Origin of the sequence: Candidatus Palauibacter sp., assembly GCF_965208055.1 — a bacterium.
Lineage (GTDB): Bacteria > Gemmatimonadota > Gemmatimonadetes > Palauibacterales > Palauibacteraceae > Palauibacter.
Genome location: NZ_CBDBNY010000004.1, coordinates 2,873,524 through 2,931,194 on the forward strand (window position 1 = coordinate 2,873,524; position 57,671 = coordinate 2,931,194).

The window sequence follows — 57,671 nt, forward strand, 5'->3', positions numbered from 1 at the left end:
GTTCTACACGGCCGTTCCCACGATGCATCAGGCGATTCTGGCGCGCGCCCCGAGGAACCGCGACGCGGTCGAGCGGAACCCGCTGCGCTTCATCCGCTCGGCTTCCGCCTCCCTCCCGCCGCAGGTGATGGCGGAACTCGAGGACACGTTCGGCGCTCCCGTGGTGGAGGCGTACGCGATGACCGAAGCGGCGCACCAGATGACGTGCAACCCGCTTCCGCCCGCGGCGCGCAAGCCGGGCACGGTCGGGATCGCCGCGGGCCCCGAGGTTTCGATCATGGACGAGGCCGGAGCGCTCCTGCCGGCGGGCGAGGTGGGGGAGATCGTCATCCGCGGCGCGAACGTCAGCGACGGCTACGAGAACAACCCCGCCGCGAATGCCGAGGCCTTCACCAACGGGTGGTTCCGGACGGGGGACCAGGGCGTGCTGGACGACGAGGGCTACGTCACGATCACCGGACGCCTGAAGGAGATCATCAACCGCGGGGGCGAGAAGATCTCACCGCGCGAGATCGACGAGGCGATCCTCGACCACCCGGCCGTGCGCCAGGTCGTGGCGTTCGCGGTGCCGCACCCGAAGCTGGGCGAGGAAATCGCGGCGGCCGCGGTGCTCCGCGAGGGGATGGAGGCGACGCCGCGCGAACTGCAGGCGTTCGCGGCGGAGCGGCTCGCCGACTTCAAGGTCCCCCGGAAGATCCTTCTCATGGACGACATCCCCAAGGGTCCGACCGGCAAGCTCCAGCGCATCGGCATGGCCGAGAAGCTCGGCCTGACCTGACCGGCGGCGGCTGATGCGGATCTGCATCTACGGGGCGGGCGCGATCGGGGGATACCTCGGCGCGCAACTGTCGCTGGCGGGGCGGGACGTCACGCTCATCGCGCGCGGCCCCCACCTGGAGGCGATGCAGCGACACGGCGTGCGGCTGCTGATCGACGGCGAGGAGCGCGTCGCCCATCCCCGCTGCACGGACGACCCCGCGGAGGTGGGGCCTCAGGACTACGTGATCGTCACGCTCAAGGCACATTCCGTCCCCTGGATCGTGGAACCGATGCAGCCGCTGCTCGGGCCCGGCACGGCCGTGGTCACGGCGACGAATGGCCTCCCGTGGTGGTACTTCTACCAACTCGAAGGCCCGTGGCGCGACCGGCGCCTCGAGAGCCTCGACCCCGGCGGCGTGCAGTGGGACGAGATCGGCCCGGAGCGCGTCATCGGCTGCGTCGTGTATGCGGCCACCGAGGTGTCGGAGCCCGGCGTGATCCGGCACCTGAAGTACAACCGGTTCACGCTCGGCGAGCCCGGCGGCGAGAAGACGGAGCGCGTGCGGCGGCTGGCGCGAGCGATGATCGGCGCGGGATTCCGGGCTCCGATCCGGGGCATCCGAAACGAGATGTGGGTGAAGCTGTGGGGGAACGTCGCCTTCAATCCGATCAGCGCCCTCACGCTTGGAACCTTGGGCACCATCGCCGGAGACCCCGATACGCGTGCGGTCGCGAAGACGATGATGCTCGAGGGGCAGGCGGTTGCCGAGGCGCTGGGCGCCCGTTTCTCGATCGACATCGAACGGCGCATCAACGGGATTGCGGCCGTGGGCGAGCACCGGACATCGATGCTGCAGGATCTCGACAAGGGCCGGCCCATGGAGATCGACGCCCTCGTCACGGCCGTGCAGGAGATGGGGCGTATGGTCGATGTCCCCACTCCGACGATCGACGTGGTCCTCGCCCTCGTCCGCCAGCGCGCCCGCGTCGCCGGCGCCTACCCCTCCGCCTGAATTCGACCCGGGATCCGACGATCCCACTGGAGAACCATATGAAGAACCCTCCGGACGGCTGGCCGAGAATCACTCCCGCCGTGTTCTACGACGACGCCGGCGCCGCGATCGACTGGCTGGCCGATGCTTTCGGGTTCGACGTGCGGGAGAGGATCGAGAACGAGCAGGGGCAGGTCGTGCATTCCCAGCTCGCCCTGAACGGTGGCCTCATCATGGTTGGCCAGGCGGGGCTCACGCCGGGCCGGACGTACCCCCGATCCCCGCAGGCCGCTGACGGCGCGAACACGCAGTCGCTCATGGTCTACGTGGACGACGCGGACGCGCACTGCGAGCGGGCGCGCGCGGCCGGCGCCGCGATCACGACCGAACCGGCCACCCAGGACTACGGCGAGGACTACTGGTCCGACCGAAGCTACGAGACCCGGGATCTCGAGGGTCACTACTGGTGGTTCGTTCAGCGCCTGCGCGGATAACAGGCCCGGTGTGCCGAACGCAGAACGAGCACCGCTCCGGAGTCGCCGATGAACATACGCGGTATCGTGGAGGGAAGCGTGGGGGGATCGGCCAAAGGGTCCCGCCGATGGTTCGACAAGTGCGTGTTCTTCCTCATCATCGCCTCGCTCGTGTCGATGTCGTTGTCCACCCTCCACCAGTTGCCACCCGCCTGGAAGGCGACGCTCGCCGTCTGTGAAATCGTCGTCGTCATTCTCTTCACGATCGAGTACGGGCTGCGGATCGTCGCCGCGGAGAACAAGTGGTCCTTCGTCCGCAGCTTCTACGGCATCGTCGACCTTGTAGCCCTTCTTCCGTTCTACCTCTCGCTCGCAGGGGTCGGAATCGACCTGCGGGCGGTTCGCGGCCTGCGATTGCTCCGCGTGTTCCGGCTCTTCGAGATCGCACGATACAGCACGGCGGTGACCAGGCTGGTGAAGGCCGTGCAGTACGCGCGCCACGAGGCCACGGTGTTTCTGTTCGCCACGCTGATTCTGCTGTACGTCGCGGCCCTCGGTATCCATCATTTCGAGCACGAGGCCCAACCCGAGAAGTTCGAATCGGTGTTCCACAGCCTGTGGTGGGCGGTCGTGACGCTGACGACGGTGGGGTACGGGGATGCATACCCCGTCACGGTGGGGGGCAAGATCTTCACGTTCATCATTCTGATTTGCGGGATGGGGATCGTGGCCGTGCCCGCCGGACTGGTCGCGTCAGGCATGGCGCGGGCGACGGACGAGGCACTGCGGAGCGGGCGGCCCGAAGACGAGAGTTGAGCTAGGCGCCGAAGAGGGGGATCCGGAACACGCGTGCGAAGATCAGAATGCCGCACAGGCCCATGAAGATGAGCAGGCTCAATCCCCCGAAGCAGCGGGCGAACCACGACGGGTAGAAGAGTTCGTCCTCCTTCGGGATCACCTTCAGGCAGAAGTAGAGGTTGAAGAAGTAGATCACGGGCGCGACGAAGAAGGCGAGCGCCGAAGCGACGAGCACGAGGAACACGGGGCGCGGGTCGAAGGTGATGTAAAGGACCGAGGCGATGAGCGAGTAGAACATCGTCATCCGGTAGATGTTGTACTCGGAGTTCCACGTCCGCCGCCGTTCGGGATCGGCCCGATCCTCCGGCGATATCCCGCGCAGGCGCGCCGTCGTGCGGAAGAGGTTCCGGCAGCATGCGCCGACGATGCGGGGCCATCCGTCAAAGTAGTTGAAGGCGGTGGAATACGTGGCCGCGAGGGCCCCGAGGATGAAGATCATCATCATCCACGGTCCCACGCTGAGCGTGAAGATGCCCGCGATCTCCCCCATGACGGCGCGCCCCTCGATCGGACTCGGATGGAGCCACACCGCGGCGAGGAGGACGAAGATCGCCGCCAGCGCGAAGGAGACGACGTGGCCCGTCCGGAAGTCCCACAGCCCGATCCGGAACCAGCGGCGGCAGTACTCCCGCGCGTGCGGGGAGAGCCGCGCGGTATCGACCGCGAGGTCGGATGCGGGCGAGGTGAAGGGGTCGAAGCGAGGCGCGACGCCGGTCGCCTCGAGATGGGGCCGGACCTTGCTCATGCCCGCGCGCTTCGCCTTCCCCCACTCCGACGCCTGCAGCGAGACATCGATGCCGGTCGGCAGCAGGCCGAGGAAGCCCGCGATCACGAGCCACGACCCGTCGGGGATCTCGAAGAGGAAGAAGTGCCCCATCTCGGCGAGCGGCGCCGGCTGGACGATATAGACCGCGACCGATGAGAGGACGAGGACGCCCGCGAGGGCCTTCGTCGTGTTCTCGATGGCCTTGTAGCTGCCCCGGAGGATGATGCCCACGGAGAGCACGCCGAGCAGCGCCGCGTACACTTCGAGCGGAACGGCAAGGCCCAGGTATTCGCTGAACAGGTAGTAGAGGACCGCGGCGGCCGCGATCAGACGTCCCGCCTGGCCGATCGCGCACTGGATGAGCGTCGTGATCATCACGTACCAGAGCGGCCACTTCCAGCGCGCCGTGGCATAGGCCTCGAGGAGACTCTTCCCGGTCGCATTGGTGAACCGGAAGGCCATCTCGAAGCCGTAATACTTGAAGATGTAGGCGACGGGCAGGCACCAGAGGAGGGCGTGGGCGAACCGGCCTCCGGCGGTGGGCGCCGTGACGACGTGGCTCGTTCCGATCCCCGTCATCATGAGGATCAGCCCGGGGCCGAAATGAGCGAGAAGATCGCGCGGCCTGAGCGACGGGAGGGCGAAGTCCTCCGGATTCAATCCGTCGTCGGCCTTCGATTCGCGATCGGACAAGCCGGGACTCCCGTTCAGGGACCACTGCTTTTCACGCCGGTGCCTTTCGGGCCGGACCCGGAAGGTACACAGGACATCGCTCCCTGCCGAGAGGGTGGGCGATCCGTGCGCGGCCGAAGGCACAGAACGTTCCCGCGGGAACGCGGCCGCAAAACGTTGCTGCAAAAGGCCGCTGTGGAAAGACGCCGGGATCGGACCTATCGTTCCGGGACCCCTGAAGACCATGCGCGGCCAGCGAAGCGGAGGTGCGAATGTCTGCGATCCATCCCCAGGTGCGCGGCGTGTGCTGCGCGCTGACCCTGGTATTCGCCGCCGGGTGTGCCCCGGGCCCCGCCGCCGAAGCGGACAACCCCTTCGTCGGGGCGTGGTCGCTCGCGTCGTGGGAGAGCCGCTCCGCGGCAGGCGAAGTGACACTTCCCTACGACGGGAATCCCGCCGGCCAGATCACCTACACGGCCGCCGGCCGCATGTCCGCGCAGTTGATGCAGGCGGGGCGGGCGTTCCCCGACGCCGCGGAGGCCACCGGCCAGGAGATGCGCGACGCCATTCTGGGCGGTTTCTTCTCCTACTACGGAGACTACAGCGTCGACATGGAGGCGGGTGTCGTCACGCACCACGTGGAGGGCGCGCTGCTGCCGGGTTGGGTCGGCTCGGACCGGCCACGCTCGTTCACCTTCGACGGACGGGACCGGCTGATCCTGAGTACCGAACCGGACCCCGCGCGCGGAGGAGGTGCGGTGGGAATTCTCGTCTGGGAGCGAATGTCCGGCCGCTGACCGGGGGCCGAACGGGGTCGGGATCCAGAAAAACTTGCTCCGGGGCGCACGCCCGCCGAGGATGTCGGTCCCCGTCGGCCGCAACCGTCGGCCGCAGCCAATCGACAGCAACCACCGGCAACCCGCCGTGGAGAGGTCCCTTGATCAAGTACGCGTTCGTGCGTCGCCGCGTCTCCGCGCCCCCTCGCGGTCGCCATCGCCCCCCAAGACGCTTCGGCGTCAACCCGGCCGCTCCTCTCGCGCTTGCCCTGATCGTCGGCTGCGCGCCCGAACCGGGAACGAACGCCCCCGCGTCCGACCCTCCGATCGTCGGCGTGTGGCGTCTCGTTTCGTGGGAACGGCGGATGCCGGATGGAGAGGTCACGCTGCCGTACGGCGAAACGCCGGGCGGTCAGATCGCATACCTGGCGAACGGCCGCATGTCGGCCCAGCTCATGCGTCCCGACCGCGTGTTCCCCGACACGGCGACGTCGACGGCCGAGGAGATGCGGGCTTTCATCCTCGGCAGCTTTTTCTCCTATTACGGGGACTATACCGTGGACCCCGAGGCGGGCGTCGTCACGCATCACGTGGAGGGCGCGCTCCACCTCGAGTGGCTCGATTCGGACCGGCCGCGCGCCTTCCGCCTCGAAGGACGCGACCGGCTGATCCTGAGCACCGCTCCGGATCCGCAGATGGAGGCAGGCGGCGTGAACACGCTTCACTGGGAGCGCATCCCGTCGCGGTGACTCTCTCGGAACTCTGCAAGGACGAATGATGACGAAGTCAACCGTTACCCTGGTCCTGGCCGCGGCGGCGGTGGCCGGCGCATGCGCGGCCGGGGGACCGGAAGATCCCGCGGATCTCGTCCTCATCAACGGGGACGTGTACACGCTCGACGAGGCGCGGCCCGCCGCCGAGGCGGTCGCGATCCGCGGCGAGCGCATCGCCGTCGTCGGATCCAACGCGCAGGCGCAGGCGCTGGCGGGCCCGGACACGCGCGTCATCGATCTGGGTGGCGCCTTCGTCTCGCCGGGTTTCAACGACGGCCACGTGCACGTCGAGAGCACCGGGGCGCTGATCGTGGGCGTGAACCTGCTCGAGGTCCACGAGCCGGAGGGCTTCCGCGAGGAGGTCGCGCGCGCGGCCGAACGTCTGGCGCCCGGGAGCTGGATCACGCGCGGCGACTGGGGCGCCTACGAGCAGTGGGAGGCCGGATCGGCCGGCCGCGAGGGAGAGGGCGGCGCTGCGGAGGGTGGCGACGCGGCGGCCGGCGATGCGAGTGCCGGCGGGCCGTTCACGCCGCACCGCGACCTCATCGACGGCGTGACCCCGGATCACCCCGTCCTCGTGAACCGCTTCGACCGTTCCATGTACCTCGCGAACAGCCTCGCGCTCGAGATGGCGGGCATCGCGGACGCCACGCCGTCGCCGCCGGGCGGCACGATCGCGAAGGGCGGGGACGGCCGGGTCACGGGCATCCTCACGGGCTCCGCCGTCGACCTCGTCCGGGCCGCCATCACGCCCAAATCGTTCGAGCAGCGCCTCACCGAGGTCCGCGCCGTGCTCCGGGAGGCCCGCGAGGGCGGCGTCACCACGATCCAGGACATCACGTCCTCCGAGCAACTCCGCGCCTACCAGGAACTGCACGCCCGCGGCGAACTGACCGCCCGCATCAACATCCGCCCCTCGCTCGACAACGTGACCCACACCGGCGGGCTCGGGATCACGCGCGGCTTCGGCGACGACTGGCTCCGCTTCATCGGCTACAAGGCCTGGATCGACGGAATCATGGGCGGCTCCAGCGCGATGTTCTACGAGGAGTACGACCACGCGCCCGGCAACTTCGGGATCGTGCGCCAGATCATGCTTCCCGAGGGCATCGACGGTCTCGCCCTCTCCCTGACCCGCGACCAGAACTACGCCGAGTTTCCGAAGGGGAACCTCCAGCGGCTCATGGAGGAGGCGGTGCCCACGGGACTCCCGCCCCACATCCACGCGATCGGCGACAAGGGCGTGAAGATCCTGCTCGACCTGTTTGAGACCGTGTTGAGCGAGCACGACATCATCGAAGCGGATCACAGGTGGCGGATGATCCACGCGCAGGTCGTGGAGGAGGCGGACTTCCACCGCTTCGGCGAACTCAACCTCGTGGCGGAGGTGAACCCGTACCACATCTCGGACGACATGCGCTGGATGGAGGAGAGGATCGGCCCGGAGCGGTCGCGCGGCGCGTACGCGTTCCGGTCGCTGAAGGACGCGGGGGCCGTGCTCGTGTTCGGGAGCGACAGTCCCGGTACGAACGCCGCCCGCTACTTCCTGCATCCGAGGTACGGGCTCTACGCGGCGGTCAGCCGCCAGACGCTCACGGGCGAGCCGGCCGAGGGGTGGTTCCCGGAGCAACGCCTGACGATCGAAGAGGCGATCGAGGCCTACACGCGGAATCCGGCCTGGGCTTCGTTCGAGGAGGACATCAAGGGCACGCTGACGCCGGGGAAGCTGGCGGACATCGCCGTGTTCGACGTGGACCTGATCGAGGCCGGCGGGAACGATCCGGCGCGGCTGCTCGAAGCCGAGGCGTTGTACACGATCGTCGGCGGCCGCGTCGTCCACGAGCGCGGCGCACCGTAGGCGGACTGCGCCGGGAGGCTCCGGCCAGGGGCGGCTGCTACGGCGGAACGCTTTGTTGGGAAGAGCTTTACGGGCCACGCAACGTATGAACGCGGAGGACTCCGGCGAGAATGATCAGCGTTGCGGTGGACGGAGGCTTGGTCGAACAGGTGCGAGAGCTGCTCGAGACGGCCTCACTGGAGGAGACCGTCGACTACGCGCTGCGCCAGGTCGTCCGGCGCGATGCGCGACGCCGTGAGATTGAAGCCCTCGTGAGGATGGAGGGACTCGATCTATCGGACGAGCAAGTCATGGCGGGTTGCTGGCGCCAGTGAGGTCGTTCCCGCCCTCGAGAAACCGCCAGCCTTCGTCGGTCTGCGGGATTTCGCAGACCGTCTTCCTGCCGAACCAGCGGTAGCGGTTCCGGGCTACGAAGCGGTACACGAAGTTGCGAAGCGGGGCGGGGATGACGAGGAGTGTCGCGACGAACGGCCAGGCGCGGCCGAGCCCCGCCAGGATGAGCAGCGCGGCCGTGCTGCTGCGGTAGGCCTTTCCTCTCGCGAACAGAATCAGCGACCGCGGGGGCTCGCCGGGTCCAAGGGTTCCAGGGGTCTCGACCCTCGCCGCCGTGAGGATCCGGCGTCCCGCGTCGGACTGGAGCGCGGCGAAGCGGAAGCGGCCCCGCCGGTCCCGGCGGATGACGAAGCGGACGGCGCCCGCGCACAGGTTGCAGACGCCGTCGAAGAGGACGATGGGGCCCTCCGGGCGCACCTCGGCGTCGGCGGGCCCCGCCGCGTCGTTCACGGCACGAGGCGGGGTCTTGCCATGTTCTTGAGCAGGAAGAGTCCGTCCCCGGTTCCCGTCACGGCGATCGTTCCGCTCTCGAAGTAGGGGTAGTTGCTCCACGATGCGCCGCCCTGGTAGGGCGATGTGTCGAAGAAGCCGATCTCGACCGGGTTCTCGGGGTCCGAGATGTCCAGGACGCGGAAGCCCGCGGAGTAGTTCGACTGGTACATGAGATCGCCGACGATGTAGAGGTTGTGGTCGGTGGCGGTCGTCTCCGCGATGTATTCCGTGACGAGGATCGGATCGTCGAGGTCCGTCACATCCCACACCAGCGTGCGCGTCCCCTCCACGAGGCCCTGGGGCTCGTCGCCCTCGTCGTTCATGTAGAAGTAGCGGTGGTCGTCGGTCAGCCAGCCCTGGTGCGCGTAGGCGACGTTCGGATAGTCGATCGTGGCGAGGCCGACCGGCGCATTCTTGTCGCTCACGTCGGCGATGTTGAACGCCGTCTCGTTCGAGCCGAGGCAGATCTCCTTGCCCGCGTGCTCGGTGTCGGGGCCGCGGTAGGTCACGCACTGCGCGTCGTGTACGTACCCCGTGCCGCGGCGTCCCGTCCCCTCCTGCGCGAAGCAGCCGGCGAAGACGGGCTGGGCCGGATCCTCGAGATCGATCATGTGCAGGCCGCCGCCGCAGGTCTCGCCTCCGCCGCTGTTCCCGACGGCATAGGCGAAACCGGTCTCCTCGTTGATGACGATGTTGTGGGCCGAGTGAATCCCGTCGTAGAGGAACGTCTCCTCGAACGTCACGGGCTCCGCGCCCACGTCGCGCAGTTGCCGCAGGTCGAACACCTGCACGCCGTGCTCCAGGGCCGCGTCCGCGACGATGTAGGCGTGGTCGCGATACACCTTGATGTCGCGCCAGATCATGTGTCGCGAACCTTCGGTGGCCGGCAGGTCGCCGAGGAAGCGCGGGTGATAGGGGTCGCTGACGTCGACGAACGATGTGCCGTCCGTACGCCCGACGATCGCGATCTCCCGCCCCGTCTCCGGATCGGTCCAGCCCCAGATGTCGTTGACGCGCGTGGCGCGGGTGCCGCCGAGGTCCTTGATCGGCATGAACGCGGTGATGTTCACGTCCCGGCACTCGAAGACGTCCGCCTGCCCCTCGGCGCACTCGATCTCTTCGCCGGCGATGGCGGGGAGGCCGCGGTAGTCGTTGACGAGGGTGCCGCCCTCTTCCCAGGCACCGGTGGCGGACCGCTCGTAGACGACGGCGCCGCCGGCGCGGGAGTCGACTCCCGTCGCGCCGATGACGAGGTGGTCGCCGGATCGCGCGGCCGCCCCGGCGAAGCCGGAGCGCTCGCCGAGCGGAGAGCGCAGGAGAATGGAAGCCTCGCGCCACTGCCCCTCGGCATCGCGCCGGTAGGCATACAGGGTGCCGGCGCCCATGAAGCTGCCCGGCGCCCCAATGAGGATGTCGTCGCCATCGAATCCGATGGAGGAGCCGAACTGCGCGTTGGGTTCGGGCAGGAGCGGGCCGAGCCGCGCCTCCATGGTCCAGCCGTCGGCGCCCCGCGCAAAGGCGAAGACCGCCCCGCCGCTCTCCCTCAGCGTCGGGGCGCCCACCAGCGCGAAGCCGTCGCGCACGGCGAGCGAGGCGCCGAACCCGCTCCGCTCCTGGAGCGGCGGCGTTTCCAGCATCCCGGCCGCCGTCCACGCCCCCGAACGATCGCGCTCGAAGGCATGCACTGCGGGTGGCGCGTCATCGGCCTCCCGGGTGCCGACGAGCAGCGTTTCTCCGTCGAGGGCCAGCGCCGCGCCGAACCCCTCGGTCGCCACGCCCTCCGTCGGCCGCAGCGCCGCGCCTGCGGACGCGGTCCCGTCGGGGCCCGGGACATAGGAGAACACGGCCCCTCGTCCGTCGTCCGCTCCGGGGGAAGACACGATCGCGGCGCCCCCGGTCAGGGCGATGGCGCTCCCGAACGCCGCGGCGCCCTCCGGCGCCCCGAGCCGGGCCACCTGCTCCCAGCCGCCCGCCCCATCGGACCGGAACACGTAGACCGCGCCGGCCCCGTCCGCTTCGAGCGGCGCGCCCGCCCACAGCCAGTCCCCCTGAGTCGCGATCGCCCGCCCGAACCCGTCCGGGACGCGCACCTCGCCGGAAACCGTGATCTGCCCCGTCTCGGCCCAGCCCGAGCCCGTGCGGCCGAAGACCCACACGATGCCGGACATCGTGCCGTTGCCCGCTTCGCCGACCAGCACCTGGTCGCCGCTCACGGCAAGCGCACCGCCGAACTGCTGCGCGCCGGCCACCGCGGGGCTCGCCAACACCAATCCCGCCGCCAAGAAAAGGATTCGCCGATTCATGAGATACCTCTCCCGGAGTTCCGTCCCGTCACACCGTCGTGTCACGCGTCCCGTCGCCGATGACACGCATGCAAGCTGCGTTCCCACCGGCCCGACACGCCAGCGCCCACGCCGATCCCGATGGTTTCCTTCCCCCCATTCCCGCGTGTACGTTGCAAATCTGCACATATCCCGCTTTCGGCAGGAGGTCATCATGTATCGCGCCGCCCGCTTCGTCTCCGCGAGCCTTCCTCTTCTCCTCTTCGTCGGCCTCTTCGCCGGTCCGGCACCGGTCTCGGCCCAGAACGGCGACGGGACGAAGACCCTTTCCCTCGACATGTACATGGACTGGGAACGGGTCTCGAACCCCCAGATCTCCCCGGACGGCCGCCACGTCGTCTACACGCGCGGCTGGATCGACCAGATCAACGACCGCTGGGAGTCCACGCTGTACATCATGAACGCCGACGGCACCCGCAAGCGGGAGCTGATCGAAGGGTCCGGCGCGATCTGGTCTCCGGACGGCACCCGCATCGCCTACACCGCGTCGGGTGAGCCGGAGGGCTCGCAGATCTTCGTGCGCTGGATGGACGCGGAGGGGGCGAGGACCCAGATCACGCGGGTCGAGCATTCCCCCGGCAGCCTGCGCTGGTCGCCGGACGGCACGCACATCGCCTTCACCATGCTGGTGGAGGACGAGGAGAGCTGGCCGATCGACCTGCCGAGCCGCCCGGATGGCGCGAAGTGGACGGAAGGCCCGAAGATCGTCACCCGCATGGACTATCGTCAGGACCGCCGCGGGTACGTCGACCAGGGCCACTCCCACGTCTTCGTGGTCCCCGCCGACGGCGGCACGCCGCGCCAGCTCACCGATGGGATGTGGAACCACGGCAACCCGCAGTGGAGCCCGGACGGGAGCGAGATCTACTTCTCATCGCTGCGGGAGGAGGACTCCGAGTACAACTGGCGCGAGTCCGAGATCTACGCGGTGGACGTGGCCTCGGGCGCGATCCGGCAGCTTACGACGCGCCACGGGCCGGACGGCGGCGCCTATCCCTCGCCCGACGGCAGCCTCATCGCCTACGCGGGACAGGACTGGAACGACGACACGTACCGCAACTCCCACCTCTACGTGATGAACCCGGACGGTTCGGGCGTGCGGCAGATCTCCGGCGACTTCGACCGTGGTCTGCGCGGGAGCCCGCAGCTCATGTGGGCCCCGGACGGGAGCGGCGTCTACTTCAACGTGAACCGTGAAGGCACGCGGCACCTGCACTTCGCATCCGTGGACGGCGGCGTGACGCAGGTCACGACCGGCAACCACCTCCTGAGCCTGAGTTCGTTCACCGAAGACGGGGATGCGGTCGGCACGTTGACCACGCCGCACGGCCCCGGCGACGTGGTGTCGTTCGATCTCGACGACGGCGGCAACCTCATGCCGCTTACGGATGTGAACGCGGATGTGCTGGCGGGGGTCACGCTCGGCGAGGTCGAGGAGATCTGGTACAAGTCGGTGAACGACTGGGATATCCAGGGCTGGATCGTGAAGCCGCCCGACTTCGACCCGTCGAGGAAGTACCCGCTCATCCTGTCGATCCACGGCGGGCCGCACGGCATGTACAACACCGGCTTCAACTTCGGCTGGCAGGAGCACGCCGCGAACGGCTACGTCGTCGTCTACACCAACCCCCGCGGCAGTTCCGGGTACGGGACGGACTTCGGGAACGCGATCAAGAACGCCTATCCGTCGCAGGATTTCGACGACCTGATGGCCGGCGTCGACGAGGTCGTGGCGCGGGGATACATCGACGAGGACAACATGTTCGTCTACGGCTGCTCCGGCGGCGGCGTGCTCACCTCATGGGTCGTGGGCCACACGGACCGCTTCCGCGCCGCCTCGGCGAACTGCCCGGTCACGAACTGGCTCTCCTTCGTCGGGACGACGGACGGACCCGGCTGGTACCGCAACTTCGAGCACTTCCCGTGGGACGACCCCTCGGAGCACCTGCGCCGCTCGCCGCTCATGTACGTGGGCAACGTGACGACGCCGACGATGCTGATGACGGGGGAGATGGACCTGCGGACGCCGATGCCCCAGACGGAGGAATACTACCAGGCGCTCAAGATGGAGCGGGTGCCGACGGCGATGATCCGCTTCCGCAACGAGTGGCACGGGACGAGCAGCACGCCGTCGAACTTCCTGCGCACGCAGCTCTTCCTGCGCACCTGGTTCGAGCGCTTCGGGACGCACGACGACGGCGACACGCGCGCCGTATCGGACGACCAAAGCTCCTGACCTGCAAGCGCCCGGGATCCGCGCCGGGTTCCAGCGCAGCCCGCGAACGCCCCGTTCGAGCTTCGGTTCCGACGGGGTGTCGCGGGTCGATTACGGTCCGAGCGCGCCGATGGGGATGACGCTCACGCCATCGGGCCGCTGGTAACCGTACGGGCTGCAATTGAAGGTCGCGCAACAGGTGTTCCGGTCCGGCGCCAAGTGCCGCCACGGCGAGGGACGGGTCGACGAAGTGGCCGCCCGTTTGGCGATTTGCAACGCCTACAATCGTGCTTCTGCAACCTCCCGGCCGCCTATCGCCCTGGTCCCAGCAGGACGGCGTTCATGAACAGGAGTTGCGTCGCCTCCGCGTAGGCGCGGTAGTTCGGGTCCTCGGCGAAAGCCACGATCTGGCCGCGCCCCACGGGCTGGTGGATGAGGAACGCCTTGTTCGCCAGTTGCGGACGCGATTCCTCCCACACGATCCCGCTCAGGACGAGGCTCTCGAGGTCGGCGTAGCGGCCGACGTTCGTGCCCTCGTCGAGGGTGATGGGACGGAAGACGCGGGAGCCCTCGACGAGGACGCCGATCTCGCCGTCCGTGCCGGCGGCGAGCCAGTGTTCCGTGTCGAGCCGCGTGCGCAGGATCGCGCCGGGCACGCCCTCCGGCGATTCGTCCTCCGGGGAGATCGCATCGAGGTAGTCGATCGGCTGCTCGGGCGTGCCGGGCTCCGGCGGGTCGTCGCCCTCGGCGCGGCCGCCCCGGCGCTCCGGCTCGGTGGCGAGGAGCCCGGCCCGCGAGGCCCAGCGCGAGGACTCGGCCATCGTGATCAGCGTGCCGCCGTCCCGCATCCAGGCCCGCAGACGATCCAGCAGCCCGTCTCCCACGACACCGCCGTAGTTGCCGCTCGGGAAGACGACGACGTCGTAGTCCGCCAGCCGTGCCCGGCCGAGGCTCGAGGCGCGCACAGCTGTCGTGCGCTGCCCGTAGCGCCGTTCGAGGACGTAACGGGCCCAGCCCACGGAATAGCCCCGGCCGGGGGCGTCGTAGACGAGGAGCACGCGCGGCTCGCGCAGCGCCCGGACGCTGCGGCTGCCGAGCGACATGCCCTCGCGCACGTACGCGTCGTCGATCGGGACGACTTCGGCGCGGTGCCGGGCGGCGATGCCGGCCAGGCGTTGTCGCAGATTGGGGCCGTTCTCGGCCGCCCGGACGATGGCGGTGCCGACGCCGAAGCGGCGGCCGTCCAGCGTGAACTCCGCGCCCGCGGCCCGGATACGGAGGCCTTCGCGCAGCGCTTCGGCGACCGCCGCGGCCCCGTTCGTGCCCCACGGGACCAGGTAACCGACGAGCGCTTCGGGCAGGGGCGCCGCCGAGCCGCCGCCCCCGCCGCCGACTCCCCGGCCGCCGCCCTCGCCACCGCCGTTCACCTCCGGGCGCGCGGCGGTCTCGCTCGCGGTCAACGGCGCGCCGCGCGCCCCCGTCGGGGCGGTCTCGATCGCCTCCACGTCCCACAGCAGCGGCTGGCTCCACGCCGTCAGGTCGTAGATCTCGTCCGGCTGCCGGTTCGCCCGACGCTCGACCTGCCGCCGCACGAAATCCTCCTCCATCGGCACGTGCGCGTCGAGGAGGTTGCGGATGAAGCGGTGCGCGGGCTGCGCGAGCGGCACGATGAAGCTCGAACCGGCGGGTAGCGTCCGGCCTCCGACCGTCACCGGCCCGGCGGCGCGAAACACTTCCATCCCGTTCTCGACGAGCATGAGGGCGAGCCGCTCCGCCATGCCCGGATCGTGCGCGGAATGGAGCACGATCTCGGCCGGGCCCCGCTCCCCGAGCGCGATCCCTTCACGCAGGAACGCCACGTAGTCCCGCAGGATCCGGTCCCGGTTCCGGGCAGCCGTGAGAGCGGTCTCGATCGCCGCCGTGAAGTGGTGCAGCACGCCGTCGCCGTACGTGAGCAGGTCGTCATCCGATTGCCGCAGCCGGAGTCCCCCGGCGCCCGCCTGCTCGTACGTCATCCCCAGCGCCCCGTGCCCCATCGGCCACATGTCCACGTAGCCGGGATAGAAGAGGTCGTACACGTCCCGGTTGAAGTACGCGAACCCGCGTTCGTCGAAGCGCGCCGCGATCGCCTCGCCGAACACGTCCATGAGCGCGACCTGCCGCTCCCCGAACCAGGGGTTGGAGGGCGGCGCGGTGGGGGGGAAGAAGTAGGTCGCGTCCCCTCCCATCTCGTGCAGGTCCGCCACGATGTGGGGACGGAACTCGAGGAAAATGTCCACCTTCCCCCGCGTTTCGACCTGGCTCTGGATGAACAGGTCCCGGTTGAGGTCGAACAGGTAGTGGTTCCCGCGGCCGCCCGGCCACGGCGGGTCGTGCTCGGCGGAGACCCGGGCCTCGTCCGGCCAGCGCGCCCCCGCGACCGAGTTCTGGTACACGAAGCGGTTCCGCCCGTCCGGGTTCTCCATGGGGTCGATGAGGACGAGCGACTCCGAGAGGATGAGGTCGACGTCGGGATCCCCGATCGCCGCGAGCAGGTGGTAGGCTTCGGCCATCGCGGCGCCGCTGGAACTGATCTCGTCGCCGTGGATCCCGTGCATGAGCGCGGTGACGACCGGGAGTTCGGCCAGCAAGGCCTCGGCCTCCGCATCGGAGAGGCCGCGCGGGTCGGCGAGCCGCGCGATGCCCGCCTTCACCTCGTCGAGCCGCGCCATGCGCTCCGGCGAGCCGATGACGAGGACGACGAGCTGCCGGCCCTCCCAACTCTCCGCGTACTGCATGAGACGCGTCCGGTCGGGGGCCGCGGCGGCGAGCGCCTCCATGTAGCGGATCACGTCGTCGGGCGGCGTGACGACCTCGCGGAAGCCGTGTCCCGCCACCTCTTCGAGCGTGGGGATGCCGGGGTCGTAGCGCGTTCCGGGTGCGAGTTCCTGCGCCTGGGCGGGCACCTGCAGCGCGGCGGCGAGCGCGAGCGTGGAAAGCACGGGCACATCTCCGGGTACGGGGAACGGGAGGCCGTCGACTCACTATCGCACGATCGTCGCGGGGGTGCACGATGCGTTGGGCGGTGCGTTGCACGCCGGGGCGGCCAGGGCGCATCCTCAGGCCGATCCGATCCTGGCAGCCCGCGCCGAAACCGGGCTGCCAGGTCCCGCCGCCCACGGTCCGGCCGGAGGAGACCCAATGAGCGAACCCGCCGCCAGCGAACCCGCCGCGCGCTCCCGCTCCAGCTTCTGGAGGAGCTTCGGCCCCGGCCTCATCTGGGCCGCGACCTCCATCGGGGTTTCCCACCTCGTGCAATCCACGCGGGCCGGGGCGGAGGCTGGGTTCGCCCTCGCCGGCGTGATCGTGGTCGCGCTCGTCCTCAAGTATCCCTTCTTCGAGTACGGGGCGCGCTACGCGGCGGCCACGCGGCGGAGCCTGGTCGAGGGCTACCGCGACATCGGCGGCTGGGCGCTGTGGCTCTTCCTCGCCATCACCCTCCTGACCGCGATCATCTCGCTCGCGGCGCTCGGGATGTTCATGGCCTTCCTCACGCGCTACGCCTTCGGCGCGGAGTGGCCTCTGGCGGCGACGGCGGCCGTGCTGATGGGCGCCTGCGTGGCGGTGCTCGCGGTGGGGCGTTTCCGCGGCCTCGACATCACGATCAAGATCCTGCTCGCGATGCTCGTCCTCTCGACCGTCGCGACCGCGCTGGTGGCGGCGCCGCGCGCCGACCTCTCGACGCTGGCGGTCTGGCCGGGCGACGTCGTCGGCACCGTCGTCCCCTTCGCTTTCCTCCTCGCCCTCATCGGGTGGATGCCCTCGCCCGTCGACGTCGCGGTGTGGAGCAGCCTGTGGACGCTCGCCAAGGACAAGACGACGGGCGCGCAGACATCGGTCGCGGACGCGAGGCGCGACTTCCTGGTGGGCTTTGTCGGCACCGGCATCCTCGCCCTCATCTTCGTGTCGGTGGGCGCCACGGTCCTGTACCAGGCGGATGTCGCGCTCAGCGACGCCGGGGCCGTGTTCTCCACGCAACTCGTCGACATGTACAGCACGACGCTGGGCTCGTGGTCCCGTCCCATCGTGCTCGTGGCGGCGATGGCGACGATCTTCTCGAGCCTCCTCGCGGTCACGGACGGTTTCCCGCGGGCGATCGAGCGCACGCTGGCGAACCTGCGGGGGCGCGTCGCGGCGGAGACGGTGACCCGCGTGGGACGCGTCTACTGGTGGAGCATGGTCACGCTCCCCGCCATCGCCTTCTTCATCATCCTCGGCTTCTCCGGCAGCCTGACCGCGATGGTGGACTTCGCGACGACGGTCGCGTTCCTCACCGCGCCCATCCTCGGCTACTTCAACCTCCGCGCCGTGACCTCGGAGGCGGTGCCGCCGGAGCACCGACCGGGCCGCGGCATGGTGACGCTGACCTGGGTGGGACTGGTCCTCCTCGGCGGGACCGGCCTCGCCTACCTCGCGTCGCTCCTGCGATGAGCGCCCCCCCGGCCATGGACGGCGCGGCGGGGCCACGCGGCGAGGTGGTGGGGCGGATTGCGAGCCTCTACCGCTATCCCGTGAAGTCGATGGGGGGAGAACGCCTGGAGGCGGCTCGAATCACGGCGCGCGGGATGGAGGGCGACCGGGCCGGCGCGCTGGTGGACCGCGAGACCGGACGCGTGGTGAGCGCGAAACGGCCGCGGCTGTGGGGGGCGGTCTACGATCTTTCCGCGAGCTTCCACCGAGAGAACCAGGAGCATGGAGAGAACGGGTCCGCGGAGATCCGGGTCCGGTTCGAGGACGGCACGACGCTGTCGAGCGCTGCGCGCGGGCGGCTGGAGGCCCGCCTGAGCGCGCTCCTGGGCCGGGAAGTGGCGTTCGCGACGGAGGCGGCCGGCAGCGGGACGTGCGAGTACCACTGGCCGGACATGGAGGGACTCGTCCAGGACGGGCGGACATACCGCGACGAGATCACGGAGTGGGAACTGCCGCCCGGGACCTTCTTCGACAGTTCCGGCCTCCACGCCCTGACGACGGCGAGCCTCGACCATCTGCGGGGGCTCGCGCCGGGAAGCGATTTCCACGTTGGCCGCTTCCGGCCCAACCTCGTGATCGAACCCGTCGCCGGGGCGCGGGGCTTCGTCGAGAACGAGTGGGTGGGCGGCACGCTCCGGATCGGCGAGGCGCGCCTGCGGGTGACGAAGCCGTGCATGCGCTGCGTCATGGTCACGCTCCCGCTGGGAGATCTCCCGAAGGACCCGCGGGTGCTGCGCGCCGCCTTCGACCACAACGACGGGAACGTGGGCGTGAAGTGCGAGGTGGACGGGCCGGGCGCCGTCCGGGTCGGCGACGAGATCCGCCTCGGCTAGCACGGCCCGCCGCACCGCCGGAGAAGGGAGTCGCCGCTGGAGCATTTCGGCGTCGTAAGCCTCGTACCGACGGCCGTCGTACTGGCCGTGGCAGTCTGGACGCGTCGGCCGGTGGAATCCCTCATCGCCGGGGCGCTCGTCGGGTTCGTGATCCTCGTGCCCCGGGATCCGCTCACCGCCTTCACCGACGGCATGGTCGCGGTCATGCAGAACGAGACCGTGGGCTGGATCATCCTCGTCTGCGCGCTCTTCGGCAGCCTCATCACCCTGCTTGTCCGGGTCGGCGCGGCGGCCCGCTTCGGCGACGCGGCCTCGGCGCGCATCCGCACGCGCGGCGGCTCGCTCGCCGTGACGTGGCTGCTCGGGCTCGCCGTCTTCATCGACGACTACCTGAACGTCCTCGCGGTCAGTTCCTCCGTGAAGCGGGTCACCGACCGGTATCGCGTGTCGCGCGAGATGCTGGCCTATGTCGTGGACTCGACCGCCGCGCCGGTGTGCATCCTCGTGCCGATCTCGACGTGGGCCGCCTATTTCTCGGGCCTGCTCGAGGAGACGGGGTGGGCGGCGCCGGGCCGTGGCCTCGCCCTCTACATGGATGCGATCCCGTTCATGCTCTACGCGTGGATCGCGGTGGTTCTGGCGGCCCTCGTCGGGATCGGCCTGGTCCCCGCCGTCGGCCCCATGCGCACGGCGGAGCGTCGCGCCCGGGAGACCGGGCAGGTGGTCCCGCCGGGCTTCGAGGAGGCGAGGCTCGAAGGCGAGACCGATCCGCGCGCCGCCGAGCGGGCGCGCCCGTGGCACTTCATCGTTCCGGTCGTCACGCTCGTGGCCGCCACCTGGTGGCTCGACCTCGACATCCTCAAGGGCGTCATCGTCGCGCTCGGCCTCACCCTCGTCATCTTCGTGGGCGCGAGACTCCTTCCGGTGCGCGCGGCGCTCGATACCGCCATGGCCGGGGTGCTCACGATGATCGTCCCCTTGGCGACAGTGTTCGGCGGCTTCCTCCTCAAGGAAGTGAACGACGGACTCGGGCTCACCGCCTACCTCATCCAGACGGTCGAACCGCTGATGACGCCGCGGCTGCTCCCGGCCGTCACCTTCCTCACGATGTCGCTCGTCGCGTTCGCCACGGCGTCGTTCTGGGGCATCTTCGCGGTGGCGGTCCCGATCGTGCTGCCGCTCGCGGCCTCGGTGGGGGCGGAGATGCCGCTCGTAATCGGGGCGCTCATCTCCGCCAGCGCGTTCGGCAGCCACGCCTGCTTCTACGGCGACTCGACCGTGCTGGCGTCCCGGGGCGCTGGCTGCGGGGTGGTCGAGCATGCGCTGACCCAACTCCCCTACGCGCTCCTCGCCGCAGCGCTGGCCACCGGAGGGTTCCTCCTCCTCGCTTGATCCCGTCGCGCGCCGCGGCCCCTTCGCCGCCCCCCTCAGCGGCGATGCCCCTTCGCCGTCCGGAGTCTGACCCGACCCGCCGTATCCGTAGAGTCCGCATGGGTTTCCGACGATTCCTCCGCGCTCCAAGCGCAACAGGTCATCGACGCCGCGAACGTAGTTTGGCCCTCGGGCGGGATATACATGGTAGGGGGGTACGTTTCGCGTGGCCCAAGGAGGTTCGGATGATCGAGATCCTGGCGGACTCGCCAGACGACGGGGCGCTCATCGCAAGAGCCATCGGCAGCGACACACGGGTCGTGAACAATTCCGTTCGGTTCGCGAACGGCGGCGCCCACGCCGAGTGTCGGATCCTGGGTTGCCGCCATCCGATTCGGGCGGAGCGAATCGAACTCCTGCGAAAGATCGAGCGTGACGCGCCGTGGGTTCCCGTCATCCTCGTGACGGATCACACGCCCGACCTTGCTCACCGACTGCGCGATATCAGGGTGGCGGCCGTCGTCTGGTACGCCGACGTTCGAACCGAACTCAAGCCCCGGATCGTCGCCGTCAAGCGATCGGTCCCGCTCCTGCGCCTGGCGAAACAGGTGGAGGAGGCGAAACTGCCTCCTGCCCTTCGATCCGGACTGGCGTACAGATACTGGAACTCTCGACGACCCCGGTGGTATGGCGGCGCGCTGTGCCGGTGATCTTCTTGGCAACCGACCGACGAGGAGCCGCCGCACCGCAGACGCAACGGGACTTCATCGCGAGGAGGGACGGATGATTGCCGCCCACGCGAGCATCTGGGCACCCGGTAAGTCGCAGTGCCTGAAGGCTACGTTGTCGGCAGCTGTTCTGGTCTCGCTGATCGGATGCCACGGGGCGTTCGCGCAGGGTGAAGCTGGCACGTGGGAGGAGCGGGCAAGCGACATCATCGCCGCGGCGGATCGGCGAGTCGAAGACGCAACGACTGTATATTGGGTCATATCGCAGTCGGCATCAACAATTTGCTCCGATTACCTCTATTACGTGCGCTACTTCGCATCGCGTACTACAGATTATAAACATGTGATCATTACGGATTTCGATGAGAATACTCTCCGCAGCCAACTCAGAAAAGCTCGTATAGATGCGACGGTTATCGCCGTGCCCCATGTGCTTCCCTCCAACGCGATGCTAGTCGTCGCAGCGGGTACCGGCATGCAGCCCTTGGCGGTCCGATTTGTTGCTGGCACCGACGCCTCGCGGCACCCCAACCGCGTGTCGGAGATGGTCGCCAATCTTCTCGGCGAGGTCGCTGAATGATGCGGCTCGTGAGCCGCCCCGGCGAGCTCATCTCGGGTGCGGCCATCGTCGTGTTGGCATTGGCGTTGGCGTCGACCCGCGGTGCGGATGGACACACAGAACCTGCGGGAGAAACGACAGCTGGTTGTCGCGCAGACGTACCAGCAATCGGAACTACGTTCTTCGAGGCGCGTCGTGTCGATCTGCAGGATCTGGACACGGCGAGGCTGGTGACGCCGAGCGTCATCGATATCTCGCCATCGGGCAACCACATTCTCATAGGAGACCGCGACGATTACGACGTGAAACTGTTTGATCGCGGCGGCCGCTTGATTAGCGTCATCGCAACGCGCGGGGAGCAACCCGGACAGGTGTTTATTCTGGATGGCGCGGCCTTTCGCAATGATTCAATGGTCATGATCGCGGACGCCGGGCGGATGCAGTTGATGGAATTCGATCTGCAGGGCAAGCTGGTCGCCGAAACGCATCTTCCGGTACGACCGATCACCTCCGTCCAAGTGTTGGACCAAAGCGTGCTCGTCGGAGGAAGGTCTCCTCCCACGCTCGCGGACCCAAGAGCCAGGGGGGTTCATGTGCTGGATTCCGAGGGGAGTATTTCCCAGTCCCTCGGCTCCCAACCCTTGGCATCGGTCGGCGGCGTGTCAAGATACTTGGCCGCGACCGCGCCGTTCTTCCATGTCACAAGTGGCGGCCGTGACTCCATCGCGGTGGCTTGGCGCCTGACGAACAACGTCGAGGTTTTCGATCTGGTCTCTGGAGGATCCCGAACATTCCGCATCGGAGGGGGACCAGGGTACGTGGACCCCGACACGCTACTTCACCGCCTTGGCCCCGAGGGGCAGTCGGATGTGTTGAACCGATCAAGTCCCATCGTCGGTCTCTTCACGGCTGCGGGTTACATCATCGTCGCATATTTTTCGCCGGCAACGGGGAGCGACAACCTGCGTTATCTTGTTTATGATCGATCCGGTACGCTCGTGGAATTTATCGACGATCCACCACTCGTACTAGGAGTGCATGCGGACTCCTTGCTCGCGATCGGACGATCATCGGAGAGCGAGAATGGACGGTACGCGGTCCGCATTTTCGCGCCGTGTGTAACCAAGTCATAAGATCAAGGAGCATGACTGTGAAGAAACGACACTCGAAGTTGCGTCTGAGGCTCGCACTCGTGCTGATCGCGGCGTTGGCCGGAACTGCCGGAGCATCCCCCACACCTGCCAGTCAGGACGCGATGGAAGTCTTGTTGTGCAAGTACGACGCGGAGGAAGATGCGCAGCGGTGCCGCGTTGTCGAAGTGCGGTGCGCGCCAAACTGCTTTACGGGTTTCTGCTGTATGTATATAGATTAGCTTCAGCACTGATCGATTTCGACGCCACCAGGAAGAAAGGTTTACAGTGATGTCAGACCAACGGAGGCCACGCCGCTCGATCTGGACGTCCGTGCTAACTGCGGTCGTGGTGGTCGGCGCGCTCTGTGCTCCGCAACTCGGCAAGCCGGGGCATGCGCAAGAAGATGATGGGGGGCCACCCGACGATTCGTACCAAGCGCTCAAGGCCATCCACTGCGACCTTGATGGCTGTGAGGTTCTCGGCTACTACTGCTTGCGAAGGTGCTGGGCGGCTCCATGCTGTGTCGACGCGTAGGCTCTTCGTTCCTTCTCGACGAAACTAACCTGTTGCGGACACTGACCCTCGTGGCGGCAGGGGCCACGGCCGCGTCCGGGTGTGGGATGCCTGCGAACTCGGACGAGGATCGGGAGCTGGCGTGGACTCTGACGCCGGAACTCCGGCTGGGATCACAGTCCGGTCGCGACGCGCTGCATCGCGTGTCAGCCCGATCGACGACGGTGGGACCTGACGGGTCGTTCTACGTTCTCGACAAGGGCAACTACCGGGTCGTGAAGTTCGATGCGGAGGGGGGATATGTCCGCGAGTTCGGATCGAGAGGCGAGGGGCGGAGCGAGTTCGCCTACCCGATGGCCCTGCTCGGACCTCGGGGAGATACGTTGAGCATTCTGGACGGTCCTTCGCTGTCTCACAAGCTCTTCACAACCGCGGGAGACTTCCTGGAGGCGCGGCGTATTCCCCAATCCACAGCCAGTGAAGACCAGCGGGATACGTCGGACGGCATTGTTCTCGTGGAGATATTTGGCTATCGCAGTCGCAGCGCGGAGGTGACGGACCGCCTCGTATTGATTCGTGATCGCGGCGACACCATCACGCTGGCCGACCAAACCAGGGCGTCATCGGGTACATACACCATTCCGGTGTGCAACTACACCATTCCGGCAGAGCCCCTATTCAGGCATGTCCTGTGGTGGGATGCGGCCGGTGATCTGATTGCCGCGACCCAGAACGCCGACTACTCGGTGCATGTGTTCAACCGTGGCCGGTTGGTGCAGGAATTGAAGCGGGCGATTCCGCCCGCCCCGATCACGGAGGTGGTGGCGCGCGCCGAAGTTGGGGACGGATCTACATGGAGCGTGGCGGGCCGCGCCTGCACGGCTGATCCCGAGGATGAACTGGATGCTCGGGGGTTTGAGGACTTCCGGCAGGTGATCACCGGGATCCGCGTGGACCCGACCGGTTGGATCTGGGTCCGGCGCCACGCCGCGCCGCCGGGCGAGGAGGACCGACACAGAATCGATGTCTTCGATTCGGCCGGGGGGTTTCACGGCACGCTCCCGGCAGACACGCCGTGGCCGGGCATGTTCACGCCGGACGGTCGAGTCGTGCGCCGCGAATTGGACGAATTCGACGTGGAGTATCTCGTCGTGTACCGCATCGACAGAAACTAGGGCGAGCCTCGATTCCGTCCGGATCATTTCGAGCGAAAATCCAGTGCAGATGGTTCTGTGACCCATGATCACCTGAGGGCGTCTCGTATCCGGGTACACGCAGGTCAACCAGGGGGAGGTTGGAACGAAACGGCGGACATCTGTTGCCGACGGATCTGATGCGATGCCAGTCGAGGTGCAACCTCGTCCTGATCTGGACGCGGTAGCTCTGCGTAACGCGTCAGGACGGCTGGCCTGCGCGATCGTTGCGCTTCTCGGATTCGGGAACGGGGTGCCGGGGCTTGCCGGTCAGGAGCCGGATTGCGGTGGGCGGGCCGTCATGCGTGTGATGGTGCTGGACGAGTCCGGGATGATGCCCATTCCGGGGGCGACGGTGGTGCTTCGCTGGACGGACACGGACGCCGTTCGGAGGCCGATGCGGCAAGAGGTCGACCTCCAGGGCAGTGTGCGGATCTGCGCCCCAGGCGACGCCAGACGCGCGACGCTGTGGGCGGAATTGGGCGATATCTCGAGCAGGCAGCGGTCGGTCGAACTTGAGCCCGGCATGTCGCGGGATGTGGAACTGCGACTGCTGCTGGAGTCGGCAGCGACCGGGCGCTTGATCGGACTGGTGCAAGACGCGCGGACGGACCGTCCGGTGGCGGCGGTCGCGGTGTCGCTCGGGGGGCGCACGGTGGCCGAGACCAACCGGAGCGGCCAGTTCATCCTCAGCGGCGTGCCGGTGGGGATCCACGAACTCTCCGTGCGGCGGCTTGGCTACGCGCCGCTCGTACACCCGGTCGTGGTGTCCAAGGGCGTCACCACGGACCTGGAGCTTGGTCTGGTTCCCGACCCGCTGGAGATGGAGCCCCTGGTGGCGATGGCGACGCGGTCGCGCCGCCTGGAGGTCAAGGGCTTCTACGAGCGCAATTACTGGGGCGAACGCATTGGCGGCAGCACGTTCTACACGGCGAAGGACATCGAGCGCCGGCGTCCGATCCGCATCTCACACATGATCGCCGAAGAACCGTCGATCCGACTCGACTGCTCCGGTCGTCGCTGCAGGCTGGTGAGCACGCGGGCGTCGCTGGGGTTCCGGGGACGCCCCTGCGGGGTGAGCGTCTACCTCGATGGCATCTCGGTGGGCCGCGACCTGGATGAATTCGTGAAACCCCTCGAGATCGCGGGCGTCGAAATCTACAGGGGAGCGGCGTCGCTGGCGGCGGAGTTCGGGGGGTCGGGTTCACGCTGCGGAGTCGTCGCGGTCTGGACCAAGTAGGCTCGCCCCCGCGCGGAGGGTTCCTCCTCCTGGCTTGATGCGGGGTGCCCCGGATCCCAGTCTTCGGGATGGTGAGCGGGAAATTCTCGAAGCTGGATGACAGATCGGTGGCGCCAGGACTGGCGTGGAGCCTCGTTGCCGCGTTCGGTCTGGCCGGCGGTGCCGGGACGCTCTCGGCCCAGGATTCGGATTGCGGCGATCGCGCGAGCTTGCGGGTCGCGGTCCTGAACGACGACGACATGGCTCCGGTCCGGGGCGCGACGGCGGTCGTTCAGTGGACCGACACTCAACGCGCGAGGCGGCCGGTGCGCGAGGTTGTCGGAGCCGGACGCCTCGTCCTCTGCGCTCCGCGGGATGCGACACGGGCCACGCTGTGGGCGGAGTACGGGAACTTCTCGAGCGAAGAGGCGGTCGTCGCCATCGTCGCCGGGATGTCCCACGACATCAGACTGGCGCTGCGCTCGGGGCCGATCCGAACCGGCAGGCTGATCGGCCAGGTGCATGACGCGATCACGGAGGATCCGGTGGTCGCGGCCTCGGTGTTCGTTCCCGACCGTCTGCGGGTGGCCGAGACCGATCGCCGGGGACGGTTCGTCCTGAGCGGCGTTCCGGCCGGTGTGCGGGACCTCAACGTGCGGCATCTCGGGTACGCTCCGCTTTCCCATGTGGTCGAGGTCTCCCCCGGCCTCACCACGGAGGTGGAGATCGGCATGGTCCCCGATCCGGTGGAGATGGAGCCGATCGTGGCGACGGCGACGAGGTCCCGCCGGCTGGAGGTCAAGGGCTTCTACGAACGCCGGCACTGGAGCGAACTCGTCGGCACGGGCACCTTCTACACGGCGGAGGACATCGATCGCCGCCGGCCCGTGGAGATCTCGCACATGATCGCGGACGAGTCGGGGATCCGGCTCCAGTGCAACGCCCGGCGTACCGACTGCAGACTGGTGAACACGAGGCTGTCGTCGGGGGTCACGGGCGCCTGTTCGCTGAACTTCTATATCGATGGCCTGCCGACGAGGGGGATCGCACTGGACGACGTCGTCAGACCGAGCGAGATCGCAGGCATCGAGATATACAAGGGGCTGGCATCGGGTCCGGCGGAGTTCCCGCCTTCCCGGTGCGGCCTCGTCGCGGTCTGGACGAAATAGCGTCCGGAAACAAGGAACTCCGGAAACAAACAACATTGGAGGGTGACAACATGAAGCGAAGCAGCGCGTGGTACCTCGCCGTTTTATTGGTCCTGGGATGTGGCGGAGGATCCGAGGCCGGCTCCGAGGCGGAGATGGCGGAGACGGCCGAAGCCATGAACGAAATGGCGGATGCGGCGCTGGCCTGCGTCGTCATGGGCGACGCGGAGGGCAGGCAGAGTCCGCTCCAGGAATTGAGCTTTTCGTACGACGGGGGTGAGGGTCTCCTCTGCTACGGCGCGCCCTCGGCCCGCGAGCGCGTCGTCATGGGGGACCTGGTGCCCTACGGCGAGGTCTGGCGCCTGGGGGCGAACGAGGCGACGGCGCTCCACCTGTCGGCCGCCGCCACGGTAGGCGGTGTCGCGCTCGGGCCCGGGAGCTACTCGCTGTACGCCACGCCCGGCGAGACGGAATGGGAGTTCCACCTGAACTCGGAGTACGACCGCTGGGGGATCCCGATCGATGCCGCGGTCCAGAGCACCGAGGTGGGCAGCTTCATGGCGACGCCCTCGGCCACCGCCGAAATGGTGGAGACGATGACCTTCGAGCAGGTGGACGGCGCACTCCGCTTCTCCTGGGAGAACACGCAGGTCGACATCCCGCTCGGCATGTAGCCCGACGCATTCAACCCGGCGGATGCAGCTGACGAGCCCCGCGAGGGGCGGGCGCGTCAGCTGCGCCGGTGGCGCCAGAGGCGGGTCTCGAGGTGTCGCTTGATCCCCGGCCACTCGTGGAGGAGGACGGAGTACATCGCGTCGTCGCGCACGCTCCCGTCGCGCCGCAGGGAGTGATTGCGGAGGACGCCGTCCTTCTTCGCGCCGAGCGCCTCGATGGCCCGCTGCGAGCGCAGGTTGAGGCCGTCCGTGCGGAGCCCGACGACTCCGCACCCCACGGTCTCGAAGGCGTGCGTCATGAGGAGCAGCTTGCACGCGGTGTTGACGTGTGTGCGCTGATGGCTCGCGCCGTACCAGGTGTAGCCGATCTCGACCCGGTCCACGTGCGGCAGGATGTCGTGGTAGCGGGTGGACCCGATGATGGCGCCCGTCTCCAGGAGCCGGACGACCCAGGGCAGCATGTGGCCGGCGGTCCGGCCGTCGAGCGCCGTCTCGATGTAGGTCGTCACTTCGTCCGGGGCCGGGACGAAGGTGAAGAAGAGGTTCCACAGCTCCCCGTCCGCGGCGGCCTCGGCGAGCGCGTCGGCGTGCTCGAGGCCCATGGGTTCGAGACGGACGCCGCGGCCCTCGAGCGTCACGGGCTGAGGTTCAATCATCGAGACGCCCCGGGGTCCGGGCGGGCGGTCACTCGGTTCCCGCTCCGAGCATTCGGGCGCTGATCCCTTCCCGGTCCACCATGGTCCCCCGCAGGTAGACCGCGTCGATCCGTCGGGTGTTCGCGATGTCCTCGAGCGGGTTCGCATCCAGCACGATGAAGTCCGCGCTCTTGCCGGCCGCGATCTCGCCGAGGTCGTCCCAGCTCATCAGCTCGGCGGAGGTCTTCGTGGCCGCGACGATGACGTCTCCCGGCGTCATCCCCGACCGCACCATGTCCTCCATCTCCTGGTGCGGGGCCCAGGCCGCGTTGCCGTCCGTGCCGAAGGAGATCTTCACCCCGGCCTCGGCGAAACGGGCGAGGTTGCGCGCCTGGATGCCGAACGACTCCTGCGCGGCCGGGTTGTCGACGGACGCCGCCTGCATCTCGGCGAGCTGGTCGGGGGGCACGGTGCCGCTCAGCCAGCTCAGATCGAGCGCCACCCCCGGCCCGGGGAGGTTGGGGACGAGGACGACCTCCGGGCGCTCGGCCCACAGTTCCATGAGTTCGTCGTCCGCGTCGAGGTCCCGCACGCCATGGGCGAACACGTCCACGCCCGCGCGCAGCAGCCCCTTGGCGTCTTCCAGGTAGAAGACGTGCGCCGTCACCATGAGGCCGTGCCGATGCGCTTCATCGATGACCGCGCCGTACAGTTCGGGCGAGAGCCGCTCGTAACGCCCGCCGCGGTCGTCCACCCAGATCTTGACGATGTCGGCCTGCCGCTCCGCCAGTTCCCGGACCGCGGCCCGGGCCTCTTCCTCCGTCTCGACCCAGTAGGGCGCTTCGGAGCGGCCGGGCTCCGGCATCGTGATCCCGCGGTCGGCCGTCTTCGCGCGGGCCGCGTCCGGGATGACTTCGCCGCGCATTTCGATCCCGACGCCGCCGGTCTCGGTGCCGAGGCTCACGACGGCCCCCGCCCCGTAGTAGGCCATATGCTGGAGTTGGGCGATCCGCTCATCGCGCTCGGAGGAGAGGTGGATGTGCGCGTTGACGATCGCCGGCATGACCGTCTTGCCGGAGAGGTCCACCCGCTCCGCACCGTCCGGGACCTCGACCTCCCCGCTCGCCCCGACGCCGGCGAACTGCCCGTCCTGGACAAGAAGGACGGCCGACGGGATCACGGACCCGTCGCCCGTGAGGACGGTGGCGCCCTCGAACGCCGTCACGCCGGCCCCGGCTCCGGCGCCGTCTCCGTCGGTCGCGCAGCCGGCCACCAGTGCGGCAGCGATCGCGAGGGCGGCGGGACGAACGGAAGAGATGGCTGTGACCGTGCGGGCGCGAATCATGTCTACCTCCTGTCGGGCTCCTGTCAGGTTCACGCGGGACGCATAAGTATAGAGGCCGAATGACTCCCCTGACACGGACGAACGATCCCCCGATGAGCCATCCCCGCGACTCCCGCTTCCCCGTCGTATCGCTCGCGACCATCGCTCCGACTGTCGCCCCGGCCGCCGCCTTGGCCGCCGCCCTGGTCATCGCCGCATGCGCTCCCGGCGGCGGAGATCCGGCGGGCGACGACGACGGCATCGTCCCGACCGCGCTCCACGACTTCCGGGTCGAGGAAGTAGCCGGCGGCCTCGTGCGCCCGTTCTCGATGGCCTTCACGCCCGAGGGCGACCTCCTCGTGACGGAACGTCCCGGCCGGCTCCGCATCATCCGCGACGGCGTCCTGCTCCCGGATTCCGTGGAGGGCCTGCCGCCGATCCGGGCGCTCGGGCGCGGCGCCCGTTCCATGGCCGGCTTCGAGCAGGCCGGGCTGCGCGACGCGATCCTGCACCCGGATTTCGCGACGAACCGGCTCCTCTATCTGAGCTACGTGAAGCCGGGTCCCGATTCGCTGGGCACGATCGCGATCGCCCGCGGCCGGCTCGAGAACGACCGGCTGAGCGACGTCGAGGAACTGTTCCACGCGGACGCGCCCGGGAACGGGACGGAGCGCAGTTCAATGTGGGGCGGGCGCCTCGTTTTCGACCACGACGGCTACCTGTTCATGACGCTGGGCGACCGGCAATGGCCCTCCGCCGGCGACCTCGAGGCGCACCCGGCCCAGGATCTGTCGAACCACAACGGGAGCACGATCCGGCTTCACGATGACGGCCGGGTTCCGGAGGACAATCCGTTCGTCGGGGAGGAAGGGATCCACCCCGAGATCTGGACGTGGGGCCACCGCAACGCGCAGGGGATGGCGGTCCACCCCGAGACCGGAGACCTGTGGCAGAACGAACACGGCCCGCAGGGCGGGGACGAACTCAACCTGATCGCGGGCGGCCGCAACTACGGCTGGCCCGTCGTCGGGTACGGCGTGAACTACCGAACGGGCTCGCGCATCCACTCGGGGACCCTCATGGAGGACATGGAGCCGCCGGAGCACATCTGGGTCCCCTCCATCGGCGTCTCCGGGATGCTCTTCTACACGGGCGACGCCTTCCCTGGGTGGCGCGGCGACATGCTCGTCGGCGGTCTCAGCGGTCGGCAGCTCGCCCGGCTGCGCATGGAAGGCCGCGAGGTGACGCACGAGGAGACGCTCCTGCAGGGGATCGGCCGCATCCGCGACGTCCGGCAGGGCCCGGACGGGTTCATCTATATGGCCATCGACGGCGAGACGCGCGACGTCGACGGTCCACCGACCGGGATCGTGAGGCTCGTACCCGCCGGCCGGCGGTAGCCGATGCGCGTCGGCACGTTACACACGGCCGCTGTCCTCCTGCTGCCACTACTGGCTTGCCGGGATGCTGGCCCAACCGAGCCTCCGCTCCCGATACCGATCGAGACCAGCCCATCGACGGACCGGGAGATCCTCGCTCTTCTCTACGAGACGACGAACGGTCCGGGTTGGAAGAACAGCCGGCATTGGCTCAGCCACGTGCCACTCCACGCCTGGTATGGGGTCGATGTCGGCGCCGACGGTCGTGTCTCGAGACTCTCGCTCTACAACAACGGTCTGACGGGCCGGATTCCAGCGGAGATCGGAGGGCTCTCGGAACTTCGGAGTCTGGGGCTGGGATGGAACGAGCTGGCTGGCTCGATCCCCACCGAACTCGGAGACCTTGCGGCCCTTGAACACCTCTGGCTGCAGGGCAACGACCTGACGGGCCGGATTCCAACGGAGATCGGAGGGCTCTCGGAACTTCGGAGTCTGGGGCTGGGGTGGAACGAGCTGGCTGGCTCGATCCCCACCGGACTCGGAGACCTTGCGGCCCTTGAACACCTCTGGCTGGAGGGCAACGACCTGACCGGGCCGATCCCGCCCGAGATCGGCCGCCTCGCCGGGCTCAGGGTTTTGCGCTTCGGCGGCAACGATCTGACCGGGCCGATCCCGCCGGAGATCGCCAGCCTCGCGGGCCTCCGGAGCCTGGAGTTGTGGTCCAACGATCTGACGGGCCCCATCCCGCCGAGTCTGGGCAACTTGACCAGCCTCGAGAGCCTCTCTCTTGCACAGAACGACCTCTCGGGCCCGGTCCCGGCGGAACTGGCCCGCCTCATCTTACTGAGGGAACTGGCCGTGAACGGCAACCCGCAGCTGTCGGGCCTGCTCCCGGCAGGCTTCAAGGACCTCTGGGGACTCACGACGCTCAACGCCGGCGGGACCGCGCTGTGCGCCCCCGCGGACCCGGATTTTCTCGCGTGGCTCGGCAGGCTGCAGAACCCGCGCGTGCGTCGCTGCGGGAACGATACCCTGTCCGTTTATCTCACCCAGGCGGTGCAGTCCTTCGAGTTCCCGGTTCCCCTGGTGGCGAATGTGCCGGCCCTGCTTCGTGTGTTCCTCATCGCTCCGGATGGGGAAGCCATCGCTTTTCCGCCCGTGCGTGCGCGGTTCTACCTGGAGGGGGCCGAAGTCCACACCGTGGATATCCCGCGCTCCCCGGGCACGATTCCGTCCCGGCTGGATGAAGGTCGACTTGAAGCATCGGCGAACGTCGCGATCCCGGCCGAAGTCGTTCAGCCCGGTCTGGAACTCGTCGTCGAGATCGACCCGGAAGATACACTTGGCCCGGAGCTCGGCATCACGAGGCGGATCCCGGCAGCGGGCCGGCACGCCATCGACGTGAGAGCGGTGCCCGCGCTGCACCTGACGTACCTGCCCATCGTCCGCCCCGGACGGAGGTCCGCCGAGTTCCTGAGCCGCGTCCGGAACCTGTCGGAAGCCGACACCCTGTTCCGGCGCGTACGACAGTGGTTGCCCGTCGCCGGCTTCGACGTTGCCCTGCACGACATCGTGTACACCTCGGCGCGAACCGGTGGCGAGTTGATCTCGGAGATCGAGGCCATTCGCGTATTGGAGGGCGGAACGGGCTACTACATGGGCGGGCTGCCCCAGTATCTCGTGGAAGATCTGGGCTATGCGGGTTCGGCGCGGCTCGCCGGTTGGGCTAGCTTCTCTCGTGTCCGCTCCATTACGATCGCGCATGAACTCGGCCACAACATGAGCCTCGAGCATGCTCCCTGCGGTAGCGCGAGCAGGCCGGACCCCGGTTTCCCGACCAGGGATGGAACGATCGGCGCGTGGGGCTACAACCCCACTGACAACTCACTCGTTTCTCCCGAGACGTCCGACCTGATGTCCTACTGCGGTCCAAAGTGGATCAGCGAATACAGCTTCACCAAGGCGTTCGACCACCGCCTCCGCGGGGAGGGACTGGGATCCGCAACGGCGACCACGGCCGGCGACGCGCCGAGCATCCTGCTATGGGGTGGCATCGACGGGGAAGGCGTTCCATTCCTGGAGCCGGCCTTCGTCGTCGACGCTCCCCCGACTCTTCTCGGACCTGCGGGCCCCTACACGCTCATGGGCAGAACCGCCGAGGGAGAGGGGTTGTTCTTGCTCCGGTTCGATATGCAGGAGATGGCGGACGGTGACGGGGAGTCGGGATTCGCCTTCGCCCTGCCCGCGTCGCCGACATGGGCGGACAGGCTGGCGACGGTGGTCCTTTCCGGGCCCGGAGGAACAGCGACGCTGAGGCATGCGAGTGGTCCCCCGGCCGCTCTCCTTCGAGATCCGCGGACCGGCCGGGTCCGCGGGATCCTGCGTGACCTCACGAGTCCCGGTAGTGGCCTCGCAACGCTCGCCGGAGCCGCAGCGGATCCGGTCTCCATCGCGTCCTTTCTCCCCGACGTGGCCAACCTCGAGATTTTGATCTCCCGAGGTCTCCCGGCGGCGGAACAGTGGAGGCGGTAGGCCACCCTTAGCGAGCTCCACCACCCGCTACGGTGTCGATACTGCCGTGGCCCGTGGTGATCGCGCTTCCTAAGTTGAAAGGTTGCGAGGCAGCGTCATCCGTCGTTCTCGAAGGACGGGCGCGTGAAGACATTGAGTGCGGGTGCGGTTCTGTGGTTGTGGTTCGCCCTCATGGGGCAGCCTTCGGGGGATCGTGCGTCCGGCACGGCGCCCACCGCGCCCCTTTCCGATCACGACCTGGCCGCCCTCGTCGACACGACGGATCTGACCGCCGTCGTCCAGCGCTACTGCGCCCGCTGTCACAACGAGCGCCTGCTGCGCGGGAACCTCATCCTGGAGACGTTCGACGTGGAGGCGGCGCACGAGCGGGCCCCCACGGCGGAGAAGATGATCCGGAAGCTCCGCGCGGGGATGATGCCGCCGCCCGGTCAACGCCGGCCCTCGGCGGACACGCTGCTGGCCCTCGTCGAGACGCTCGAGAGCGTGGTCGACCGCGACGCCGCCCGTGACCGCAACCCCGGCTCCCGGCGCTTCCAGCGGCTGAACCGGGCCGAATATGCGCGCGTCATCCGCGATCTCCTCGACCTCGAGATCGACGCCGGCCGCTGGCTCCCGGCGGACACCTACCTCGGCGCCTTCGACAACATGGCGGACGCGCAGGGCCTCTCGACCACCCTCCTCGAGGCCTATTTGCGGGCCGCCACTGAGGTGAGCCGGATCGCCGTCGGCAACCCGGCCGCCCCCTCGAAGACCGCGAAGTACACGAACCCGATCGACGTCTCGCAGCACGCCTGGGATCACATCGAGGGCGCGCCGTACGGGACGCGCGGCGGGATGGTCGTGACCCACGACTTCCCGGTGGATGGGGAGTACGTGGTCTCGATCGAGACGCTCTTCGGGCAGGGGACCGGTTTCCAGGACATCGACATCTCGATCGACGGGGAAGGGGTCGCCCTTCTCGGCCTCGAGCATGGCGGGCGCTCGACGGTGCCGATCCGGACGGAACCCATCTTCGTGAAGGCGGGGCAGCGCCAGGTCGCGGCGGCGTTCGTGCGCACGATCGAGGGGCCGTACGAGGACCGTCTGAAGACGCCCGGCTGGTCCTTCGTCGGAGGCGAGGACTCCCAGGCGTGGGCGAACTACGGGATCACGGCCCTGCCGCACCTGAGTGACCTGATGATCACAGGCCCTCGGCGCAGCACGGGCGTCTCCGAGACGGCGAGCCGGCAGAGGATATTCCACTGCCATCCGGGGCGTGGCGAGGCCGTGGCGGGGGCGTCCGGGGCGGGGGCGTCCGGGCCGGCGGCCCGCGAGGAGGCTCGGGCGTGCGCGGAGTCGATCGTGACCCGGCTTGCGCGCGAGGCGTACCGGCGGCCGGTGACGGAGGAGGATCTCGCGGGGCCGATGGCCTTCTACGACGGCGCCGCGGCGGAGGACGGGTTCGAGATCGGGGTGCGGACCGCGCTGCAGGCGATCCTCGCCAACCCCTCCTTCATCTTCCGTCTCGAGCAGGCGCCGCCCGAGGTCGCGCCCGGTGAGAGCTATCCGATCGCGGACGTGGACCTCGCATCGCGCCTTTCGTTCTTCCTCTGGGCGGCGAGCCCGGATGACGAACTGCTGACGCTGGCCGCGGAGGGAGGGCTCTCGGATCCGGCGGTCCTCGAGGCGCAGGTGCGCCGGATGCTGGCGGACCCCCGCGCGGAGGCGCTCTCGACGCGCTTCGCCTCGCAGTGGCTGCGGCTCCAGGACGCGGAGGACAACCAGCCCGAGCCCTACCTCTATCCGGACTTCACCGGCCAGCTTCGCGAGGACCTGGTCCGGGAGACGCAACTCCTCTTCGATCACCTGATTCGAGAGGACCGGAGTCTGCTCGAACTGTTCACGGCGGACTACACCTTCTTGAACGAGCGCCTCGCGGGCCACTACGGGATCCCGGGCGTCGCGGGGCCCGAATTCCGGCGGGTGAGCTACCCGGGCGCCAGCCGGCGCGGAGTGCTGGGGCACGGGAGCGTCCTGCTGCTCACGTCGATGTCCGCGCGTACCTCGCCGGTGCTGCGCGGGAAGTGGGTGATGGAGGTGCTCATGGGCACGCCGCCGCCGCCCCCGCCGCCCAACATCCCGGCCTTCGACGACACGGAGTCCGCCCGGGGCGGGCGGCTGCTGACGACGCGCGAACGGCTGGAGATGCACGCGGCCAACCCGACGTGCCGTTCGTGCCACCGGTTCATGGACCCGATCGGGCTCGCGCTCGACCACTACGACGTGACGGGTCGCGTGCGGATCCGTGAGAACGGCGTCGCGCTCGACACGCGGGGGACCTTCTACGACGGGACCGACGTGAGCACGCCGGCGGAACTCGTGGACCTGCTCATGAAGCGGCCGGTCCCGCTCGTCCGGAACTTCGCGGCGCATCTGCTCGCGTACGCGATCGGGCGCCGCGCGGAGTACTTCGACCAGCCCGGGATCCGGACCATCGCGCGCGAGGCGGAAGCCAACGACTACCGGATGTCCTCGTTCATCCTCGGCGTCGTGAACAGCGACCCCTTCCGGATGGCGCGTCCCGCGCCCGCCGTGGAGGAAGAGGGGGAATCGGAAGACCGAATGAAAAATAGCCTGAGAAGCGGAGTGGGCTCATGAATTTCATCACCGGCACACACCTCTCGCGCCGCACCTTCCTGCGAGGGGCCGGCGCCAGCGTGGCGCTGCCCCTGCTCGACGCGATGGTCCCCGCCGGACGGCTGTGGGCCGACCCGGCCAGGGCGACCGGGGCAGCGGAATTCACGCGTCTGGTCTGCATCGAGGAGTCGATGGGCGCGGCGGGTTCGAGCGACTGGGGCGACGCCCGGCACCTGTTCGCGCCGGCGGCGACCGGGCGCGACTTCGAGCTGGTCGCGGACAGCCAACTCAAGCCGCTGGAGGCGTTCCGCGAGTACATGACGATCGTGAGCAACACGGATTGTCGCTCGGCGGAAGCGTTTCGGGCCGAGGAGATCGGCGGCGACCACGACCGGTCGACGGCGGTGTTCCTCACCCAGGCGCATCCGAAGCAGACGCAGGGGTCCGACATCTTCCTCGGCACCTCGCTGGACCAGTTGCATGCCAAGCGCTTCGGGCGGGAGACCGTGCTCCCTTCGCTCGAACTCTGCATCGAGGGGATCGATCGGGGCGGGGGCTGCGCGTACAACTACCACTGCGCGTACACGACGTCGCTCGCCTGGGCGTCGCCGAACCAGCCGCTGCCGGCCATCCGGGAGCCGCGCGTCGTGTTCGAACGCCTGTTCGGCGCCGGGGACTCGGCCGAGGACCGGGCCGCACGCCGCCGCACGGACCGCAGCATGATCGACTGGATCGCGACCGAGGTCGCTCGGCTCAGGAGGACGCTGGGCGCGGCGGACCGGGTCGCGCTTGACGAGTACGTCGAGCACATCCGCGAAATCGAGCGCCGGATCCAGCTCGTCGAGGCGCGCAACGCGAGCGGGGAGGAACGGGAGATGCCGGAGGCGCCTTCCGGGGTCCCGGACTCCTTCGAGGAGCACATGCGGCTCATGTTCGACCTGCAGTTGCTCGCGCTGCAGACCGACCTCACGCGCGTCATCACCTTCAAGACCGGCTTCGATCAGTCCAACCGGACCTTCCCGGCGAGCGGGACGACGAAGTCCGTCCACGGGGCGTCGCACCACGGCAACGTCCCCGAGGACATCATGGACTTCAACAGGATCAACACGTACCGGCTGGGCCAGGTCGCGTACTTCCTGGAGAAGCTGCGCGACACGGTCGAGGGCGACGCCTCGCTGCTCGACAAGACGGCGATCGTGTGGGGTTCGCCGATGGCGGACGGGAACCTCCACAACCACCGGCGCGCGCCGCTGTTGATCATGGGCGGGGCGAACGGGGCGCTCGAGGGCGGCGTCCATCTGCGGGCCCCCGACGGGACGCCGATGGCGAACGCCTTCGTGAGCCTCATGCGGAAGATCGGGCACCCGGAGATGGCCTCGTTCGGCGACAGCGACGGACTCTTCCCGCTCGACTTCACGGGCGAGGCGGCCCCGGGCGGGAGCGGCACGGGATGAGGCGCGGCGCGGGAGCCTTCGCGGTCGCGCTCGCGATTGCGGCCCTCCTGCCGGCGGGTTCGGCCGCGCAGGAGGGAGCGTCCGCCTCCAACGACCGGCTGCTCGAGGTGGCGCGCGGCGGGGATGTGGACGTCGTGCGCGCGCTCGTGGGGAACGGCGCGGACGTGAGCGCGGCGCGGGGGGATGGGATGACCGCGTTGCACTTCGCCGCCGAGAGCGGCCGCGCGGAGGTGGCCCGGGTGCTGCTCGACGCGGGCGCGGCGGTCGACGCCGGGACGCGGATCGGCCGCTATGCGCCGCTGCACCTGGCCGCCCGCGGAGGGCACGGGCCCGTCGTCGCGCTCCTGCTGCAGGCCGGGGCCGACGCGAACGCCGCGACGACGAACAGCGGCGTGACCGCGCTGCACCTCGCCGCCGCCGCCGTGGACGGCCGGTCCGCCGTGGCCGCGCTGCTCGACCACGGCGCCGATCCGAACGCCCGGGAGGGGTCGGCGGGGCAGACCCCCCTGATGTTCGCCGCCGCCGCGAACCGGCCCGCCGCGGTCGCCGCGCTGCTCGAGGCCGGCGCCGACCCCGGCCTCACGACCGCCGTGGTCGACGTCCTGCCCCGCCTGGCGCTGGACCGGGAGGCCAACCGCCGCATGCGGGACATGATCGGCGCGCCGGCCGAAACGCTCGGACCGTACAGGCCCGAGGTGGACCCCGACGCGGACCCCGATGCGGACCCCGATGCGGACCCCGACGCCGAGTGGCCGGGCGAGCCCGGCCCGGCCCGCGTTCAGGCCGCCATCCGCGCCCAGCGCGAGTTCCTCCGCTCGGGCTCCGACGTCGGCGACGTCGGCGCGCACTCGCTCGGCCGCGTGGGGCCCGACTACCCGGGCGGCCCCGACCTCATCCGTCCCCCGTACCGCGAGGTGCTCGTCGGCCGGACCGGCGGGATGACCGCGCTGCTGCACGCGGCGCGCGAGGGCCACATCGAAGCGGCCACGGCCCTCCTCGACGGCGGCGCGGACATCGACCGGGTGAGCGCGGACGCCACGAGCCCCCTCCTCATGGCGGCGCTCAACGGCCAGTTCGACCTGGCGCTCGTCCTCATCGAACGCGGCGCCGACCCCGACCTCGCCGCCTCGACGGACGGGGCCACGCCCCTCTTCGCCGTCCTCCAGACCCAGTGGGCGCCCAAGTCCAACTACCCGCAGCCGCGCGCGCAGGACCTGCAGGACGCCGGGCACATGGACGTGCTCCGCGCGCTGCTCGAGGCCGGGGCCGACCCCAACCCGCGCCTGAACACGCACCTGTGGTACTGGGAATACGGCCTCACGAAGATGGGGATCGACCTCACGGGAGCGACGCCGTTCTGGCGGGCGGCCTTCGCGCAGGACCTCGAGGCGATGAAGCTCCTCGTCGCGCGCGGAGCGGATCCGCACATCCCCACGCGCTGGCCCGAAGTCGGGATGCGCGAGCGGCGGCAGCAGGATGGCCGGCAGCAGGAGGACTCCGCGCTGCCCTGGATTCCGGAGGGGGCGCCCAACGCCTGGCCGATCCACGCGGCGGCGGGTGGCGGCTACCTGGGGCTGGGCGCGTTCAGCGTCCGCAACCGGCCCGACCAGTTCATCCCCGCCGTGAGGTACCTGATCGAGGAACTCGGCGCGAACGTGAACCATCGCGACTCGTGGCTCTACACTCCGATGCACTACGCGGCGTCCCGCGGAGACAACGACCTCATCGAGTATCTCGTGTCCCGGGGCGGGGACGTCTCCGCGATCACCCGCCTCGGCCAATCCACGGCAGACATGGCGCGCGGCGGCCGGGCCGGCTTCTTCACCCGCGTCCCGTTCCCGGAGACGGTCGAACTGCTGACGACTCTCGGCGCGACCCTCGAGTGCCTGCACACGCACTTCCTGGACACCGGGGACTCCTGCCCCGGCGCGGGAATCAACGACCCCTGGGCGCCTGCCGCGACGGACGAGGAGGAGAAACGGTCCGACAGCGGCAAGCCGGGCGCGCGCTGACCGCCAGCCCCGAGAGGAAGCATGAAGACCCAACCGCTTTGCCTGACCGTCATGCTCGCCGCGTCCCTTGCCGCCTCGGCATGTGAAGCCGGCGACCGCGCGGCCGCCGCCACGATGGACGGAGCGAACGGCGCCGTCGTGAAGGGGGGAGACGACCGCACCGGGCCGTACGATCCCGTAGCCGGCTGGTGGAAGGCTGCTCCCGACCACGACGACGCGTGGGGCTGGGGGCAGGTGGCCGGCGTCGCGGTGGACCACGCGGACCGCATCATCGTCGTCACGCGCGGCGACTGGCCCGCCGACCGCTCGGCCCCGCGCGAGGGCCGGCTGCGGCGCACGAACTACGTCGTCGTCGCGAACGGCAACGGCGAGATCGTCGAACAGTGGGCGCAGTGGGACTCCATCTTCACGCTCCCGCACCAGGTGTACATCAGCCCCTACGACCCCGACCGGCACGTGTGGGTGATCGACAGCGGCGGCGGAGAAGGGCACATGCAGGTCGTCAAGTTCACGAACGACGGCAGCGAGATCGCGATGCGCCTCGGCGAACGCGACCACCCGAAGACGCGCGAGGCCGCCCGCGCCCGATCCGACTGGGGACCCTACACCTACGGCTGGCCATCGAAGCTCGCGTTCCTCCCGGACGGGAGCTTCCTGCTGGCCGACGGGTACTGGAACTCGCGGATCATCAAGTACTCGGAGGACGGAGAGTTCATCATGCAGTGGGGCGGGCTCGGCACCGGCCCGGGCGAGTTCGATCTCCTGCACGGTCTCGCGGTGGACGAGGACCGGGTCTATGTCGCGGACCGGCAGAACGAACGCCTCCAGTTGTTCACGCATGACGGCGAGTTCATCGAGGAATGGCCGAACATCTTCGATCCCGTGAACATCTGGCTCGACGCGAACAGCGCCGTGTGGGTCCTGGACGCGACGCTGAACCGCGTTCTGAAGTACGACCGCGACGGTGTCCTCCAGGACTACTGGGGCGCCTACGGCGCGGCGGGCGCGATCGGGCGCGGGACATGGCCGGGCGGCCTCTCCCTGCCTCACCAGCTGGATATGGACGCGGACGGCAACCTGTATATTGCCTCCTACAGCGGCGGTTGGATCAACAAGTTCACCCCGAAGCCGGACGCGGACCCGGGGAGGCTCCTGGGACCGCGGCTGCTTCTGAGAGACTGAGTGTGCGGAAGATGCGGGAGACATGAAGCCGAAGCGCCGTTCCGTCTCCACCCGAGCCGCGACGCTCCTGCTGGCATTCCTCTCATGTCAGTCTATCGTCGGGTGTAGCGACAGCCCGACGGGTCCGCCCGAACCGCCGGAACCGCCCGAACCGCCGCCGGTAGCCACGCTGCTCGCCGCCTGCGAGGGGGGGAGGGCGCGCGGCTTCCCGTGCGAGCGTGTGGACCTCGTCGGGCGCGTGGCCCTGCCGAACCTGACACCGGGACGAACCCCCGACGGGACGAGCGATCGCTGGGCCGTGAACGACATCTGGGGGTGGACGGATCCGCAGACGGGTGTGGAGTATGCCCTCGTCGCACGCCACGACGGGCTCGCCATCGTCGATCTCTCGACTCCGATCGAACCGCGGCCCATCGCGTTCATGGGCTCCCCGACCTCGTACAGTGCCTGGCGCGACGTGAAGGTGTACGCGGATCACGCGTACGTCGTGGCCGAAATCACGGGGCACGGAGTGCAGGTGCTCGACCTCACCCGGCTTCGCGGACTGACGGAGTTCACGGTCTTGAGCGCGGATGCCCGCTACCGGGAGGTGAGCGCGGTCCACAACATCGCGATCAACGAGGAGACCGGTTTCGCCTACGCCGTCGGCAGCAACTCGGGCGGCGAAACGTGCGGCGGCGGCCTGCACATGATCGATCTCTCGGACCCGCGGAACCCGACGTTCGCGGGGTGTTACGCGGCGGAGGGGACGGGCTGGCTGGGCAGCGGGTACACGCACGATGTCCAGTGCGTCGTATACCGGGGTCCCGACGGCGACCACGCGGGTCGCGAGATCTGCATCGGCGCGAACGAGACCGCGATCGTCGTCTCCGACGTGACGGACAAGTCGAATCCGGTGACGGTGTCGACCGCCACCTACGCGGACCGCGACTACATCCACCAGGGGTGGCTCAGCGAGGACCACCGGTACTTCTACCAGAACGATGAGGCGGACGAGCGGAACAACCGGGTGTCGCGGACGCGCCTGCTCGTATGGGACGTCACCGACCTCGACGATCCGGTGCTCGCGAAGGAGCACCTGGGCCCCAGCGAGGCGGTCGATCACAACCTCTACGTCCATGAGGGGTTGATCTACCACTCGAATTACACGTTCGGGGTGCGCATCCTCGACATCTCGGATCCGGCGAATCCCATGGAGCGGGGCTACTTCGACACGGTGCCGGACCGTGACGACCAGACGTTCGACGGCTCCTGGTCGACCTACCCCTGGTTCGAGAGCGGCATCTTCGTCGCCTCGAGCTGGGACGAGGGCCTCTTCGTCCTGCGCCTCCAGCAGTAGCGGTGGAACCCGCCACCCGGCTTCCCGGCCCTCTCCTTCAGGACCCTCCCTCGGCGTTCGGGGTACTGCCACTAACGAGTCATCAACAATTCCGAGGGAGCGAGAACATTGATCCAGCGGGGCGGCGCCGGACGCCGATAGACCGCGCCAGACGCCGATAGGCCCTGCTTCCATGTTGCACAGCGCCGGACGACCCGAGGGGTGGTTCGGCAGGCGACTCCTCCCTCGTAGAAGGAATAGATGAGGTGGATGAATGCTTGCCGATCTCGGAACCGCGCGCGTCAGGCGTACGACGGCCGCTCTCGTTTCGACTCTGATCCTCACCGCGTGCGGCGAGAGCCTTGCGGGCCCCGTCGAACGGGACACGGATCCTCCAACCCTGTCCACCGCACCCGTCCTGGTGCGCACGACCGCCTGTCAGGGCGGGTCGGCGGGCGGGTTCCCGTGCAACGGTGTGGACCTCGTCGCGAGGATGACCGCCAGCGCCCTGCGGCCGGGGAGGGCGGCGACCCACGTGAACGATGTCTGGGGATGGACCGACCCGCAGACGGGCGTCGAGTACGCCCTGGTCGGCCGCGACGACGGGCTCTCGATCGTCGACCTCTCCACGCCTCACGCGCCGCGGCCGATTGCGTTCCTCCCATCCCATACCGGTTCGAGCCTTTGGCGCGACATGAAGGTGTACGCGGACCATGTCTACGTCGTCGCGGACAACATCGCCGGCCACGGGATGCAGATTCTCGACCTGACGCGGCTGCGCGGGCTGGCGGCCTTCACCGAACTCTCGGCTGACGCCCGGTATACCCGCGTAAGCGCGGTCCACAACCTCGCGATCAACGAAGAGACCGGTTTCGCCTACGCCGTCGGAAGCAACCGTGGCGGCGACACGTGCGGGGGCGGGCTGCACATGATCAATCTCTCGAACCCGACGAGCCCGAGCTTCGCGGGGTGCCACGCCGTCCCGGGCACCGGGCGCCAAGGGAGGGGATACACGCACGATGTCCAGTGCGTCGTATATGGCGGGCCGGACGGCGCGTACGCCGGTCGAGAGATCTGCGTGGGCGCCAACGAGACCGCGATCGTCGTCTCGGACGTGACGGACAAGGCGAACCCGAGGGCGCTCTCCACCGGCGCCTACGCCGACTACGGCTACGTCCATCAGGGGTGGCTCAGCGAAGACCATCGGTACTTCTACCAGAACGATGAACTGGATGAACTGAACGGCCGGGTCTCCCGGACGCGCCTGCTCGTGTGGGACCTGGTCGATCTCGATGATCCCGTCCTCGTAAGGGAGCATCCGGGTCCCACGGGGGCGATCGACCACAACCTCTACGTCCGCGGCAACTCCATCTACCACTCCAACTACGCGTTCGGAGTTCGGATCCTCGACATCTCGAACGCGGCGACGCCCGTGGAGCGGGGCTTCTTCGATACCGTAGCCAGCCATGACAACACGTCGTGGGCCGGCTCGTGGTCGACCTATCCCTGGTTCGAGAGCGGCGTTTTCGTCGCCACGAGCTGGGACGAGGGCCTTTTCGTCCTGCGTCTTCAGCGGTAGCGGACCGTAAGGGTTGCTCTGTCGACACTGGCCCCGGCGGGCGCCTCGCCCATAGAGTCGATCAGCAACCTCAAGGAGAAGGAGTCCCCGATGACTCGGATCCTCCCCGCCCGCTTCCGGATGCTCGCGGGACTCGCCGCCCTTGGCGGTCTCACGCTCGTCCTTCCATCCCCCGCTTCCGCCCAGGACCGACCACTCGTCACCCCTGAAGACTACGGCCGCTGGGAGCGGCTCGGCGGCGCGGAGTTTTCACCGTCCGGTGACTGGATCGCCTACGTCGTCACCCGGGTGGACGAGAAGTCGGAACTGCGCGTGCGCAAGGTCGCAAAGGACTCCGTCCGGGTCTTCCCGTGGGGCTCGGCGCCGCGGTTCTCCCCCGACGGGCGCTGGTTGAGCTGGACCGTCGGTCTGCCGCCGGAGGAACGGGAGCGGCTCGAAGAGAGCGACGAACCGATCCGTGAGAAGGCCTCGCTGATGGATCTGCACACCGGCGAGACGCGCGAGTTCGACGCGGTCTCCGAGCCGCGCTTCGACGCCTCCGGCAGGTTCCTGGCGCTGCGCGGCTACGCGCCGGATGAGCCCGCGGGCAAGGGCGCCGATGTCCGCATCGTCACGCTCGCCACGGGAACGGAGACCAGCTTCGGCAACGTGACCGAGATGGCCTGGAGCTCGGCCGGATCCCTGCTCGCGCTCGCCATCGCGACCGGCGCCGATGTGGGCAACGGCGTGCAGGTGTACGACGCGGGCGCGGGTACGCTGCGTTCCGCCGACGCCTCCGGTTCCGCCTACCGGAGCCTGAGTTGGCGCGATGATTCCGCGGACCTGGCCGTCCTCCGCTCCCGCGAAGCCGCTTCCGCCGACGGCACGGCCTACGATGTTCTGGCCTGGCGCGACCTGGACCGACGCGTCGAGACACTGGTCCTCGGCGCGGGCACCGCCGGCATCCCGGACACGCTCGAGGCTGTCCGGCACCGCGCCCCCGCCTGGTCGGACGATGGCCGCATGATCTCCCTGGGGCTGCGGCCGATCGAGCAGGAAGCGGACGAAGATCCCGCCGACGATGCCGGCGACGGCGCGGAGAACGAGCCGGGAGCCGCCCCGTCCGACGACCCGGAGAACGCGGACCCGGACGCCGACGACGCCCCGACCGACGACGCCGAACCCGACCTCCCGGACCTGCAAATCTGGCATACCGGCGATGTCCGCCTCTTCCCGGAGCAGCGGGTCTCGGAGGGGCGCGACGACACGCGATCGCTGCTGGCCGTCTGGCGCCTCGACGAGGATCGCGCCGTCGTCCTCGGATCCGACCTCATGGGCTCCGCTCAACTCCTGCACGGCTGGAAGTACGCGCTCGAGGACATCGACGAACCCTACCCGTGGGGCGCGATGTTCGGCCGTCCGTACCACGATGTGCGGGCCATCGACGCGGACACCGGCGAGCGCCGCCGACTCCTCACCCGCGTGCGCTACGAGTGGCCGAGCGCGGGCGGCGACTGGCTGATTTCGTGGGATGGCTCCGCCTACCACAGCCTCCACATCGCCACGGGCGCCACGCACGACCTCACGTCAGCGTTGGCCGCCGACTTCGCCGACACGGACTACGACACGCCCACGGACGTCATCCCCCCGCACGGTTTCGGCCCCGGCGGCTGGCTTGAGGGCGACGCCGCCGTCCTGCTCTACGACGAACACGACGTCTGGCGCGTGGCGCCCGATGGCTCGGGGGGCGAGCGGCTCACGCGCGGCGCGGAGACGGGGATCACCCACCGACTGACCCGCGTGACGGACGACGACAATGAGCCCGGTTTCGACCCCGACGCGCGCCCTTACCTGTCCCTCTACAACGAGAAGACGGAAGAGCGCGGCTACGCCCGCTTCACGACCGGCTGGGCCAGCGCCCGCGACCGGGATTCGGCCGAGACCCTGGTCCTGGAGGACGCCTACGTGCGCGGACTCGAACGCGCCGACAGCGCCGACGTGCTGTTCTACCGCGCCGAGCGCTTCGACGACCCGCCGGACTACTTCGCGGCGGGGCCCGGCCTCGCCGACCCCGCGCGGGTGACCGGGATCAACCCCTTCATCGACGAGGTGGCGTGGGGCCGCGCGGAACTGGTCGACTTCGTGAGCGAATCGGGTCGCGACCTCCAGTTCGTCCTCCTTCTCCCCGCGAACTACGAGGAGGGCGGTGCCGTCCCCACGATCGTGTACACCTACGAGATCCTCTCCCCGCAGATGCACCTCTTCGAGGTCCCCAGCGAGCGGGACTACTACAACTACACCGCCTGGACCCAGCACGGGTACGCGGTGCTGCTGCCGGACATCGTGTACCGGGCGCGGGATCCGGGCGTGAGCGCGCTGGAGTCCGTGCGCGCGGCGGTGGCGAAGGCCGTCGAGATGGGGGTGACGGACCCGGACGCGGTCGGGCTCATCGGGCACTCGTGGGGCGGCTACCAGGCGACGTTCCTGCCCACCCGGACCGACATCTTCGCGGCTTCCGTGGCCGGCGCGCCGCTCACCGACTTCGTGAGCTTCATGGGCCAGTTGCACTGGAACCCGGGCATCGCCGAACTGAGCCACTGGGAGACCGGCCAGGCGCGCATGGAGGTGCCGTTCTGGGAGGACCCGGACGCGCACCGCCGGAATTCGCCGATCCACGAGGTCCACCGCATGGAGACGCCGCTGCTGATGGCCTTCGGCGACGAGGACGGCGTGGTGGACTGGGACCAGGGGACCGAGTTCTTCAACTTCGCCCGCCGCGCCGGAAAGCAGATGGTGCTCCTGGTCTACGAGGGGGAGGACCACGGTTTCCGTGACGAGGCGAACCAGAAGGACTACCACCGCCGCATCCTCGAGTGGTTCGGGCACTACCTGAAGGGCGAGCCGGCGCCGGCGTGGATTACGGACGGCGTGCCGCTGGACGGGCTGGAAGAGGAGAAGAAGCGGGTGGCCGGGACCGGTACCGAATGCGGTAGCAGGGATTTCTGAATGGACAGGGAAGCCGGTTTCGATGTCCGGAAGGATTTTCGGCGCTTCTCGCAGAGGGACGACATCTTCTGCCGCTCGTTCTGGGACCCGGAGGTGCGTACGCACCGCTCGGACATGTTCTACGAGACGTACCGCACGCCGAAGCTGACCTGGCGTTCCGTCGACGGCTTCACGCAGCGTGACTACGCGCTGCGCAACGCGTCCTGGCACGTGACGGACGTCTTCGCCGAACTGCGTGACGGCGAAGACCGTCGCGAGGGCTTTCTGGATCCGTACACCACCGTTCGCGAGGGCCCGGGCAGCACGCCGCCGGTGGCGTCTCCCGAGGAGATGGCGCGCGAGATCAAGCACGCCGCCAAGACCCTGGGCGCCGATCTGGTGGGGATCACCGGCAACGACGAGCGGTGGCTCTACACGCATGCCTACAGCCGCGAAAACGAGCACGAGAAACCGCAGGAGATCTCCACCGATCTCGAAACCGTGATCGTGATCGCGCAGTCCATGGACCGGGAACTGCTGCGGACGGCGCCCTCCGCGCTGAGCGGCGCCGCGACGGGCGCCACCTACTCCCGGGATACCATCGTGCTGCTGGCCATCGCGCAGTACATCACCAATCTCGGCTATCGCGCCGTGGCCAGCATGAACGACTCGGCGCTCGCCATCCCGCTCGCCATCAAGGCCGGGCTGGGCGAATACGGGCGCCACGGTCTCCTCATCACCCGCGAGTACGGCCCCCGGGTCCGGCTCGGCAAGGTCTTCACCGACATGCCGCTCGCCCGCGACAGGCCCGCCGGATTCGGCGTGAAGGAGACGTGCGACATCTGCCGCGCGTGCACGAACGGCTGCCCCGCGGGGGCGATCGCCGACGGTGAGCCGTCCACCCTGGTCCACAACCGGTCGAACATCCAGGGCATCCGAAAATGGACCACGGATGCCGAGAAGTGCTTCCGATTCTGGGCCAACCAGAACACCGACTGCTCGATCTGCGTGCGCGTCTGTCCCTACAACCGCGACTATCGCCGCCGATGGAGTCGAGTGTGGCGCTGGATGGCCGGGACGCGGCTCAGGCGACTCGCGCTCTGGCTGGACTCCATCGGTGGACGCGGCGAGCGCCTGAGACCCGCCCATTGGTGGAGCGCCGCGTGATGCGGTTGGCCGCCCCCGGGGTGATCGTGCCGCACGTTGACGGGTTTACGGTAATACAGCTATCATGGCGCCATGAAGGCGACCATTGATATTCCGGATGACCTGTACCGACAAGTCAAGTCGGAGGCGGCACTGCGGGGCTTGACCATTCGCGAAGTCACCACGGGACTCTATCGGCGCTGGTTGAGCGAGGACGAAGGCGCGGAGACCCGCGAGGCACCCAACGCATGGCTGCGCTCCTGGCTCGATGCGGCCGACGAAGCGCTCAAGCGTGCGCCCGGGGGCCCATCGGCGAGGGAAGAGCTGGCCGCCGACCGGAACCGGTTGGGAGCCGAGTGACGACGCTGGTCATTGACGCCAGCGTGTGGGTGTCGGCGGCAGACGCGACCGATGGATTTTCCGAGTCGAGCCGAGCCTTTCTCTCCCTGGTGGTGGAACGGGAACTCCCGGTTTCTCTCCCGGAGCTGGCGAAGCTGGAGATCGCCTGCGCGCTCGCGCGGAGGCTGCGCGACGCCGAGCGCGGACGGAACCTGGCTGATCAAATGCTGGGTTCTCCGCTGGTCACCGTGTACTCATCGAACCGGGCGATGCTCCAACGGGCCCTCGAGGTCGGCACCCGAGGTTTTCTGCGCTCCGGGGACGCTCTCTACGCCGCCCTCGCCGATTGGCTGGGTGCCGAGGTCGTGTCGTGGGATGGCGAGCTGATCGATCGGGCCGGGGCTTTCCCTCCCACCGACTGGATCGAACGGAACGCGTAGGAGAGAGAATGTCGGAGTCCGGCCACGACAGCACGACGACCGCCGGGGGGCGCGACTGTCCGAACTGTGGGCGCGAGCGGCCGGAGAGCTTCTGCGCGGGGTGCGGGCAGAGCGACCGGCACTACGCCCGTTCGCTCGGCTCCGTGGCTCTCGAGTTTCTGCGCGAGATGTTCGAGCTGGATTCCCGGCTCTTCCGCACGCTGAAGCTTCTCTTCTTCAGGCCCGGCAGCCTCACCCGGGAGTTCTCGCGCAACCGGCGGGTCAGCTTCGTGTCGCCCGTGAGGCTCTACATCTTCGCCAGCTTCGTCTTCTTCCTCCTGCTGTCGCTGTTCGGAGACTTCGGGGAAGTGGTCGTGACGGGCATGACCGAGGAGGACCGGGAAAATGCCGCAACCCAGCTCTCCGACGCCGTCACCCGGCCACCGACTGAAGAGCGCCTCGCGGCCTTCACGGCGGCACTACCGCCGGAACAACGGAGGAAGGCCGACGACATTCTCCGTCGCTCGGAAGAGGATTTCGGGAGACAAGTCGTCCTTTCCGCGGCCGAGGAGGACTTCGAGGAGCGGAACTGGATCGCGCGGTTCATGGTGATGGCCGCGATCGACATCTTTCACGATCCCTCGGTTGTCCGCCGGCGCCTCCTCGCGAACATGCCGATCGCGATGTTCTTCGTGCTGCCGGTCCTCGGGCTGGTCCTCGCCGTCTTCCATTTTCGGAGGAAGCGCTTCTACGTGGAGCACCTGGTCTTCGCCATCCATGTCCAGACCTTCACGTTTCTCATCTACGCGGTCGCGCTCCTGCTCCCGGACTCGGGGCTGGGCGGCTGGGTCCGTGCGGGCTGCCTGCTGATTCCGTACCCCTACTTCGTCATCGCCCTCCGGCGCTACTACGAGAACGGCTGGGTACTGACGGTGGCGAAGTCGGTCGGCGTGTACGTGCTCTATTCACTGGTGCTGCTTCCCGCGTTTGTGATCTCGATTGTCGTGACCGGGTAGGCCTTACTTCGACGGTGTACGCGGGAGCTACGCCGGGCCCACCAGTTCGAGGGCCGTCAGCGCGAGGGCCTGCGTGCACGCCACGAGATCGTCGACCGCGCAGGACTCGTCCGGCTGGTGGGCCTCCTCGAGGGGGCCGGGGCCGTAGGCCACGCAGTGCTCGATGCCGGCGATGCGGGCGAGGTGCTTCTGGTCGTAGGTGCCGGGGCTCGCCACGAGTTCCGGAGGACGGCCGATGACCGTCTCCACCGCCCGGGACAGGGCGGCCACGAGCGGCGAGCCGGGCGGCGCGGAGGTGGGGTGCACGATCATGCGCTCCTCGATCGTGAAGCGGCGTTCCGGGTCGTCGCCCTCCACCGACGCGACCAGGCGCGCGATTTCGGCGCGGACCTCGTCGAACGGCTCCTCCGGGATGAAGCGGCGGTCGAAGGTGGCCGCGCAGCGGTCGGCCACGCACGGCGACTGGGTCGCCTCGCCGGACTGCCCGCCGGTGATCGCGTTGACGTTCAGCGAGGGACGGCGGGAGGGTTCCGGCACGACGGGCAGGGCGGAGAGACGCGTCGCGAGGTCGGGGGCGAGCCGGGTTCGGAAGGCTTCCAGCAGGGCGCCCATGTCATCGATGGCGCTGCGGCCGAGGTGGCTCATGCTGCCGTGGGCCGTGTGGCCGTGTGCGACGACGTCGAACCAGTAGACGCCCCGGTGCCCCACGCACACGCGACCGGGCCCGAACGGCTCCGGGATGATGGCGTAGCGGGTGTCGTCGCTGGAGATGACCCCGGCCTCGCACAGGTGCGCGACCCCCGCGAACCCGCCGCTCTCCTCGTCGACCGTCGCACTGATGTCCACGGCGCCCTCGAGTTCGATCCCGGCGCGCCGCAACGCCTCGAGCGCGAAGACCGCGGCGGCGATCCCGGACTTCATGTCCGACGCCCCCCGCCCGTAGATGCGGCCCTCGCGCACCACGCCCGCGAACGGGTCGACCGTCCACCCGTCCCCCGGCGGGACCACGTCGAAGTGGCCGTTCAGGTGGAGCCGCGGACGTCCCGGAAGGGCGGCCCCCCGCCCCACCACATTCACTCGCGGGTGGTCGGCGGTATGCTCCGGGCGCCCCTCCGCCTCCACGTACTCGACCGCCAGGCCCGTCGCCCCGAGCCGCCGCCCGATCAGTTCGGCGCAGTCCCGGTAGCACTCCCCGGGGGGATTCACCGTGGGGATCCGGATCATCTCCGCCGTGAAGACCACGATCTCGTCGCGGGCGGCCTCCACTTCGGCGAGGACCCGGTCCTCCCGGCGCGTGCCGGCTGGTGGGTTTACGTGGTGCATACCCCTACATTGTGTCGCGCCCTGCACCACACGAAACCCTGCCCGAGAATCTCCATGACCCAGATGTTCAGCCTGGAAGGACGCACCGCCGCGATCGTCGGAAGCGGCTCCGGCATCGGCGAGGCCGTCGCGATCGGGTGCGCGGAGGCGGGAGCGTACGTGTCCTGCCTCGACATCGATGCGGACGCCGCGGCCCGCACGGCGGCGACCATCCGCGCGACGGGGGGCGAGGCCGACTCCGCCCGCCTCGACATCCTGGACGGCGCGGCGATCACCGGCGCGTTCGCGGACATCACGACGGCCCGCGGGTCCCTCGACGTCGTGGCCTGCACCCCCGGCGTGAACGTGCGCAAACCCCTCCTCGACTACACCGATGAGGAGATCGACCGCGTGCTGGGCCTCAACCTCAAGGGCGGCGCCCACGTCATTCAGTCCGCGGGCCGGATCATGAGCGCTCAGGGATCGGGGTCCATCATCCTCTTCAGTTCCATCCGGTCGGTCGTGGTCGAGCCCGGGCAGAGCATGTACGCCGCCACCAAGGCGGGGATCGTGCAACTGGTGCGCACCGCCGCGGCCGAACTCGGGCCCCGCGGGGTGCGGGTCAACGCGGTCGCGCCGGGCGTCATCGACACGCCGCTCACGGCCCCGATCAAAGGCCGCCCGGACTGGTACGGCGCCTACGCCGCGCGCAACATCCTCAACCGCTGGGGCAGCGCCGCGGAGATGGCCGGCCCCACGGTCTTCCTCGCCTCGGACGCCGCCAGCTACGTGACCGGGACGGTCCTGTTCGCCGACGGCGGCTGGACCGCCATCGATGGGCGGTACACGCCGCCGTCAGGCTGAGTTGGACCCTACCGTGATCGCCGGTATTCGACCGCGCGTAACCTTCTTCCGGGAGAAGAACATGGACGACGCCAATCGGGCGACCGGCGAAGACACAGGCTCGCACGCCGGGTTCCGCGACCCGACCGTGCTCACGAAGTGGACGCGGATCTTTCTCTACGCGGGCATCGCGGTGGCGCTCGTGTCGGCATGGGAGGTTGCCGGCGGCCTGCAGGTGGGCGGAGGCGAGGGATCGCGGGAGGGCCGGACGCCAGGCGCGATCATCTGGCTCATCGCGGAAATCGCGATCGGGCTCACCACCGCGATCCTCGTGCTCGCGTGGATCTTTCGCGCCAATCACAATGCCAGGCAACTGGGCGCGGCCGACATGCACTTCACGCCGGGATGGGCGGTCGGATGGCATTTCGTGCCGATCGCGTGGTTCTGGAAACCGTACCAGGCGATGAGAGAGATCTGGCGTGCCTCCGTGAATCCTTCCGACTGGCGCGCGGTGCCCGTATCGCCTCTGCTGCCCTGGTGGTGGGGCCTGTGGATCGTGACGTCCTGGGTCCCGGACATCGTGGATTGGGCGGCGAGCGGCCGTCTGGACGAGGCGGGCGCGGAGACCCTGGAGGCGGCCACCGCACTGGCCGGCCGGGTGCTGGAGATTCCGCTGGCCCTCGTTCTCCTGATCATCATCGGAGCCGTCAGCCGGATGCAGGCCGCACACTACCGGAGCCGAAGAGAGGCTTGACCACGGAACCCGAGCTAAGGGATTCGCCAGAGTCTCAAAGACGAAATGCCTCCCGCTCTCGAGGCGCGACGGACATACCGTTCGTCCGCTGTCACGAACACACCCCCGAGGCCGAGGGCCACGGCATGGTACGCCGCGTCGTAGAAGGCGACTCCGTACGTCACGGAAAGAGACACGGCGCGGGTTCTCCACCTGGCGTCCAGCCGCGCCTCGGTCAGGCCGAAATCGGCCAGCGATGCCAGTAGTTCGTCGGCATCATCGGGAAACCGTCTCGCCAGCGTGTTGCCCACCTCGTAGATCCAGAGCTGAGGAACGACCAGATCAAGGGTTCCGGCGACCGCTTCGGCACGCAATGCGAGTGCGACGTCCGTGTCCTGCTCGTCGTCGCCCGGAAGAACCCATTTGAGGAGAACCGATGCGTCGGGCGTTACGATCACGACAGCCGCCGCTCCCGCCCCTCCCGTATCCATCGGACGATCTGGTCCGTTTCGACCACGGGTAACCGTGCGCGGAGCGCATCCATCCGGGCGGAGGCGTCCCGCTTGGCGGAAGTGCCCGACCACTCCCGGATCGCGGCGTTGACGGCACGGCTGCGAGTGCCGCGCGGCAGCCTCCGGATCACACGCCACGAGTCCTCGTCCATCATGATGTTGACGCGTCGAGCCATCTCACCCTCGGTCAGGGTTTTTTGGGGTGGTGTGTAAAGGTTACACACCACCGCGCTTGTGGCAAGCGGCGCGGTGGACTCTGGAGACATGGGATCTCCCTGCGTTACAGCTTCAGCGGCCGCTTCTCAAGCCTGTGGAGCCCGAGGCACGCGATGCCGGTCCACAGGACGAAGTGATAGAAGGCCAATCCCGTCGCTCCCCAGTCCCAGGCCGCGCCGGACCCGAACCCCGCGACCAGGTCGCGTATGACTCCGGCGGGGAAGATGACGAACTGCAGGACAGCCCGGGCCGACTCCACCGCTGGAAACGTTGCCAGGGCGGGGTTTTCGAGCAGCGAGCCCACAGCACCCGAGAGCAGATAGTACAGGAGCCCGAGGAGCGCGGCCCGACGGATGCCGAGGGAGGTGATGGCGAAGCTGATCGCGCATGCGAGCGCACCGGTGAGACAGATGCTCGCCACTCCTCCCAGTTCCGTGGTCGGCGCCATCCCGGCCGGCAGGGCGGCGACAGCGGCTGTCAGACCGAAGATCGCGAGCGCGGCGAACGTCGCCACCTGTATGCCGACGTATCGCTGCAGATAGAAGGAGCGCAGCGGCATCGGATGTTGCGCCCACAGCATAATCGCACCGCTGCGTCGCTCGTCCGCGACCATTCCGCCCGGCATCAGGAAGGCAAAGAGGGTCGTGCCGAAGCCGAAGGCGAGGTTCAACAGGCTGAAGAGGGCGAACATCCCCGCACCACGCGCCATGGTTTCGACCTGCTCGGCGGACGGCTCGGCGCCTTCGCTTTCGATCTGCTGCCCCACGGCCTGTATACGTTCGAGGGTCTCCGCGATGTCGTAGGCGTACGTGAGGATGACGACCCCGACGCCCAACACGAACACCACCACCGCGAACTTCCACTGGCGGCGCACCGCGTTCCGGAGGGAGACCTTGATGATGTTCACGAAACCGTCTGCGGCACCGTCCCTGACACCGCTCATGACACCGCCCCTTCCAGCCCGACGAACTCCGCCTCCAGGAACTCGCGGGTAAAGCCGCCTTCCGGTGGCTCCACTATGCGCCCGCGCCCTTGGTCGATCAGGAGCACGCGGTCGCTCATCATCGCCAGTTCGCCGAGGTCGTGGCTCGCGACCAGGATCGTGGTCCGGCCGCGAATCTCCTCGATCCGCCTGCGGAGGCGGATCCGTTGCCCGGGATCCAGTCCCGATTCGGGCTCGTCCAGGAGGAGCAACCCGGTCGGTCGCATCAGCGCCATGGCGAGCGCCAGCCGGCGTCGCATCCCCTTGGACAGCGAGTCGGCCGGACCGTCGGTGTCGTAGTCCAGACCGGCCAGCCGACACGCGCGCCCGATGTCAGCGTCCGGACCGGCCGCGGCCGCCGCCAGCGCGAGCAGACCGTCGCAGGTCCAGTGCGGCGGGAGCACCGTGTCTTCCGCCAGGTAGCCGATACCGTGCCGGCGCCGGTAGTCCGCCGGGCCCGTGCCGGACACCAGGGCCTCGCCATCCATCGGAGCCAGCACACCCAGCAGCGTGCGGAAGAGCGTCGTCTTGCCCGAGCCGTTGGGTCCCACCACCGCGAGCACCTCGCCGGGCACGATGTCGAGCGAGAGTCCACCCACCACGCACTCCCCCCGGCGATACCCGACATCCAGCACGCGAAGCTTCAGTTCCGCCGGTCCGCTTTCGATGGTCATGTCCCCTTCAGTTCCCCTCATTGATCTGCCTCAGGCCACGGGTCTACCCAGGGCCGAATCCGCTGAGCCAGATCGATTTCACTCTCTGCAGCGTTTTCAGCGATATGCTGAAATACACCATGGACTGAACGGAATTCCAGTCTGCCTACCTCAGGGACACATGCAGATGGTCGGCCGTGCCCACGTGGCGGAGGGTGTGGAAGCCCATCGCCCGGAACGCGAGTTCGGCCGCGAGGTTCCGCCACTCGGGCCGGTTGACGGTGCGAAGATCCAGCGCGTGGACGAATCCGTCGTCCTGGCGGAAGTGCAGGGAAGACTCGTTGGATGGGAGCCCCGCGCGAGCGTAGAACTCGGGCGTGCGAGCCGCATCGGTGATCACGGCGTCGGCGTCGGCCAGCACGAAGACCGAGACGGCCAGCCGCAGCAGGGGATGAAGACCCAGGTACTCGGCTCGCACCTCTTCCGACTTCACGTTGCCACCCGCGATGACCAGCAGCGAGTAGAGCACGAACGCGGCGGCGGCGAGCGCCGCGACCCGAGTCGCGAACTTCCTGAGCCGCTTGCCCGCCCCCAGGCGGCGGCTCGCCGCCCATGCGTAGAACGCCAGGAGCAGCGCGGCGGCGGCCGCCGAGACGGCCAGCGAGGACCACGCGCCCAGCCCCCATTGCTGGTAGGCGAAGACGCCTCCGCGGACGAGGAGGATGAAAGGAAGCACCGCAAGCAGGACGGCCGTCACCCCCCACCGCACGACCCGGCCAGGCCAGCGTCGCGGTCGCCTCCGGGCACGCGGGTTCGCCTCCTCCGGTCCGGCGGCGGCCTCGGCGCCCGGATCCTCGACCTGCAGTCTGTTCACATGTCCTCCGATGACCCTGCCCTCCCTTCGTGCCTACGCGGAGAGTCATCCGTACGCTTCAGCGCGGTTACCTGATCTGCCTTCCCGCGGGAGCCTTGGTTCGACAGTTGCGTGCTCCGGCCCAGGCTTCTAACGCTTCCTTGCGACGAAAAACATCCTGCCCTCATACGGCGCGCCCTCCACGATGGGTTCGTTCCCATCGAAAGACTGCGGCTCTTCGAACCCGACCTTTCGCAACCGCTCCCGGATCTCACTTTCTTCGTACCAGCGCTGAGTCAGAGAGAAATCGGTCCGCTCCCAGCCTGAACCCTTCGGTTCGAACAGGGTGACGTCGAACCTTCCGGTTTTCTCGTTCGCGTCATGTGAAGTTCGACCCGCGCAGACGTGATCCTCCTCCACATATGCGAACGAACCGCGCCACCTGGACCGGTAACCTTCTTCCATGTTGAGGTCGAACGCGAAGTAGCCGCCGCCTTCGAGGAGGGTGAAGACACTCTGAAACACCTGCTCCAGCTCGCCCAGGCTCATCACGTGATTCAGACTGTCGAAGGTAGAGAGAACGGCCGAAAACCTGCGGGGTAAGTCGATGTTCCGGGCGTCCTGGACGATGAACTCGACGTCCGGAGCGTTTTTCCTCGCGACCTCGATCATCGCGGCGGAACCATCCAGCCCCGTGGTGAGGTAGCCTTGCCGCGACAGCTCGGCGGCAAGCTGTCCCGTGCCGCAGCAGAGATCCAGGACCGCGCAGCCGGGCGAGAGTTTCCCCAAGACGAGATGGTCGAGGATCGGGTACACGCTCGTCGCGAAGAACCCCCAGTGCCGATCGTAGATGCGCGCAAGGGGGTCATATGCGTGGTAGCGGCTCACTCCCTGGCCTCCTTCCGCGAGCGTCCCGACCCCCCTACCTGCGCGGTGGGTTCCGACAGGACGGGCTGGTCAGCCTACAACGGACGACTTCTCGGAGGGGTTTCACAACGGCTTGCCAAGTGCCTGACCGGTCAAGCCAACATTAGGCGCACCCTTGGGCTCCGGCACGGATCCGTCGTGGCGGAGTTGGTTTGCGGGCGAGACGCCCGGTGCCTAGCGTCGTGTGCGAAGGCTCGGTCGGGCTCGTGCAGCGCAGGAGAATCCATGTCCACGTTCGTGATGGTTCGCCGTGTCCAGGCATCGGACACCCAGGCGCGCGGACCTCTCGCAGCACTTCCTCCGGAGCAGGTCGCTTGCGGCTAGCCTGATCGCTCAGGCTCCCGTCGAACGAAGCGATCTGGTCGTCGAGATCGGGCCGGGCCGCGGGATTCTCACTCGAGAACTGGCGCGTCGATGCCGTGAGGTCGTCGCGGTGGAGTTCGACGGCGCGCTGTCCGAGGCGCTTCGCACGCGCTTCGGGAGTGACGACCGGGTCACGATCGTCACGTCCGACTTCCTGCGGTTTCGGCTGCCCGACGTCCCCTACAAGGTTCTGGGGAACATCCCGTTCAACCGGACCGCCGCCATCGTCCGGCGCCTCGTCGAGGCCGATGCTCCGCCGCGCGACGCCTGGCTCGTGGTCCAGCGTGAGGCGGCCGAGCGGTTTGCGGGCCGCCCCTGTTCACGGGAGACCCTGCCCTCGCTGCTGCTCAAGCCGTGGTGGCAGATCGAGATCGCGCGGCGCCTTCGCCGTACGGACTTCGACCCCCCTCCGAGGGTGGACGCCGTCGCGCTCTGGCTCGCCCGTCGAACGAGACCGCTCGTGGACCGATTCCAGGCCGCGGACTACCGGCGCTTCATTCGGCGTGGCTTCGGTCGCGACGGCCGCTCGATCCGGCGGTGTCTGCGACCCGAATTCACGCCAACGCAGATCCACCGGCTGGGTCGGGATCTCAGGTTCGATCCTTCCGGACCGCCCCGCGGCCTCACCTTCGACCAGTGGCTCGCATTGTTCCGGTTCCGGAGCCTGACGCGATCGTAGGCGCTGATACGGCGTTGCGGTTGGCCCGGTTCCTTGGGACTATGCCGCAAGTCCGGGTATGTGTAGCTCCAGTCCGGGCCTCCTGCCGCGCATCACGGAAGCGAGTCGATGCGCCATCTCAAGGTGTCCGGAATCCGGCTGGCGGCGAACCCCGTCGGTGCAACTCTGTCCGGGCCCGAGTTCCTGCCCGACCCGGCACGGCGGGCCCTCGAACGCGGGCGCCAACTCCACCGCGCTCTCCGCGCCACAGGCGGCGACGCCGCACACGAGCAGGAGCGTTGCGCAGCCTCCGATCATCTTCGCTGCCGGACCGTACGGGCGCATGCGGCACCTCCTGAACACTCCTCGACTCCTCATGATGGCGGCTCCCTCCCTGGCTCATCGTCATGCCGGCACAATGGAACGCGCGTATGGTAGATGCGGGAAATGCGAGCCGGTATTCCCCAAATGGGGGACACTCCGGTCGCGCTTGCGCTTCCCTCAGTCGTCTTTCTTGCCGTGGCG

Annotated in this window: 50 protein-coding genes (2 of these 50 only partly in view); 35 read left to right on the plus strand and 15 right to left on the minus strand. The window is 68.7% G+C overall.

All coding sequences use genetic code 11. The features are described 5' to 3' along the window. The 4 genes in view from ACOGXI_RS12755 to ACOGXI_RS12770 are tightly spaced (at most 48 nt apart) and all read left to right on the plus strand, a layout consistent with a single transcriptional unit that may run on beyond the window. Positions 1–778, plus strand: the 3' portion of a protein-coding gene (locus ACOGXI_RS12755; RefSeq protein WP_419939224.1) for an acyl--CoA ligase. Its footprint begins 755 nt before the window's first position; 778 of the gene's 1,533 nt are visible here — the last part of the coding sequence; its start codon lies off the left edge, out of view; its stop codon occupies positions 776–778. A 13-nt stretch (positions 779–791) separates the two neighbouring features. After that, entirely contained in the window at positions 792–1,772 is a 981-nt protein-coding gene (locus ACOGXI_RS12760; protein WP_419939225.1) for a 2-dehydropantoate 2-reductase, read from the plus strand. 38 nt (positions 1,773–1,810) lie between these two features. Next, positions 1,811–2,245, plus strand: coding sequence for a VOC family protein (locus ACOGXI_RS12765; RefSeq protein WP_419939226.1), 435 nt, complete (start codon positions 1,811–1,813; stop codon positions 2,243–2,245). A gap of 48 nt (positions 2,246–2,293) precedes the next feature. Next, positions 2,294–3,040 (plus strand): ion transporter, encoded by a 747-nt coding sequence (locus tag ACOGXI_RS12770; protein WP_419939227.1) that lies wholly within the window; start codon positions 2,294–2,296, stop codon positions 3,038–3,040. 1 nt (position 3,041) lies between these two features. On the opposite strand, the gene ACOGXI_RS12775 is transcribed toward ACOGXI_RS12770, so the two are convergent. Further along, positions 3,042–4,541 (minus strand): Nramp family divalent metal transporter, encoded by a 1,500-nt coding sequence (locus ACOGXI_RS12775; RefSeq protein ID WP_419939228.1) that lies wholly within the window; start codon positions 4,539–4,541, stop codon positions 3,042–3,044. Positions 4,542–4,792: 251 nt separating this feature from the next. On the opposite strand from ACOGXI_RS12775, the gene ACOGXI_RS12780 reads away from it, so the two are divergent. From ACOGXI_RS12780 to ACOGXI_RS12795, 4 genes are all read left to right on the plus strand, one after another. After that, complete coding sequence (locus tag ACOGXI_RS12780; RefSeq protein WP_419939229.1) at positions 4,793–5,317, plus strand: lipocalin-like domain-containing protein; 525 nt, start codon at positions 4,793–4,795, stop codon at positions 5,315–5,317. A gap of 140 nt (positions 5,318–5,457) precedes the next feature. Next, the gene (locus tag ACOGXI_RS12785) at positions 5,458–6,045 is read left to right on the plus strand and encodes a lipocalin-like domain-containing protein (protein ID WP_419939230.1); all 588 of its coding nucleotides are present in this window, start codon (positions 5,458–5,460) and stop codon (positions 6,043–6,045) included. Positions 6,046–6,073: 28 nt separating this feature from the next. Next, entirely contained in the window at positions 6,074–7,927 is a 1,854-nt protein-coding gene (locus ACOGXI_RS12790; RefSeq protein ID WP_419939231.1) for an amidohydrolase, read from the plus strand. Between the two features lie 110 nt (positions 7,928–8,037). After that, positions 8,038–8,241 (plus strand): hypothetical protein, encoded by a 204-nt coding sequence (locus ACOGXI_RS12795; RefSeq protein WP_419939232.1) that lies wholly within the window; start codon positions 8,038–8,040, stop codon positions 8,239–8,241. Here the strand turns inward: ACOGXI_RS12795 and ACOGXI_RS12800 are convergent. Together ACOGXI_RS12800 and ACOGXI_RS12805 are read right to left on the minus strand one after the other, a co-directional pair. Further along, a complete protein-coding gene (locus ACOGXI_RS12800) occupies positions 8,216–8,710 on the minus strand; it encodes a thiol-disulfide oxidoreductase DCC family protein (protein WP_419939233.1) in 495 nt (164 codons plus the stop codon). The genes ACOGXI_RS12795 and ACOGXI_RS12800 overlap by 26 nt on opposite strands. Further along, a complete protein-coding gene (locus ACOGXI_RS12805) occupies positions 8,707–11,055 on the minus strand; it encodes a choice-of-anchor B family protein (protein WP_419939234.1) in 2,349 nt (782 codons plus the stop codon). The genes ACOGXI_RS12800 and ACOGXI_RS12805 overlap by 4 nt, the downstream gene beginning before the upstream one ends. Positions 11,056–11,248: 193 nt before the next feature. On the opposite strand from ACOGXI_RS12805, the gene ACOGXI_RS12810 reads away from it, so the two are divergent. Next, positions 11,249–13,330, plus strand: coding sequence for a S9 family peptidase (locus ACOGXI_RS12810; protein WP_419939235.1), 2,082 nt, complete (start codon positions 11,249–11,251; stop codon positions 13,328–13,330). Between the two features lie 290 nt (positions 13,331–13,620). On the opposite strand, the gene ACOGXI_RS12815 is transcribed toward ACOGXI_RS12810, so the two are convergent. After that, positions 13,621–16,290, minus strand: coding sequence for a M14 family zinc carboxypeptidase (locus tag ACOGXI_RS12815; protein WP_419939236.1), 2,670 nt, complete (start codon positions 16,288–16,290; stop codon positions 13,621–13,623). 199 nt (positions 16,291–16,489) lie between these two features. Here ACOGXI_RS12815 and ACOGXI_RS12820 point away from each other — a divergent pair, with 199 nt between their 5' ends. The 10 genes from ACOGXI_RS12820 to ACOGXI_RS12865 all read left to right on the plus strand — a co-directional run bounded on the left by ACOGXI_RS12820 (position 16,490) and on the right by ACOGXI_RS12865 (position 27,189). Next, on the plus strand, positions 16,490–17,779 hold the full coding sequence (locus ACOGXI_RS12820) for an NRAMP family divalent metal transporter (protein ID WP_419939237.1): 1,290 nt from the start codon (positions 16,490–16,492) through the stop codon (positions 17,777–17,779). After that, entirely contained in the window at positions 17,776–18,651 is an 876-nt protein-coding gene (locus tag ACOGXI_RS12825; protein WP_419939238.1) for an MOSC domain-containing protein, read from the plus strand. Before ACOGXI_RS12820 ends, ACOGXI_RS12825 begins: the two co-directional genes overlap by 4 nt. Before the next feature lie 36 nt (positions 18,652–18,687). Then, positions 18,688–20,043: a Na+/H+ antiporter NhaC family protein gene (locus tag ACOGXI_RS12830; protein ID WP_419940201.1), complete on the plus strand. Its 1,356-nt coding sequence runs from the start codon at positions 18,688–18,690 to the stop codon at positions 20,041–20,043. Positions 20,044–20,267: 224 nt separating this feature from the next. Next, positions 20,268–20,732 carry a hypothetical protein gene (locus ACOGXI_RS12835; protein WP_419939239.1) on the plus strand — a complete coding sequence of 155 codons (465 nt, stop codon included), beginning with the start codon at positions 20,268–20,270 and terminating at the stop codon, positions 20,730–20,732. Between the two features lie 73 nt (positions 20,733–20,805). Further along, the gene (locus ACOGXI_RS12840) at positions 20,806–21,330 is read left to right on the plus strand and encodes a hypothetical protein (protein WP_419939240.1); all 525 of its coding nucleotides are present in this window, start codon (positions 20,806–20,808) and stop codon (positions 21,328–21,330) included. Then, positions 21,327–22,442, plus strand: coding sequence for a 6-bladed beta-propeller (locus ACOGXI_RS12845; RefSeq protein WP_419939241.1), 1,116 nt, complete (start codon positions 21,327–21,329; stop codon positions 22,440–22,442). Before ACOGXI_RS12840 ends, ACOGXI_RS12845 begins: the two co-directional genes overlap by 4 nt. Before the next feature lie 896 nt (positions 22,443–23,338). Next, complete coding sequence (locus ACOGXI_RS12850; protein ID WP_419939242.1) at positions 23,339–24,130, plus strand: hypothetical protein; 792 nt, start codon at positions 23,339–23,341, stop codon at positions 24,128–24,130. A gap of 319 nt (positions 24,131–24,449) precedes the next feature. Continuing rightward, entirely contained in the window at positions 24,450–25,388 is a 939-nt protein-coding gene (locus ACOGXI_RS12855) for a carboxypeptidase regulatory-like domain-containing protein (RefSeq protein WP_419939243.1), read from the plus strand. 107 nt (positions 25,389–25,495) lie between these two features. Then, positions 25,496–26,536 carry a carboxypeptidase regulatory-like domain-containing protein gene (locus ACOGXI_RS12860; protein WP_419939244.1) on the plus strand — a complete coding sequence of 347 codons (1,041 nt, stop codon included), beginning with the start codon at positions 25,496–25,498 and terminating at the stop codon, positions 26,534–26,536. Positions 26,537–26,586: 50 nt separating this feature from the next. After that, positions 26,587–27,189 carry a DUF2911 domain-containing protein gene (locus tag ACOGXI_RS12865; protein ID WP_419939245.1) on the plus strand — a complete coding sequence of 201 codons (603 nt, stop codon included), beginning with the start codon at positions 26,587–26,589 and terminating at the stop codon, positions 27,187–27,189. Positions 27,190–27,245: 56 nt separating this feature from the next. Here ACOGXI_RS12865 and ACOGXI_RS12870 read toward each other — a convergent pair whose 3' ends face one another. Together ACOGXI_RS12870 and ACOGXI_RS12875 are read right to left on the minus strand one after the other, a co-directional pair. Beyond that, positions 27,246–27,845 carry a GNAT family N-acetyltransferase gene (locus tag ACOGXI_RS12870; RefSeq protein WP_419939246.1) on the minus strand — a complete coding sequence of 200 codons (600 nt, stop codon included), beginning with the start codon at positions 27,843–27,845 and terminating at the stop codon, positions 27,246–27,248. Positions 27,846–27,873: 28 nt separating this feature from the next. Beyond that, a complete protein-coding gene (locus ACOGXI_RS12875; protein WP_419939247.1) occupies positions 27,874–29,169 on the minus strand; it encodes an amidohydrolase family protein in 1,296 nt (431 codons plus the stop codon). A 92-nt stretch (positions 29,170–29,261) separates the two neighbouring features. Between ACOGXI_RS12875 and ACOGXI_RS12880 the strand changes: the two genes are divergently transcribed. The 13 genes from ACOGXI_RS12880 (at position 29,262) to ACOGXI_RS12940 (ending at position 49,104) form a co-directional block, all read left to right on the plus strand. Beyond that, the gene (locus ACOGXI_RS12880; protein ID WP_419939248.1) at positions 29,262–30,548 is read left to right on the plus strand and encodes a PQQ-dependent sugar dehydrogenase; all 1,287 of its coding nucleotides are present in this window, start codon (positions 29,262–29,264) and stop codon (positions 30,546–30,548) included. Between the two features lie 198 nt (positions 30,549–30,746). Then, positions 30,747–33,059, plus strand: coding sequence for a leucine-rich repeat domain-containing protein (locus ACOGXI_RS12885; protein WP_419939249.1), 2,313 nt, complete (start codon positions 30,747–30,749; stop codon positions 33,057–33,059). Positions 33,060–33,182: 123 nt separating this feature from the next. Beyond that, on the plus strand, positions 33,183–35,696 hold the full coding sequence (locus ACOGXI_RS12890; protein WP_419939250.1) for a DUF1592 domain-containing protein: 2,514 nt from the start codon (positions 33,183–33,185) through the stop codon (positions 35,694–35,696). Then, the gene (locus tag ACOGXI_RS12895) at positions 35,693–37,129 is read left to right on the plus strand and encodes a DUF1552 domain-containing protein (RefSeq protein ID WP_419939251.1); all 1,437 of its coding nucleotides are present in this window, start codon (positions 35,693–35,695) and stop codon (positions 37,127–37,129) included. Before ACOGXI_RS12890 ends, ACOGXI_RS12895 begins: the two co-directional genes overlap by 4 nt. Beyond that, positions 37,126–39,141 carry an ankyrin repeat domain-containing protein gene (locus ACOGXI_RS12900; protein WP_419939252.1) on the plus strand — a complete coding sequence of 672 codons (2,016 nt, stop codon included), beginning with the start codon at positions 37,126–37,128 and terminating at the stop codon, positions 39,139–39,141. The genes ACOGXI_RS12895 and ACOGXI_RS12900 overlap by 4 nt, the downstream gene beginning before the upstream one ends. 21 nt (positions 39,142–39,162) lie before the next feature. Continuing rightward, complete coding sequence (locus ACOGXI_RS12905) at positions 39,163–40,323, plus strand: 6-bladed beta-propeller (RefSeq protein ID WP_419939253.1); 1,161 nt, start codon at positions 39,163–39,165, stop codon at positions 40,321–40,323. Between the two features lie 22 nt (positions 40,324–40,345). Beyond that, on the plus strand, positions 40,346–41,662 hold the full coding sequence (locus ACOGXI_RS12910; RefSeq protein WP_419939254.1) for a choice-of-anchor B family protein: 1,317 nt from the start codon (positions 40,346–40,348) through the stop codon (positions 41,660–41,662). 253 nt (positions 41,663–41,915) lie between these two features. Then, complete coding sequence (locus tag ACOGXI_RS12915) at positions 41,916–43,220, plus strand: choice-of-anchor B family protein (protein WP_419939255.1); 1,305 nt, start codon at positions 41,916–41,918, stop codon at positions 43,218–43,220. Positions 43,221–43,310: 90 nt separating this feature from the next. After that, a complete protein-coding gene (locus tag ACOGXI_RS12920) occupies positions 43,311–46,205 on the plus strand; it encodes a prolyl oligopeptidase family serine peptidase (protein ID WP_419939256.1) in 2,895 nt (964 codons plus the stop codon). Further along, positions 46,206–47,351 carry a 4Fe-4S double cluster binding domain-containing protein gene (locus tag ACOGXI_RS12925; protein ID WP_419939257.1) on the plus strand — a complete coding sequence of 382 codons (1,146 nt, stop codon included), beginning with the start codon at positions 46,206–46,208 and terminating at the stop codon, positions 47,349–47,351. It abuts the gene before it with no gap. Between the two features lie 141 nt (positions 47,352–47,492). Beyond that, complete coding sequence (locus ACOGXI_RS12930) at positions 47,493–47,690, plus strand: hypothetical protein (RefSeq protein WP_419939258.1); 198 nt, start codon at positions 47,493–47,495, stop codon at positions 47,688–47,690. Then, positions 47,687–48,109 (plus strand): type II toxin-antitoxin system VapC family toxin, encoded by a 423-nt coding sequence (locus tag ACOGXI_RS12935; RefSeq protein ID WP_419939259.1) that lies wholly within the window; start codon positions 47,687–47,689, stop codon positions 48,107–48,109. Before ACOGXI_RS12930 ends, ACOGXI_RS12935 begins: the two co-directional genes overlap by 4 nt. An 8-nt stretch (positions 48,110–48,117) precedes the next feature. Then, positions 48,118–49,104: a DUF3667 domain-containing protein gene (locus tag ACOGXI_RS12940; protein ID WP_419939260.1), complete on the plus strand. Its 987-nt coding sequence runs from the start codon at positions 48,118–48,120 to the stop codon at positions 49,102–49,104. A 27-nt stretch (positions 49,105–49,131) separates the two neighbouring features. Here ACOGXI_RS12940 and ACOGXI_RS12945 read toward each other — a convergent pair whose 3' ends face one another. Next, entirely contained in the window at positions 49,132–50,427 is a 1,296-nt protein-coding gene (locus ACOGXI_RS12945; RefSeq protein ID WP_419939261.1) for an acetylornithine deacetylase/succinyl-diaminopimelate desuccinylase family protein, read from the minus strand. Between the two features lie 54 nt (positions 50,428–50,481). On the opposite strand from ACOGXI_RS12945, the gene ACOGXI_RS12950 reads away from it, so the two are divergent. Both ACOGXI_RS12950 and ACOGXI_RS12955 read left to right on the plus strand, forming a co-directional pair. Next, a complete protein-coding gene (locus ACOGXI_RS12950; RefSeq protein WP_419939262.1) occupies positions 50,482–51,270 on the plus strand; it encodes an SDR family NAD(P)-dependent oxidoreductase in 789 nt (262 codons plus the stop codon). A gap of 61 nt (positions 51,271–51,331) precedes the next feature. Next, a complete protein-coding gene (locus tag ACOGXI_RS12955) occupies positions 51,332–52,003 on the plus strand; it encodes a DUF4328 domain-containing protein (RefSeq protein ID WP_419939263.1) in 672 nt (223 codons plus the stop codon). 14 nt (positions 52,004–52,017) lie between these two features. On the opposite strand, the gene ACOGXI_RS12960 is transcribed toward ACOGXI_RS12955, so the two are convergent. From ACOGXI_RS12960 to ACOGXI_RS12985, 6 genes are all read right to left on the minus strand, one after another. Then, positions 52,018–52,440, minus strand: coding sequence for a type II toxin-antitoxin system VapC family toxin (locus ACOGXI_RS12960; protein ID WP_419939264.1), 423 nt, complete (start codon positions 52,438–52,440; stop codon positions 52,018–52,020). Further along, positions 52,437–52,670 (minus strand): hypothetical protein, encoded by a 234-nt coding sequence (locus ACOGXI_RS12965; RefSeq protein WP_419939265.1) that lies wholly within the window; start codon positions 52,668–52,670, stop codon positions 52,437–52,439. The genes ACOGXI_RS12960 and ACOGXI_RS12965 overlap by 4 nt, the downstream gene beginning before the upstream one ends. 104 nt (positions 52,671–52,774) lie before the next feature. Then, positions 52,775–53,653, minus strand: a complete 879-nt coding sequence (locus ACOGXI_RS12970) for a hypothetical protein (protein WP_419939266.1) — start codon at positions 53,651–53,653, stop codon at positions 52,775–52,777. After that, a complete protein-coding gene (locus tag ACOGXI_RS12975) occupies positions 53,650–54,366 on the minus strand; it encodes an ATP-binding cassette domain-containing protein (protein WP_419939267.1) in 717 nt (238 codons plus the stop codon). Before ACOGXI_RS12975 ends, ACOGXI_RS12970 begins: the two co-directional genes overlap by 4 nt. Before the next feature lie 145 nt (positions 54,367–54,511). Further along, complete coding sequence (locus ACOGXI_RS12980) at positions 54,512–55,219, minus strand: hypothetical protein (protein WP_419939268.1); 708 nt, start codon at positions 55,217–55,219, stop codon at positions 54,512–54,514. Positions 55,220–55,348: 129 nt separating this feature from the next. After that, positions 55,349–56,086: a class I SAM-dependent DNA methyltransferase gene (locus tag ACOGXI_RS12985; protein ID WP_419939269.1), complete on the minus strand. Its 738-nt coding sequence runs from the start codon at positions 56,084–56,086 to the stop codon at positions 55,349–55,351. A gap of 289 nt (positions 56,087–56,375) precedes the next feature. Between ACOGXI_RS12985 and erm the strand changes: the two genes are divergently transcribed. After that, positions 56,376–57,167, plus strand: a complete 792-nt coding sequence (erm, locus tag ACOGXI_RS12990; RefSeq protein WP_419939270.1) for a 23S ribosomal RNA methyltransferase Erm — start codon at positions 56,376–56,378, stop codon at positions 57,165–57,167. Between the two features lie 39 nt (positions 57,168–57,206). Here the strand turns inward: erm and ACOGXI_RS12995 are convergent, their stop codons facing one another. Together ACOGXI_RS12995 and ACOGXI_RS13000 are read right to left on the minus strand one after the other, a co-directional pair. After that, positions 57,207–57,491 carry a hypothetical protein gene (locus tag ACOGXI_RS12995; protein WP_419939271.1) on the minus strand — a complete coding sequence of 95 codons (285 nt, stop codon included), beginning with the start codon at positions 57,489–57,491 and terminating at the stop codon, positions 57,207–57,209. 156 nt (positions 57,492–57,647) lie between these two features. Beyond that, positions 57,648–57,671: the end of a helix-turn-helix domain-containing protein gene (locus tag ACOGXI_RS13000; RefSeq protein ID WP_419940202.1), read on the minus strand. It continues 285 nt past the right edge of the window; only the last 24 of its 309 coding nucleotides appear in the window; its start codon lies beyond the right edge, outside the window; it ends in the stop codon at positions 57,648–57,650.

Coding starts and splice junctions, on each gene's coding strand:
- ACOGXI_RS12835 (WP_419939239.1), top strand. CDS start 20,268: ATGATCGAGATCCTGGCGGACTCGCCAGACGACGGGGCGCTCATCGCA.
- ACOGXI_RS12910 (WP_419939254.1), top strand. CDS start 40,346: ATGAAGCCGAAGCGCCGTTCCGTCTCCACCCGAGCCGCGACGCTCCTG.
- ACOGXI_RS12965 (WP_419939265.1), bottom strand. CDS start 52,670: ATGGCTCGACGCGTCAACATCATGATGGACGAGGACTCGTGGCGTGTG.
- ACOGXI_RS12840 (WP_419939240.1), top strand. CDS start 20,806: ATGATTGCCGCCCACGCGAGCATCTGGGCACCCGGTAAGTCGCAGTGC.
- ACOGXI_RS12870 (WP_419939246.1), bottom strand. CDS start 27,845: ATGATTGAACCTCAGCCCGTGACGCTCGAGGGCCGCGGCGTCCGTCTC.
- ACOGXI_RS12920 (WP_419939256.1), top strand. CDS start 43,311: ATGACTCGGATCCTCCCCGCCCGCTTCCGGATGCTCGCGGGACTCGCC.
- ACOGXI_RS12915 (WP_419939255.1), top strand. CDS start 41,916: ATGCTTGCCGATCTCGGAACCGCGCGCGTCAGGCGTACGACGGCCGCT.
- ACOGXI_RS12905 (WP_419939253.1), top strand. CDS start 39,163: ATGAAGACCCAACCGCTTTGCCTGACCGTCATGCTCGCCGCGTCCCTT.
- ACOGXI_RS12855 (WP_419939243.1), top strand. CDS start 24,450: ATGCGTGTGATGGTGCTGGACGAGTCCGGGATGATGCCCATTCCGGGG.
- ACOGXI_RS12805 (WP_419939234.1), bottom strand. CDS start 11,055: ATGAATCGGCGAATCCTTTTCTTGGCGGCGGGATTGGTGTTGGCGAGC.
- ACOGXI_RS12865 (WP_419939245.1), top strand. CDS start 26,587: ATGAAGCGAAGCAGCGCGTGGTACCTCGCCGTTTTATTGGTCCTGGGA.
- ACOGXI_RS12845 (WP_419939241.1), top strand. CDS start 21,327: ATGATGCGGCTCGTGAGCCGCCCCGGCGAGCTCATCTCGGGTGCGGCC.
- ACOGXI_RS12955 (WP_419939263.1), top strand. CDS start 51,332: ATGGACGACGCCAATCGGGCGACCGGCGAAGACACAGGCTCGCACGCC.
- ACOGXI_RS12895 (WP_419939251.1), top strand. CDS start 35,693: ATGAATTTCATCACCGGCACACACCTCTCGCGCCGCACCTTCCTGCGA.
- ACOGXI_RS12945 (WP_419939261.1), bottom strand. CDS start 50,427: ATGCACCACGTAAACCCACCAGCCGGCACGCGCCGGGAGGACCGGGTC.
- ACOGXI_RS12825 (WP_419939238.1), top strand. CDS start 17,776: ATGAGCGCCCCCCCGGCCATGGACGGCGCGGCGGGGCCACGCGGCGAG.
- ACOGXI_RS12810 (WP_419939235.1), top strand. CDS start 11,249: ATGTATCGCGCCGCCCGCTTCGTCTCCGCGAGCCTTCCTCTTCTCCTC.
- ACOGXI_RS12925 (WP_419939257.1), top strand. CDS start 46,206: ATGGACAGGGAAGCCGGTTTCGATGTCCGGAAGGATTTTCGGCGCTTC.
- ACOGXI_RS12765 (WP_419939226.1), top strand. CDS start 1,811: ATGAAGAACCCTCCGGACGGCTGGCCGAGAATCACTCCCGCCGTGTTC.
- ACOGXI_RS12950 (WP_419939262.1), top strand. CDS start 50,482: ATGACCCAGATGTTCAGCCTGGAAGGACGCACCGCCGCGATCGTCGGA.
- ACOGXI_RS12975 (WP_419939267.1), bottom strand. CDS start 54,366: ATGACCATCGAAAGCGGACCGGCGGAACTGAAGCTTCGCGTGCTGGAT.
- ACOGXI_RS12760 (WP_419939225.1), top strand. CDS start 792: ATGCGGATCTGCATCTACGGGGCGGGCGCGATCGGGGGATACCTCGGC.
- ACOGXI_RS12795 (WP_419939232.1), top strand. CDS start 8,038: ATGATCAGCGTTGCGGTGGACGGAGGCTTGGTCGAACAGGTGCGAGAG.
- ACOGXI_RS12880 (WP_419939248.1), top strand. CDS start 29,262: ATGAGCCATCCCCGCGACTCCCGCTTCCCCGTCGTATCGCTCGCGACC.
- ACOGXI_RS12995 (WP_419939271.1), bottom strand. CDS start 57,491: ATGCGCCCGTACGGTCCGGCAGCGAAGATGATCGGAGGCTGCGCAACG.
- ACOGXI_RS12780 (WP_419939229.1), top strand. CDS start 4,793: ATGTCTGCGATCCATCCCCAGGTGCGCGGCGTGTGCTGCGCGCTGACC.
- ACOGXI_RS12900 (WP_419939252.1), top strand. CDS start 37,126: ATGAGGCGCGGCGCGGGAGCCTTCGCGGTCGCGCTCGCGATTGCGGCC.
- ACOGXI_RS12790 (WP_419939231.1), top strand. CDS start 6,074: ATGACGAAGTCAACCGTTACCCTGGTCCTGGCCGCGGCGGCGGTGGCC.
- ACOGXI_RS12875 (WP_419939247.1), bottom strand. CDS start 29,169: ATGATTCGCGCCCGCACGGTCACAGCCATCTCTTCCGTTCGTCCCGCC.
- ACOGXI_RS12940 (WP_419939260.1), top strand. CDS start 48,118: ATGTCGGAGTCCGGCCACGACAGCACGACGACCGCCGGGGGGCGCGAC.
- ACOGXI_RS12770 (WP_419939227.1), top strand. CDS start 2,294: ATGAACATACGCGGTATCGTGGAGGGAAGCGTGGGGGGATCGGCCAAA.
- ACOGXI_RS12970 (WP_419939266.1), bottom strand. CDS start 53,653: ATGAGCGGTGTCAGGGACGGTGCCGCAGACGGTTTCGTGAACATCATC.
- ACOGXI_RS12820 (WP_419939237.1), top strand. CDS start 16,490: ATGAGCGAACCCGCCGCCAGCGAACCCGCCGCGCGCTCCCGCTCCAGC.